The organism is Faecalibacterium sp., from assembly GCF_052358865.1.
GTDB lineage: Bacteria > Bacillota > Clostridia > Oscillospirales > Ruminococcaceae > Faecalibacterium > Faecalibacterium butyricigenerans.
Genome location: NZ_DAWCVJ010000006.1, coordinates 1 through 56,847, shown reverse-complemented (window position 1 = coordinate 56,847; position 56,847 = coordinate 1). Strand labels below are relative to the sequence as shown.

General features: G+C 61.8%; 52 protein-coding genes and 3 tRNA genes (1 of these 55 only partly in view). 23 read left to right on the top strand and 32 right to left on the bottom strand.

Annotated features, from left to right (window positions below):
• The 11 genes from ACT8X9_RS02310 to gltX form a co-directional block, all read right to left on the bottom strand.
• Positions 1–1,437, bottom strand: the 5' portion of a protein-coding gene (locus ACT8X9_RS02310) for a glycoside hydrolase family 2 protein (RefSeq protein ID WP_444267987.1). The gene continues 333 nt to the left of window position 1, outside the view; only the first 1,437 of its 1,770 coding nucleotides appear in the window; its start codon is at positions 1,435–1,437; its stop codon lies beyond the left edge, outside the window.
• 9 nt (positions 1,438–1,446) lie between these two features.
• The gene (locus ACT8X9_RS02305; protein WP_444267986.1) at positions 1,447–2,631 is read right to left on the bottom strand and encodes a pyridoxal phosphate-dependent aminotransferase; all 1,185 of its coding nucleotides are present in this window, start codon (positions 2,629–2,631) and stop codon (positions 1,447–1,449) included.
• Between the two features lie 19 nt (positions 2,632–2,650).
• On the bottom strand, positions 2,651–3,844 hold the full coding sequence (locus tag ACT8X9_RS02300) for a cation diffusion facilitator family transporter (protein WP_227620136.1): 1,194 nt from the start codon (positions 3,842–3,844) through the stop codon (positions 2,651–2,653).
• 147 nt (positions 3,845–3,991) lie between these two features.
• Complete coding sequence (gene ptsP / locus ACT8X9_RS02295) at positions 3,992–5,632, bottom strand: phosphoenolpyruvate--protein phosphotransferase (protein ID WP_227620135.1); 1,641 nt, start codon at positions 5,630–5,632, stop codon at positions 3,992–3,994.
• A gap of 90 nt (positions 5,633–5,722) precedes the next feature.
• Entirely contained in the window at positions 5,723–5,986 is a 264-nt protein-coding gene (locus tag ACT8X9_RS02290) for an HPr family phosphocarrier protein (RefSeq protein WP_227620134.1), read from the bottom strand.
• Between the two features lie 241 nt (positions 5,987–6,227).
• Entirely contained in the window at positions 6,228–6,959 is a 732-nt protein-coding gene (locus ACT8X9_RS02285; protein ID WP_444267985.1) for a DUF4830 domain-containing protein, read from the bottom strand.
• A gap of 110 nt (positions 6,960–7,069) precedes the next feature.
• On the bottom strand, positions 7,070–7,234 hold the full coding sequence (locus ACT8X9_RS02280; protein ID WP_444267984.1) for a hypothetical protein: 165 nt from the start codon (positions 7,232–7,234) through the stop codon (positions 7,070–7,072).
• A gap of 15 nt (positions 7,235–7,249) precedes the next feature.
• Positions 7,250–8,194, bottom strand: coding sequence for a pectinesterase family protein (locus tag ACT8X9_RS02275; protein ID WP_227620131.1), 945 nt, complete (start codon positions 8,192–8,194; stop codon positions 7,250–7,252).
• A gap of 66 nt (positions 8,195–8,260) precedes the next feature.
• A complete protein-coding gene (locus ACT8X9_RS02270; RefSeq protein WP_444267983.1) occupies positions 8,261–10,549 on the bottom strand; it encodes a SpoIIE family protein phosphatase in 2,289 nt (762 codons plus the stop codon).
• A gap of 233 nt (positions 10,550–10,782) precedes the next feature.
• Positions 10,783–11,055, bottom strand: a complete 273-nt coding sequence (locus ACT8X9_RS02265) for a hypothetical protein (RefSeq protein WP_227620130.1) — start codon at positions 11,053–11,055, stop codon at positions 10,783–10,785.
• A 34-nt stretch (positions 11,056–11,089) separates the two neighbouring features.
• Positions 11,090–12,559, bottom strand: coding sequence for a glutamate--tRNA ligase (gene gltX, locus ACT8X9_RS02260; protein ID WP_444267982.1), 1,470 nt, complete (start codon positions 12,557–12,559; stop codon positions 11,090–11,092).
• Positions 12,560–12,888: 329 nt separating this feature from the next.
• Here gltX and ACT8X9_RS02255 point away from each other — a divergent pair, with 329 nt between their 5' ends.
• A complete protein-coding gene (locus ACT8X9_RS02255; RefSeq protein ID WP_227620128.1) occupies positions 12,889–13,140 on the top strand; it encodes an AbrB/MazE/SpoVT family DNA-binding domain-containing protein in 252 nt (83 codons plus the stop codon).
• Positions 13,141–13,161: 21 nt separating this feature from the next.
• Positions 13,162–14,088: an alpha/beta fold hydrolase gene (locus ACT8X9_RS02250; protein WP_444267981.1), complete on the top strand. Its 927-nt coding sequence runs from the start codon at positions 13,162–13,164 to the stop codon at positions 14,086–14,088.
• Positions 14,089–14,204: 116 nt separating this feature from the next.
• On the opposite strand, the gene ACT8X9_RS02245 is transcribed toward ACT8X9_RS02250, so the two are convergent.
• The 6 genes from ACT8X9_RS02245 to ACT8X9_RS02220 form a co-directional block, all read right to left on the bottom strand.
• Positions 14,205–15,692 (bottom strand): lipopolysaccharide biosynthesis protein, encoded by a 1,488-nt coding sequence (locus ACT8X9_RS02245; RefSeq protein WP_444267980.1) that lies wholly within the window; start codon positions 15,690–15,692, stop codon positions 14,205–14,207.
• A 139-nt stretch (positions 15,693–15,831) separates the two neighbouring features.
• Positions 15,832–16,380, bottom strand: a complete 549-nt coding sequence (locus ACT8X9_RS02240; protein ID WP_249233733.1) for a M48 family metallopeptidase — start codon at positions 16,378–16,380, stop codon at positions 15,832–15,834.
• Positions 16,362–17,285 (bottom strand): DMT family transporter, encoded by a 924-nt coding sequence (locus ACT8X9_RS02235; protein ID WP_444267979.1) that lies wholly within the window; start codon positions 17,283–17,285, stop codon positions 16,362–16,364. The genes ACT8X9_RS02240 and ACT8X9_RS02235 overlap by 19 nt, the downstream gene beginning before the upstream one ends.
• The gene (locus ACT8X9_RS02230; RefSeq protein WP_444267978.1) at positions 17,282–17,815 is read right to left on the bottom strand and encodes a hypothetical protein; all 534 of its coding nucleotides are present in this window, start codon (positions 17,813–17,815) and stop codon (positions 17,282–17,284) included. Before ACT8X9_RS02230 ends, ACT8X9_RS02235 begins: the two co-directional genes overlap by 4 nt.
• A gap of 94 nt (positions 17,816–17,909) precedes the next feature.
• A complete protein-coding gene (locus ACT8X9_RS02225) occupies positions 17,910–19,178 on the bottom strand; it encodes a glycoside hydrolase family 10 protein (RefSeq protein ID WP_444267977.1) in 1,269 nt (422 codons plus the stop codon).
• Positions 19,175–19,669: a conjugal transfer protein TraD gene (locus tag ACT8X9_RS02220; RefSeq protein WP_444267976.1), complete on the bottom strand. Its 495-nt coding sequence runs from the start codon at positions 19,667–19,669 to the stop codon at positions 19,175–19,177. Before ACT8X9_RS02220 ends, ACT8X9_RS02225 begins: the two co-directional genes overlap by 4 nt.
• 134 nt (positions 19,670–19,803) lie before the next feature.
• Between ACT8X9_RS02220 and ACT8X9_RS02215 the strand changes: the two genes are divergently transcribed.
• From ACT8X9_RS02215 to ACT8X9_RS02175, 9 genes are all read left to right on the top strand, one after another.
• Entirely contained in the window at positions 19,804–20,223 is a 420-nt protein-coding gene (locus ACT8X9_RS02215; protein ID WP_444267975.1) for a hypothetical protein, read from the top strand.
• An 81-nt stretch (positions 20,224–20,304) separates the two neighbouring features.
• Positions 20,305–20,381 (top strand) — tRNA-Ile (locus ACT8X9_RS02210).
• Between the two features lie 147 nt (positions 20,382–20,528).
• Positions 20,529–20,975, top strand: a complete 447-nt coding sequence (locus ACT8X9_RS02205; RefSeq protein ID WP_444267974.1) for a DUF6978 family protein — start codon at positions 20,529–20,531, stop codon at positions 20,973–20,975.
• Positions 20,976–20,992: 17 nt separating this feature from the next.
• On the top strand, positions 20,993–21,754 hold the full coding sequence (locus ACT8X9_RS02200) for a DUF1829 domain-containing protein (protein WP_444267973.1): 762 nt from the start codon (positions 20,993–20,995) through the stop codon (positions 21,752–21,754).
• A gap of 232 nt (positions 21,755–21,986) precedes the next feature.
• Complete coding sequence (locus tag ACT8X9_RS02195; RefSeq protein ID WP_444267972.1) at positions 21,987–23,771, top strand: extracellular solute-binding protein; 1,785 nt, start codon at positions 21,987–21,989, stop codon at positions 23,769–23,771.
• A gap of 25 nt (positions 23,772–23,796) precedes the next feature.
• Positions 23,797–26,088 (top strand): hybrid sensor histidine kinase/response regulator, encoded by a 2,292-nt coding sequence (locus ACT8X9_RS02190; protein ID WP_444267971.1) that lies wholly within the window; start codon positions 23,797–23,799, stop codon positions 26,086–26,088.
• A gap of 356 nt (positions 26,089–26,444) precedes the next feature.
• The gene (locus ACT8X9_RS02185) at positions 26,445–28,148 is read left to right on the top strand and encodes a diguanylate cyclase domain-containing protein (protein ID WP_444267970.1); all 1,704 of its coding nucleotides are present in this window, start codon (positions 26,445–26,447) and stop codon (positions 28,146–28,148) included.
• Positions 28,145–28,972 (top strand): substrate-binding periplasmic protein, encoded by an 828-nt coding sequence (locus ACT8X9_RS02180; protein WP_444267969.1) that lies wholly within the window; start codon positions 28,145–28,147, stop codon positions 28,970–28,972. The genes ACT8X9_RS02185 and ACT8X9_RS02180 overlap by 4 nt, the downstream gene beginning before the upstream one ends.
• The gene (locus ACT8X9_RS02175; protein ID WP_444267968.1) at positions 28,962–31,538 is read left to right on the top strand and encodes a response regulator; all 2,577 of its coding nucleotides are present in this window, start codon (positions 28,962–28,964) and stop codon (positions 31,536–31,538) included. The genes ACT8X9_RS02180 and ACT8X9_RS02175 overlap by 11 nt, the downstream gene beginning before the upstream one ends.
• A 108-nt stretch (positions 31,539–31,646) precedes the next feature.
• Here the strand turns inward: ACT8X9_RS02175 and ACT8X9_RS02170 are convergent.
• Positions 31,647–31,740 (bottom strand) — tRNA-Ser (locus ACT8X9_RS02170).
• 32 nt (positions 31,741–31,772) lie between these two features.
• Positions 31,773–31,860, bottom strand: a tRNA-Ser gene (locus tag ACT8X9_RS02165).
• Positions 31,861–32,081: 221 nt separating this feature from the next.
• On the opposite strand from ACT8X9_RS02165, the gene ACT8X9_RS02160 reads away from it, so the two are divergent.
• From ACT8X9_RS02160 to ACT8X9_RS02140, 5 genes are all read left to right on the top strand, one after another.
• Positions 32,082–32,714 (top strand): LexA family protein, encoded by a 633-nt coding sequence (locus ACT8X9_RS02160; protein ID WP_227620115.1) that lies wholly within the window; start codon positions 32,082–32,084, stop codon positions 32,712–32,714.
• A gap of 70 nt (positions 32,715–32,784) precedes the next feature.
• Positions 32,785–34,143 carry a putative DNA modification/repair radical SAM protein gene (locus ACT8X9_RS02155; protein WP_444267967.1) on the top strand — a complete coding sequence of 453 codons (1,359 nt, stop codon included), beginning with the start codon at positions 32,785–32,787 and terminating at the stop codon, positions 34,141–34,143.
• Positions 34,122–34,910 (top strand): TIGR03915 family putative DNA repair protein, encoded by a 789-nt coding sequence (locus tag ACT8X9_RS02150; protein WP_444267966.1) that lies wholly within the window; start codon positions 34,122–34,124, stop codon positions 34,908–34,910. Before ACT8X9_RS02155 ends, ACT8X9_RS02150 begins: the two co-directional genes overlap by 22 nt.
• A 132-nt stretch (positions 34,911–35,042) precedes the next feature.
• Positions 35,043–35,519 (top strand): peptidylprolyl isomerase, encoded by a 477-nt coding sequence (locus ACT8X9_RS02145; RefSeq protein ID WP_227620112.1) that lies wholly within the window; start codon positions 35,043–35,045, stop codon positions 35,517–35,519.
• A 66-nt stretch (positions 35,520–35,585) separates the two neighbouring features.
• Complete coding sequence (locus ACT8X9_RS02140) at positions 35,586–36,794, top strand: MalY/PatB family protein (RefSeq protein ID WP_444267965.1); 1,209 nt, start codon at positions 35,586–35,588, stop codon at positions 36,792–36,794.
• A 62-nt stretch (positions 36,795–36,856) separates the two neighbouring features.
• Here ACT8X9_RS02140 and ACT8X9_RS02135 read toward each other — a convergent pair whose 3' ends face one another.
• The 12 genes from ACT8X9_RS02135 to ACT8X9_RS02080 all read right to left on the bottom strand — a co-directional run bounded on the left by ACT8X9_RS02135 (position 36,857) and on the right by ACT8X9_RS02080 (position 47,890).
• The gene (locus ACT8X9_RS02135) at positions 36,857–37,822 is read right to left on the bottom strand and encodes a helix-turn-helix transcriptional regulator (RefSeq protein ID WP_444267964.1); all 966 of its coding nucleotides are present in this window, start codon (positions 37,820–37,822) and stop codon (positions 36,857–36,859) included.
• A gap of 17 nt (positions 37,823–37,839) precedes the next feature.
• Positions 37,840–38,700, bottom strand: a complete 861-nt coding sequence (locus ACT8X9_RS02130) for a prephenate dehydrogenase (RefSeq protein ID WP_412590513.1) — start codon at positions 38,698–38,700, stop codon at positions 37,840–37,842.
• A complete protein-coding gene (gene aroA, locus ACT8X9_RS02125) occupies positions 38,690–39,967 on the bottom strand; it encodes a 3-phosphoshikimate 1-carboxyvinyltransferase (RefSeq protein ID WP_444267963.1) in 1,278 nt (425 codons plus the stop codon). The genes ACT8X9_RS02130 and aroA overlap by 11 nt, the downstream gene beginning before the upstream one ends.
• A 31-nt stretch (positions 39,968–39,998) precedes the next feature.
• Entirely contained in the window at positions 39,999–41,015 is a 1,017-nt protein-coding gene (gene aroF, locus ACT8X9_RS02120; RefSeq protein ID WP_227620107.1) for a 3-deoxy-7-phosphoheptulonate synthase, read from the bottom strand.
• A gap of 33 nt (positions 41,016–41,048) precedes the next feature.
• Entirely contained in the window at positions 41,049–41,513 is a 465-nt protein-coding gene (locus tag ACT8X9_RS02115; RefSeq protein ID WP_227620106.1) for a type II 3-dehydroquinate dehydratase, read from the bottom strand.
• Positions 41,494–42,756 (bottom strand): shikimate kinase, encoded by a 1,263-nt coding sequence (locus ACT8X9_RS02110; RefSeq protein WP_444267962.1) that lies wholly within the window; start codon positions 42,754–42,756, stop codon positions 41,494–41,496. The genes ACT8X9_RS02115 and ACT8X9_RS02110 overlap by 20 nt, the downstream gene beginning before the upstream one ends.
• Entirely contained in the window at positions 42,756–43,898 is a 1,143-nt protein-coding gene (gene aroC, locus ACT8X9_RS02105) for a chorismate synthase (RefSeq protein ID WP_444267961.1), read from the bottom strand. The genes ACT8X9_RS02110 and aroC overlap by 1 nt, the downstream gene beginning before the upstream one ends.
• Positions 43,899–43,901: 3 nt before the next feature.
• The gene (gene aroB, locus ACT8X9_RS02100) at positions 43,902–44,945 is read right to left on the bottom strand and encodes a 3-dehydroquinate synthase (protein ID WP_249233759.1); all 1,044 of its coding nucleotides are present in this window, start codon (positions 44,943–44,945) and stop codon (positions 43,902–43,904) included.
• Positions 44,942–46,012 (bottom strand): bifunctional chorismate mutase/prephenate dehydratase, encoded by a 1,071-nt coding sequence (locus tag ACT8X9_RS02095; RefSeq protein ID WP_227620190.1) that lies wholly within the window; start codon positions 46,010–46,012, stop codon positions 44,942–44,944. The genes aroB and ACT8X9_RS02095 overlap by 4 nt, the downstream gene beginning before the upstream one ends.
• Before the next feature lie 193 nt (positions 46,013–46,205).
• Positions 46,206–46,370: a hypothetical protein gene (locus ACT8X9_RS02090; RefSeq protein WP_444267960.1), complete on the bottom strand. Its 165-nt coding sequence runs from the start codon at positions 46,368–46,370 to the stop codon at positions 46,206–46,208.
• Between the two features lie 3 nt (positions 46,371–46,373).
• Positions 46,374–47,138, bottom strand: a complete 765-nt coding sequence (locus tag ACT8X9_RS02085) for a hypothetical protein (protein ID WP_444267959.1) — start codon at positions 47,136–47,138, stop codon at positions 46,374–46,376.
• 26 nt (positions 47,139–47,164) lie between these two features.
• On the bottom strand, positions 47,165–47,890 hold the full coding sequence (locus tag ACT8X9_RS02080; RefSeq protein ID WP_249233761.1) for a lysophospholipid acyltransferase family protein: 726 nt from the start codon (positions 47,888–47,890) through the stop codon (positions 47,165–47,167).
• A 227-nt stretch (positions 47,891–48,117) separates the two neighbouring features.
• Between ACT8X9_RS02080 and ACT8X9_RS02075 the strand changes: the two genes are divergently transcribed.
• The 7 genes from ACT8X9_RS02075 (at position 48,118) to ACT8X9_RS02045 (ending at position 56,067) form a co-directional block, all read left to right on the top strand.
• Positions 48,118–48,948 carry a DUF624 domain-containing protein gene (locus ACT8X9_RS02075; protein ID WP_227620099.1) on the top strand — a complete coding sequence of 277 codons (831 nt, stop codon included), beginning with the start codon at positions 48,118–48,120 and terminating at the stop codon, positions 48,946–48,948.
• A 33-nt stretch (positions 48,949–48,981) separates the two neighbouring features.
• Positions 48,982–50,340 carry a hypothetical protein gene (locus ACT8X9_RS02070; RefSeq protein ID WP_444267958.1) on the top strand — a complete coding sequence of 453 codons (1,359 nt, stop codon included), beginning with the start codon at positions 48,982–48,984 and terminating at the stop codon, positions 50,338–50,340.
• Positions 50,341–50,394: 54 nt separating this feature from the next.
• Positions 50,395–51,003 (top strand): cytidylate kinase-like family protein, encoded by a 609-nt coding sequence (locus tag ACT8X9_RS02065; RefSeq protein WP_227620097.1) that lies wholly within the window; start codon positions 50,395–50,397, stop codon positions 51,001–51,003.
• Between the two features lie 132 nt (positions 51,004–51,135).
• A complete protein-coding gene (locus ACT8X9_RS02060) occupies positions 51,136–52,539 on the top strand; it encodes an MATE family efflux transporter (RefSeq protein ID WP_444267957.1) in 1,404 nt (467 codons plus the stop codon).
• A gap of 35 nt (positions 52,540–52,574) precedes the next feature.
• Positions 52,575–53,276, top strand: coding sequence for an HdeD family acid-resistance protein (locus tag ACT8X9_RS02055; RefSeq protein ID WP_249233765.1), 702 nt, complete (start codon positions 52,575–52,577; stop codon positions 53,274–53,276).
• Between the two features lie 324 nt (positions 53,277–53,600).
• Positions 53,601–55,010: an NAD(P)/FAD-dependent oxidoreductase gene (locus tag ACT8X9_RS02050; RefSeq protein ID WP_227620094.1), complete on the top strand. Its 1,410-nt coding sequence runs from the start codon at positions 53,601–53,603 to the stop codon at positions 55,008–55,010.
• Between the two features lie 250 nt (positions 55,011–55,260).
• Entirely contained in the window at positions 55,261–56,067 is an 807-nt protein-coding gene (locus ACT8X9_RS02045; RefSeq protein WP_412590538.1) for a MurR/RpiR family transcriptional regulator, read from the top strand.
• 51 nt (positions 56,068–56,118) lie between these two features.
• On the opposite strand, the gene ACT8X9_RS02040 is transcribed toward ACT8X9_RS02045, so the two are convergent.
• The gene (locus ACT8X9_RS02040; RefSeq protein WP_444267956.1) at positions 56,119–56,757 is read right to left on the bottom strand and encodes a hypothetical protein; all 639 of its coding nucleotides are present in this window, start codon (positions 56,755–56,757) and stop codon (positions 56,119–56,121) included.
• Between the last annotated feature and the right edge of the window lie 90 nt (positions 56,758–56,847).

The window sequence follows — 56,847 nt, the reverse complement described above, 5'->3', positions numbered from 1 at the left end:
GCGGACCGGATAGAAGTAGTTGTGGATGGAGTGAACATCTCCCCCGCCCCGGTCGAACCAGCCGCTGGCCTCATCCACCAGACGGGTCGGGTCGAGGGCGCGGAGGGCCTTCGTCGCTTTCTCTGCGTCGAACTGCCCCCAGCCCTCATTGAAGGGCACCCAGCATCCGATGGAGGGGTGCTGGCCCAGCGCGGCCACCGTGTCGGCCAGCTCCCGGCTGTACTCCTCCCGGCTGTGGGCGCTGCCCCGGCCCAGCAGGCCCCAGAGCAGCTTCCCGTCCGGGGCATAGCGCAGCAGTGGCTGCAAAGCGTTCGTCAGATAGGTGACGTACCACATGGGGTAGGCCCCGCCGCCGTTCACCATATCCTGCCAGACGATGATGCCCAGTTTATCGCAGTGGTAATACCACCGCTCCGGCTCGATCTTGGCGTGCTTGCGCAGCAGATTGAAGCCCAGCTCCCGCACGGTGTGCAGCTCGTGCTCCACTGCCCCGTCGGAGGGCGGCGTATAAAGGCCCTCGGGCCAGTAGCCCTGATCCAGCAGGCCGTTGAGGAGGATGGGCTTTCCGTTCAGGAAAAAGCGCTTCACGCCCCGTCCATCCTCTCTGCACTCCCACTTGCGGAGGGCGAAGTAGCTGTGTACGGTATCGAACCCCTCCTCTTCGCCCTGCGTCGTACCAACGGTCAGGTCGTAGAGGAAGGGGCTGTCGGGACTCCACGGGAAGAAGTGCTCCTCGGAGATATTCAGGGTCACTTCGCCGTCTTGGTCGGCCTCGTCGCTGCCCCAGTCCTCGGCGATGGTCACGCCTCCGGCCCGGACAGCCGCCCAGACATTTACCGCGCCGCCGGGCTTCGTGGTATGGACTCTGACCGTCACAGTCCGGGCGTCATAGTCTGGGGTGACGGTGAGGCTTTCGATATAGTTTTCCGGCACCCGCTCGAGCCAGACGGTCTGCCAGATGCCGCTCTGGGCCGGGTAGAACATCCCGCCGGGCTTGAGGGTCTGCTTGCCTCTGGCCTGCGTGCCCGCACCGGTGGGGTCTTGGACCGCCACCCAGAGGGTATTGTGCCCCTGCGGGCGGAGCAGGTCGGTGATGTCCAGCGTGAAGGGCCAGTAGCCGCCCCGGTGTCCCCCGGCCAGACGGCCGTTGACCTCCACCGCGCAGGCATAGTCCACCGCCCCAAAATGGAGCAGGACCCGCCCTCCCTCGCCCGCCGGGGGCGTGAAGGCGCGGTGATAGTGGAGCCACTGGCCGGGCTGCAAGGTGCGGCTCACACCGGAGGCCCTTGCCTCGGGCGAATAGGGCACGAGGATGCTGCCGTCCCACCGGGCCGGAAACTCCGGGCTTCTGGTGATGGCGTAATCCCACAGGCCGTTCAGATTCAGATAGCTGTCCCGGCGCAGGCTGGGACGGGGATATTCGGGGAGCGGATGCATTTTATTTCCTCACTTATAGGCCGCAGCCAGCTTTTCCAGCGCAGGCAGGCTGCGCTCCACCTTCTCGGTGTCGATGCAGTAGGCAAAGCGGACATAGCCCTTGACGCCGAAGGTGTCGCTGGGCACCAGCAGCAGGTCGAACTCCCGGGCCTTGAGGCAAAAGGCATTGGCGTCCTCTTCCAGCGCCTTCGGAAAGATGTAGAAGGTGCCGCCGGGGCGCTCCACCTCGAAGCCCAGCTCTGTGAGCTTGTCGTAGAGCAGGTTCATGTTCGTCTCGTAGACGGAAAGGTCGCTGGTCGCGTCGAGGCACTGGGCCACGGCGCGCTGGATGATGCTGGGCGGGCAGTTGTGGCCGGTGAAGCGGGAGATCTGGGCCATCATATCCACCAGCAGCTCCTCGCCCTCACAGCCGGGCCGGACGGCCACATAGCCCAGACGCTCGCCGGGGAGGCTCAGGCTCTTGGAGAAGGAGAAGCAGGTCAGGGTGTGGGGATAGAATGCCGCCGGGTAAGGCACCTTCCTTCCGTCAAACGCGATGTCGCGGTAAGGCTCATCGCTGACGAGGAAGATCGTGTGGCCGAAGGCCCTGCTTTTCTCGGTCAGGATGTCAGCCAGCCGGGTCAGCGTCCCGGCAGAGTAGACCACGCCGGTGGGGTTGTTGGGGGTGTTGATGAGGACGCAGGCGACATTCTCGTTCAGCATCGCCTCAAAGGCGTCGAGGTTCGGCTGGAAGGCCGGGGCCTGCGGGGGCACGACCTTCAGGACCGCGCCGGTGCCCCCAACATAGGGGCCGTACTCCGGGAAATAGGGCGCGAAGGTCAGCACCTCGTCGCCGGGCTTGGTCACAGCGCGGATGGCGTGGGCGATGGCCCCCGCCGCACCCGTGGTGGGGAAAATATCCTTCTGCTCGTAGGGCAGGCCGAAGGTCCCGGCCAGATGGGCCGCCACAGCGGTGCGGAAGCCCGGGTCGCCCTGACTGGGGCAGTAGCCGTGGAGGGCCACCGGCTCCTCCTCGGCCAGCAGGGTCTGCATGGTCTTGGTGAACTTGTCCGGGCAGGGCACGCTGGGGTTGCCCAGTGAGTAGTCGAACACGTTCTCATAGCCGATCTCGGCGGCGCGCTGTTTGCCATACATGAAAGTCTCGCGGATGACGCTCTTATGGCCCAGCATGGCGCGGTAAGTCTCGTTCAGCATAATACTTCCCCTCTTTTTCTTATTGTTCCTCTTCGGGCGGGGCAGACGCATAGCTCTGCTCCACCTTTATGACACAGCAGTATTTCGGGTCCTGCTCCTTGACGAAATTGCACATCTCGGCCAGCCGGGCATCCTTATCGCCGGTGTAGCCCGCCGGGAAGACAAGGTCGAAGAGAACATTGGTGTGGCTGTCTCCCGGCACGATGCGCAGGTCATGGACGGACAGGCGCGGGTCCATCTGGCGGGCTTTCTCCATCAGACGGCTGCGCAGGACGCCCACGGCGGCGTCCGATGTCACGATGGGGTCGTAGTGGATGGTGACCTGCAGGCGGTCTTTTTCCATAAATTCCCGCTCGATGTTGTCGATGATGTCGTGGGCCTCCAAGGGGTCGGCCTCCGCCGGGAACTCGATGTGGAGCGAGGCGAACTGATGCCCCGGGCCGTAATCGTGGACCATCAGGTCGTGGACGCCCAGCACGCCGGGATAGCTCATGACGGTGCGCTCGATGTGCTCCACCAGCTCTGGCGAGGGGCTTTCGCCCAGAAGCGGGCTGAGGGTATCCATCATCAGCCCCCACCCCGACCACAGGATGAACCCGGCCACCGCCACGCCCATGAGGCCATCCAGCACATCCCAGCCCGTCAGGCGGGAGAGGACGGTGGACAGGAGGACGGCGCTGGTGGTCAGTACGTCGTTCCGGCTGTCGGCGGCGGTGGCCATCAGGGTCTCAGAGCCAATGCGCTGGCCGATGGTCTTGTTGAAACGGCTCATCCAGAGCTTGACGCCGATGGACGCCGCCAGCACCGCCACGCTGAGCCAGCTGAACACCACCGCCGTGGGGTGGAGCACCTTCAGGACCGATTCCTTCAGCAGCGAAAGCCCGATGGCGAGGATGGTGACGCAGACCACGAGGCCCGCGAGGTACTCATACCGGGCGTGGCCGTAGGGGTGCTTCTCGTCCGGGCCTTTGGCTGCCAGCCGGAAGCCCACAAGGCTCACCACGTTGGAGGAAGCGTCCGAAAGGTTGTTCAGCGCGTCGGCCATGATGGCGATGGAGCCGAAAAGGGTGCCCGCCGTCAGCTTGCCCAGACAGAGCAGAATATTGCAGGCCATACCCACAAGGCTGGCCAGATTGCCGTAGGCCGTGCGGACGGCGGCGTCCTTCGTGTCCTCCGGATGCCTGATGAACAGGCGGATAAGCAGTCGTGTCATAAATATTTCCTCTCAGCAGATGTACCAATGCTATCAGTATAGCACTGCACTTTATGGTTTTAAAGCATTTCTGCAAATTTTTCGGGTGCAGAAAGCCCCCGGCGGGGAAGTTCCCTGCCGGGGGCCGAGGGTTCAGCGTGGAATGCCTTATTTATCCGAAGGCTTGCTCAGGTCGATGCTGCGGATGATCTTGCGCACGGGCAGCACGCTCTTGGCGTTCATGGACAGCTCATCCACGCCCATCCGCAGGAAGGTCTCGGTGAGGGCGGTGTCTGCGCCCAGCTCACCGCAGATGCCCACCCAGATGCCATGGCGGTGGCCCGCGTCGATGGTCATCTTGATGGCCCGGAGGACAGCGGGGTGGTGGGGGTTGAAGAACGGCTCCAGCTTTGCGTTCTGACGGTCCAGCGCACAGGTGTACTGGGTCAGGTCGTTGGTGCCGATGGAGAAGAAGTCGCACTCCTCCGCCAGCTCGTCCGCGATGAGGACGGCGGCAGGCGTCTCGATCATGGTGCCCACTTCCATCTTCTCGTCGAACTTCTTGCCCTCTGCACGCAGCTCGGCGCGGCACTCGTCCAGCACGGCCTTGGCGTCCTGCAGCTCCCGCAGGCTGGTGATCATGGGGAACATGATGCTCATGTTGCCGTAGGCCGAAGCCCGCAGCAGCGCACGCAGCTGGGTCTTGAAGAAGTCCTTCCGGGTCAGGCAGATGCGGATGGCGCGGTAGCCCAGTGCGGGGTTGTCCTCGTGGTCCAGCTTCATGTAATCCACGGTCTTGTCCGCGCCGATGTCGCAGGTGCGGACGACCACCTTGCGGGGCGCAAGGCTCTCCAGCACCTGCTTATAGGCCTCGAACTGGTAGTCCTCCGTCGGGAAGTCCTTGCAGTTGAGGTAGACGAACTCGGTGCGGAAGAGGCCGACGCCGCCGGCGTCGTTCTGCTGCACCGCACCCACGTCGCCCATGCCGCCGATGTTGGCAAAGACGTTGATGGTCCTGCCGTCAAGGGTGGTGTTGGGCTTGCCCTTCAGCTCCTGTAAGAGGGCCTGCTTTTTCTGGTCCTCCTGCTGGCGCTTTTTCAGGCTCTTGAGCAGGTCGGGGGTGGGGTCAACGTAGACGCAGGCATTGTAGCCGTCCACGACCGCCATCTTGCCGTCCCAGTCGTCCTGAATGTCCTTGCACTGGATAAGGGCGGGGATGTTCATGCTGCGGGCGAGGATGGCGGTGTGGCTGTTGGAGCTGCCCTCCCGGGTGATGAAGCCCAGCAGCAGGCTCTTGTCCATCCGGACAGTCTCGGAGGGGGCGAGGTCCTCTGCCACGAGGATGCTCGGCTCGGTGCCCTGCAGCGTCGCGTTGTCCACCCCCTGCAGAATATCGAGGATGGCCTGCGCGATGTCGATGACATCGGCGCTGCGGGCCTGCAAATAGGGGTCGTCCATAGCCGCAAAGACGGCGGCCTGATTGTCTCCGGCGGTCTTGACGGCGTACTCGGCGCAGCGGTGCTGGCCGTTGATGATCTCTTTGATGGCGTCCACGAAGTCGTCGTCGTCCAGCATCATGGCATGGATGTTGAACACCTCGGCGATGTCCTCGCCGGCCTCAGCCAGAGCCTTCTCGTAGAGGGCGGTCTGCTGGTCGATGGCCTTGGCGCGGGCATCCTCAAAGCGCTGGAGTTCAGCGGCGGTGTCGGCCACCTCAGCGGCGGAGATAACGGTATTCTTTTTCTTATAGATCTTCAGCTTTCCGATGGCAATGCCATTCAGGATGCTTTTACCGGTGCCTACCTGCATTGCATTTTCTCCTTATTTCATCGTTTTCATCTTCGTAACAAAAAGCCCTCGCAGGCATTCCCCGCAAGGGCTTCTCATCACACTGGGCGATCAGACGTTCTCGCTCAGGAATTTCTGGATCGCTTCGGCGCAGGCGGCCTCGTCGTCGCCCTCCACTTTGATGGTCACGGTGTCGCCCTGCTTGACGCCCATGCCCATCAGGGCCATCAGCTTGCGCAGGTCGCAGGTCTTGCCTGCCTTTTCGAGGGTAGCGGTGCTTGCAAAGCCCTTGGCCACCTTGACGAGCAGGCCGGCGGGACGTGCGTGGATGCCGCAGGCATCCTTAACGGTGTACTGGAATTCCTTCATGATCATTTTCTCCTTACTTCATCCGATCCTCCCGGGCAGCTCACCCTGCCCATCGGGACACAGCACTCGAACCTTCTGGCTGCTGGATGTCTATCTCTATTATAAACCTTAGTCGTTCTTTTTTCACCCTTCCATATTGCCGATTTTTTATCAAAAATTTTAGTAACATTGAACAGAATATTTTTCCAGAAATACCACTATTGCACATCTTTTCTGCTTCACCGCACTTTTTCGTGCAAAATGACACCTATTCGACGGGGTAGCCCTCGGCGTCCAGCGGCAGGTCGGTATACTGCACGGGCTGGCTCTGTGCATTTTCCGGCTCTCCGGAGGTCTGTTGCGCCTGTTCACTGGTCAGCTCTTCGTCGTGGCGCTCGCCCCAGTCCCCGCTGAAATCCTCGCCCGAGGTCTGCCGGGCCTGTTCGTCGGTCAGCTCCTCATCGTGCCGCTCTCCCCAGTCGCCGCTGAAGTCCTCGCCGGACACCTGCTCGGCCTCCTGCAATGCCATGGCGGTCTGGGCGTCCTTCAGGCCCGTGACGACGCCGGAGGGCTTTTCCAGCAGATACGCCCCGACGGCCTTCTTCCGGTAGACCAGCAGCACGCCGTAGCTGCTCACGTCGCCCCGGCTGGCGGCGGGGATGAGCGCCGTCCACTTTTCCACCGTCTTGCCCTTGTAGCGGGTGAGGTCCATCCCGCTCTGCTGCACCACCCCATTGAAGGCCGAGAAGCTGTCGTCCCACTTCCGGGGGATCTTGACCTTGTCGGCGGTGATGGACGCCCCATCTACGTCCAGCCCGTAGCCCGTGAACCACGTCTGGATGTCCTGTGCACTTTCGATCTTATTGTTCGCCGCCGCGACGGCCACCGTGCGGGTGCTGATGTAACGCCCCAGCATGGCGCTGAACACCACCAGCGCACAGCACAGTGCCCCAACGCCCACCTTCTTGACGCTTGCCTTACTCAGTGTGACCACAAACATACCCATGCCTCCCACCCATTCAGTTTTGTCCGTACAGCATACGCAAAGCGGGGCAGGATTATGCAAAAAACGGGGCCGCTTTGCAGCAGTCCCGTTTCAAGGTTCAGGATTCAGTTTCCGGCGGCGGGCGTCGTGCGGTAGATGCCGAGGCTGTTGTCCGGCATCGGCATCTTCACCCGGGAGGCCCGGTCGTTCACGGCCACCATCAGGGCGGCCATCCCGGCCAGCACCGCAGCGATGATGAGCCATTTTACAAAGTCAGGCAGTTTTTTCATCGGTCACATTCTCCGTCATGCCGGGCGGCAGAGGGCGCGGGCGCGGGCCAGCAGCGCCGCCGCCTCCGGCCCGGAGAGGGCACGCACCCACGCCGGACGCTCTGCCGCGCCCGGGCCAGCGCTGTCGGCCTCGGCGAAGGTGGCGAGACCGGTGTCCGTGCGGTCGTTCCACGCGATGAAGCCTTCCGGGGCGATGTGGGCACCGAGGCGGCAGTCCAGCACCGCCGTCTTCCCCTCGGGACGCCACGGACGGCCCAGATAGACGCTGCCCGCCGGGCAGTCGGAGACGAAATCGCAGTTCCAGAACACGAAGCCCAGCCCGTCGGCTTTGCCCGACGGGGCGGTGACATAGCTGTGGGGGATGTGGTTATCCACGGTGCGGAGGGTGCAGTTCTCGAACAGCGCATCTCCGCCGCCGAAGATGAAATCGATGTCCCCCGCGATCTCGCATTCGGTATAGTACTGGGCCGTCGGGCGGCGGGGCGCAAGGCCCCTCGGACCGAGGAAGCCGTCCTTCTCCCGCTCCTTTTCGGGCAGCGGGGCGCAGAAGAGGGTATCCTGATTGCCCAGCAGCTTCACCCGCCGGAACACCGCCCGAGCGCTGTCCACATAGGCCGCGACGGCCTGCCCGGCCTGTGCGCCCGGCCCTGCGTCATTCTCGATGGTCATGTCCTCCACGCAGAGCGTCCCGCCGCTGAAAAAGGCGGTGTAGCTGCGGAAGGTGTGGGTAGGACGGCCGTCCTTGTGGGGCAGCTTTCCGCCGTCGCCCCACACGAGCCGTGTCCGGTCTGCGCCCGCCCCCCGCAGGGTGATGCAGCGCTTCTCGCAGATCAGCTTTTCCCGGTAAAGTCCGGGGCCGACCTGCACCAACGCTTCCTCCTCATAAGGTACGGCCAGCACCGCCTCCGCGATGGATGCGAAGTCGCCGCTGCCGTCCTGTGCAACTGTGATCGTCAGCATGATAATCTCTCCTATGGTCAGTTGGGATACTTTTCAGTATACCCCTTTGCCGCCCAAAAAGCAATCTCAACTGTTCTCGAGCCGGAGCACCGCAGCGGTGATGTCGTCGGGCCTGCCCCGCTGGACAGCACGGGCACGGGCCGCCTCCACCAGCTTTTTCGCCAGCAGGTCAGGGGCTTCGGCCTTGGCAGCGGAAAGCTCCAGTTGCTGGAGCACCCAGCCCGGGCCGTCTGCCAGCAGACCGTCCGACACCAGCACCACATAGTCCCCCGCTGTCAGATGCACCACCCGGCTCTGGCCGCTGACGCCCCCGAGGATGCCCATGGGCAGGCTGGCTTCGCCCACGGCCCGGGCCTTGCCCCCATGGACGAGGAAGCCCGGGGCCGCGCCGGCCTTGAAGAGCCGTGCCGTGCCGGTGTAGAGGTCCACGCTGACGAGGTCAAGGGTCGCGCCGCTCTCCTCGTCGCTCTTGAGGGCCAGCGCCACATTCACCAGCCTCGCCGCAAGCTCGGCGGTAAAGCCCGCTTTCAGCAGCCGGGCCGTCAGCTCTGCGGCCAGATTGCCGTCCACTGCCGCAGGGCGTCCCGTCCCCATGCCGTCGCAGAGGATCATCTGCGCGGCCGCCGCGCTGCAGAACTGCTGCACTGCGTCGCCGGATATTTCGCCCCGTGCCGCTGCGCCCGCCGTCCCGAACACGGCCCGCAGCAGCGGCTTTTCCGCAAAGAGCAGGGTGGTCATCCCCTTGCAGGAGAGCACCTGCGGCGGCTCAAGGCTGCGGCGGCAGATGCGCCCCACCTCCCCGGCCAGCGCGGCCAGCTCCTTTTCGCTGAAGCGGGTGCGGGGCAGCGTCACCGCCGCCCGGGTGCGGCCCAGATCATCCAGCGTGACGGCGCATTCCAGCGGCGGCGTGCCCAGCTGGGCAAACAGCGCCGCCACCCGGCCCGATTTATACGGCTCGGGGCTTCCGGGACGGCCCAGCTGCTCGCTGAGGACGCCCAGCGCATCGGCCACCGCGCTGTACTGCTCGGTGAGGGCCGTCCGCATGGCCTCGGAGTGGACGCGGGCCTCTCGGCGGCTGCGGTAGAGGGCAAAGGCCCTGTCTCCCGCCGCGCAGAGCGCCGCCGGGTGGATGCACCGGGCCAGCTGTCCGGGCAGAAGCATGGTCTCCAGATGGCCCCGCTCTTCCAGAATGGGGCGCAGGGCCTCCATCCCTTCCAGCGTGGCGGCGTGCTCCTGCTTCCAGCAGACCTCCCGCCGCCCGCAGTTGGCGCAGAGGCTGTCGTGGATGTTGTCGATGACCCAGCGGAAATCCTCGCACCGGCGCGGAAAAGCGTCGTATACCTCGTTCACCGTCTCCGCCAGCGAGGAGAGGCTTTCGGCCACCGCTTCCAGCCGGGTCGCAGCGGCGGAGAGGCGGGGCCGCTCGTCCCCGGGCGGGTCATCGTCCTTGGCGGCAGGGGCAAGCCAGCCCGCAGGCAGCAGGGCGCAAAGCCCCGCGCCTGCCCCGGCGCTGAGCAGGAAGCCGAATGCCCCGGCCAGCGGCTGGACGCAGAGCACCCCCGCCACACAGCCGCCTCCGTAGGCCGCAAGCCCCTCGATGCGCCTTGCCGGGGCAAGCACCGCCGCAGCGGCACACCCGCAGGCCAGCCCGGCGGCGGCAGGGGCAAGAGAAGGGTCGGCGGAAGCCAGCGCCGCCCCCGTCACCCCGCTGAGGGCCAGTGCCGCCAGCGGCAGACCCTTGCAGCAGAGGGCCAGCTCTGCCGCCGCACAGACCAGCACCCCGGGCAGGAGAAGCCCGAATCTCACCCCTCCCCATGCGGCTGCCACGGCGGCCGCCAGCAGCAGGCTGCCCATCCCCGGCTTTTCGGGCGGGAAGCGGCGGAGGCCCAGCCCCAGCGCCGCCGCCAGCAGGGCGTCCCCGCCGCAGAGCAGCAGGAGCTGAACGCCGTTCTCCTCCCCCGCCGCGAAGCAGACGGCGCTCCCCGCCAGCGTGCCGCAGCCTGCCAGCACCGCCGGGCCGAACCGGCCCGGCCAGAGCCACCGCGCAGCCACTGCCGCGCCCAGCCCGCAGAGCAGGCAGATGCTCTCCACCGTCAGCGCACCGAAGCTCCGCGCCAGCAGCCCCAGCGCTGCCCCGGCAGCCCCCACGGCAAAGCAGTCCTCCCCAAAGCCCAGCGTCAGCCCCAGCCCGAAGGGCATCAGCGCCCCGTACAGCACAGCCCAGCCTCCGGCCAGCCCCAGCAGAAATGCACACCCCTGCCGCAGGGCGGGCCGCACCGCCGCCCGCGCCCGGAGCGCGCCGCCCACCGGCTTTCTGCCCGTAGAGGTCTGGATGGTCCGAAAAGACACCTGCATAGAAAAATCCCCGCTTTCCGGCGGGGATCTTCTGCAATATCACGTTGTACTGTTCTGTTTCCCGCGCCTGTTGCATATACTCTAGCCCAGACGCGGCGCGGTTTTTGGCGGGGTGATGGGATGGGATAAAATCTCAGCAGAAATAGTGTGCTTCGCCAAAAAAGCTCGTCCATTTTGCGACGACCTCGGCGCTTCGTGCTTCGATAATGGCCATGATGTTGCGCAGGACACTCTTAAAAACCTGCGGCATTTTCGACGCCTCCCTCTTTGGAGAACTGCAAGATCAGATGCGCTGTGGACTCCACAAGCTCCTGATACCGGGCGATCTCCGCCGGGGTAAAGCCGTTGATGTCCTCCCACTTATAATCGGGGAGATAACACACCGCAGAATGGAAGCAATCCTTCGCATCCGGCTTCTCGAAATAAACCTTGACGCGATGGTCCGGGAGCATTTCTGAATGGACGACCTCAGTGTTATCGTCCAGCGTCATGAACGGATACATCATACAGACTGCCTCCTTACGTTTTTATAAGGTCTTTTTACCCATTCAGCTTCCCGATGGCGGCCTTCACCCGCTCGAGGGTCTTTTCGCGGCCCATCATGCAGGCGAGGTCGGTGCCGCCGCCGGGGGTGCGCTGCTTGCCCGAGAGGGCGATGCCCAGCGGGTAGAGCAGCCAGCCGTTCTTCTTGCCCAGCTCTTCGGCCTTGGCCTTGCAGGCATCAAAGACGGTGTCACGGTCGCCAAAGTCCAGCGCCTCGTCGCTCAGGACGGGCAGCAGGGCCTCCAGCGCCTCCTTGGCGGACTCGGGGGTGGTCTTCTGCTTCTTGTTGGTGTAGAGGCTCACGTCATACTCGGGCATGACGTCGAAGAAGTCCAGCTGCTCGGGGATCTCGCCCAGCACCTCGCAGCGGGGCTGAAGGTTTGCGCAGAGCAGTTTCTTGTCGATGGGGGTGTGGACGGCGCTGTCGATCCACGGCTCGGCCTTGGCAAGGAACTCCTCGGGAGACAGGCGGCGGATATACTCTGCATTGATGGCCCGCAGCTTGAGAGGGTCGAAGATGGCAGGCGACTTGGAGATACCGTCCGGCGTCCAGATCTTGACCAGATCTGCCAGCGAGAAGATCTCCTGCTCGGCATACTCCCCCTTGGGGCTCCAGCCCAGCAGGCAGATGTAATTCAGGATGGCCTCGGTCAGGTAGCCCTTGGCCACGAGGTCCTGATAGCTGGCATCGCCGTTGCGCTTGGAGAGCTTGTTCTGGGCGTCCTTCATGACCGGCGGGCAGTGGATGTAGTTCGGGATGTTCCAGCCGAACGCCTGATACAGCAGGTTGTACTTCGGGGTGGAGGACAGGTATTCGCTGCCGCGGATGACGTGGGTGATGCCCATGAGGTGGTCGTCCACCACATTGGCAAAGTTGTAGGTGGGCATCCCGTCGGTCTTGATGAGGATCTGGTCGTCCATCTCGCTGTTGTTGACCTCGATGTGGCCGTAGACCATATCGTCGAAGCCGGTCACGCCCTCACGGGGGATCTTCTGGCGGATGACGTACGGCTCACCGGCGGCGAGGCGCTTTTCCACCTCTTCCTTCGGCAGGTCGCGGCAGCAGCCGTCGTAGTGGGTCATCTCGCCGTGGGCGCGCTGCTCGGCGTGGAGGGCCTCCAGACGCTCCTCGGTGCAGAAGCAGTAGTAGGCCTTGCCCTCTGCCACCAGCTGTTCGGCGTACTGCTTGAACATCCCCATCCGCTCGCTCTGGACGTAGGGGCCGACGGGGCCGCCCACATCGGGGCCTTCGTCCCACAGCAGGCCGGTCTCCCGCAGGGTGTTGTAGATGACGTCCACAGCGCCCTCGACGTAGCGGCCCTGATCGGTGTCCTCGATGCGGAGGATGAAGGTGCCGCCGTCGTGCTTGGCCATCAGGTAGGTGTACAGCGCGGTGCGCAGGTTGCCAACATGCATATAACCCGTGGGCGAGGGGGCAAATCGGGTGCGGATCTTCGGATTTGGCATAATGATTTCTCCTTTTTATCTATCATAGGCAAATGAATTGCAATTATCTCTGCCTAAGTTTACCCTCTCCGGCCCTGTTTGTCAACGGAGACAGCAAAGAGGGGCGTCCCCGGAAGCGCCTGACCCTGATTTTGCGGTTTCTTTGAGAAGTTTTTGTCGAAACTCCACGTTTCGATTGACGAACGGCTCAACTTTTTGTATACTGAGTAGGAAAGAAGTTGACAGTTTTTTCCTGTTTTTCCTGCGCAGGAACATTTTTTGCGTCGCATCGTCGCAATCAGTGCCATATCTGCCATTCTTCCGGACACACTACCAAAGGAGAAATGAATATGAAAACAACTGGCATCGTTCGTGGCATCGACTCTCTGGGGCGCATCGTCCTTCCCAAGGAACTGCGCACCAATATGCACATCGACAAGGACTCGAAACTCGAGATCTTCGTGGAGGGCGATCAGATCATCCTCAAAAAGCACCGTCCCGCCGGCAGCTGCGACTTCTGCGGCGAGCTGGTGGCCGGCATGGCCCAGTATGAGGGCTACTGCATCTGCCCCGCCTGCCGGGCCAAGATCGCCGCGCTGTAAGCGGAAACGGAGAATCCTCACATGAGTCAGATGACCGACTTCACCCTCCCCTCCTGCGTGCCGGGCCGGACGCTCCACGCATTCCGCTGTGTGCCGGAGGGCAGGGTGCGGGCCGTCCTGCAGCTATCCCACGGCATGGTGGAGTTCATCGACCGGTACAAGCCGCTGGCCGAGCATCTGGCCGGGCAGGGCATCCTCGTCACCGGCCACGACCATCTGGGCCACGGCGGTTCCATCCGCACGAAGGACGACTACGGCTTCTTCGCCCAGCCGGACGGCAACCGTGCCGTCCTCAACGACCTCCACGCCCTGACCGTCCTGACCAAGCAGCTCTACCCCGGCGTCCCCTATTTTCTTCTGGGGCACAGCATGGGGTCGTTCTACGCCCGCCAGTACCTCTGCGAGTGGGGCGGCGAGCTGGACGGAGCCATCCTCATGGGCACCGGCTTCCAGCCCAAAGCTCTGGTCGCCGCAGCGAAAGCCCTCTGCCGGGTGCTGGCCGTCTTTTTCGGCTGGGAACACCGCAGCCGGCTCGTGGCCAGCCTTTCCTTCCTCGGCTACAACAAGGGCCTTGAGGGGCGCACGCCCCACGACTGGCTCAACCGCGACGCAGCCGAGGTGGACAAGTACCGTGCCGACGAGCGCTGTATGTTCACCTTCACCCTGAACGCCTACTACAGTATGTTCACCGGCATCCTGCGGCTGTACGACCCCGCCGTTCTGGCCGGAATGCCCAAGGAGCTGCCCCTGCTCTTCCTCGCCGGTGACGCCGACCCTGTAGGCGAGCGCACCGCCGGAGTCCGGCGGGCCATCCAGAGCCTCCGGGACATCGGCGTCCGGAACATCGAGGCGAAGTTCTATCCCGGTGCCCGCCACGAGCTGCTGATGGAGACGAACAAAGCCGAGGTCTTTGCGGACATCGCCGGCTGGCTCGAAAAACAACTGTGACCCGGCAGCGGCTCTAGCTTTTATCACATTTTTTCGATTTTTTGACTTGAGACAAACCAAACGCCCCCTCATCGCGGTATCGATGAGAGGGCGTTTTTTTCCTGTCCGGGAAGCGTTTATTTCTTCGTCATCCAGCCGTCCACGACAGCCACAAGGGCCTTGCCCCGGCGGCCCAGAAGCTTCGGCAGCAGGATGCGGGCCATGCCCCAGACGCCGGAGAAGTTGTACAGGATGATGAGGGCCGTGATGATGCCCGTCCAGAGGCCGTACAGGGGCGTCTCTGCCAGCAGCACGAAAGCCTCGAACACCAGCGCGGCGGCGTTGACGAGGACACGGCCCGGATGGACGCGCATCCCGATCATGCCGTGGGCGTCGATGGCGCGGAGGGTGAACACCAGACCGAGGCCGAGGAAGGACGCATAGGTCGCGCCCACAGGGCCCCACCACTTGATGAAGAAGTAGTTCATGATGCAGTTGCTCACGGCACCCGCCATCATCGTGACCATGCTCCGCTGGGACTTCTTATTCACGACGTAGACGCTGTTCATGAACTGGTTGAAGCAGCTGCAGGTGGAGGCCATCACGAGGAAGGGCACGAAGTGCCACGCATAGTAATAGTTGGCCTTCATGATGTGCATGACCGGGCGGCAGAGCCAGATGATGCCCGCCGCGCAGCAGAACAGCACGCTGGAATAGGTGCGGAAGATCTGGGTGAAGAACTTGGCTCTTCCCTCCTCCTCCGTCACCGCCGACAGCTGCCATGCATCGTAGAAGATGAGGCCCAGCGTGGTGAGGATGGTGGGCAGAAAGTAGCCGGTGGAGAGCAGGCCGCTCCATGCATCGCCGCTGTGGCCGTCGAGGCCGTCGCACATCTCGCGCACGAAGAACAGGTCTGAGGCGTTGATGATCCAGAAGCTGATCTGGGCCGGGATCATGGGCAGCGAGAAGCGGAGCATCTGCTTCCAGAGGGTCTTGTTGAGGCCCTTCAGCTCGATAAAGTTCCAGAGCTTTCCGGTCAGCATCAGGAAGAGCACGCTGACGAAGTCGCCGCTGATGATGGCCAGCAGGTAGCCGTTCGCGCCCCAGCGGAAGCCCACCAGATAGAGCACATAGAAGGCCATGGTCGCCACCGTGCAGAGCACGCCGTCCACAGCCACCAGCTTGTTCCACTGGCGGCTGCGCACGAACTGGGTGCAGAGGGTACGCAGACAGCTCATGAGGACGTAGATATAGATGAGCAGGCCGTACTGGGCCATGTCGGGCAGGAACTGCGCCACTGGCCAGCAGAGCACGAGGATGCCGAAGCCCCCGAGGATGGTGAGCAGGCCGTTGGTGAACACCTGCTTTTCACTGTTGCCCTTGTCGAGGCCGAAGCGGATGATGGCGTTGGACATTCCCATCGACACGAAGGGGATGAGCAGGTTGGCATACTGGCTCAGGATCTTGGACAGGCCGAGGTCAGAGATCTCGGCCATCGCATAGGTCAGAAACGGCTGGACGATGAGCGTCAGCAGCTTGGACGAAAAGCTGCTGATGGCAAAGATGATGGTGTTTCCGGCGAGCTTCGAATATTTATCGCCGCCGGCCTTTTTTTCGTTTTCCAATGACGTATTCCTCTTATTTTCCAGTGGCTTGCCCTCTCAGTCAGACCCTTCCGGGTCTGCCAGCTCCCCCAGAGGGGGAGCCTTTCTGCCTCTCCCCTTGGGAGAGATGTCCCCGAAGGTAACAGAGCGGGCTAGGCCGTTATCTTTTCAACAAATCTCGCCGGGCCTTCCAGTCCGGCATCAGCTTGGCCACCTCGGCCCAGAACGCCGGGCTGTGGTTCGGCTGCAAAAAGTGGCAGTACTCATGTACTACCACATAGATCTGCGCCGCCTCGGGCATATTGTAAAGCTGGAGCGCAAAGGTGATCTGGCGCTTGGCCATATGGCAGACGCCCCAGCAGCTGGTCATGCTGCGCACCTTGATGGCGGGCTTCTGCCCGTTCAGGACCCCGGCAAAGGCCGGGTAGACCTTATCGCTCATGGCCGTGAAGTGGGCCAGCGCGACATCCCTGTCGGGCAGCGACGCCTGCCGCTTCTCGCGGGCGGCCTGCCGGGCCTGTGCCGCCCGTATCCAGTCCATCTGGCCGATGATATAGTGATCCGCCGCCTCCGGCGATATGCGCAGAGGGGAGCTGAGGGCCACAGAACCGTCCCGCCGGACATGAAGGTTGAAGTATTTGACCTTCTTCCGCGTCAGCTCGTAGGGGATGCCCCCGGCCACCCGCAGCGTCACGCGCCCTTTTTGCATCCGCGCAGCTCCTCAAGCGGCAGCTGGGACAGCACGACGGCGGCAAAGATGAGGGCGCAGCCCGCACTCTCCCGCAGCGAAAGGCTCTGGTTCAGCAGCAGCCAGCCGCCCAAAGCGCTGAACACGCTTTCCAGACACATGATAAGGCTGGCGATGGCGGGGTTCAGGTTTTTCTGTCCCAAGATCTGGAGCGTATAGCCCGCACCGCTGGACAGCACGCCGCAATAGGCGATGGGCAGGAGATTGGCACCAAATTCCGCCAGCGTCGGCGTCTCAAAGAGAAGCGCCGCCGCCGTGCTCTCCACTGCGACTACGATAAACTGCAAGAGGCTCAGCCTCACGCCGTCCACCAGCGGCGAAAAGTGGTCGATGGACATGATCTGGAAGCTGAACAGCACCGCGCAGGAGAACAGGATCCAGTCGCTGGTCTCGACGCCGCCGAAGCCGTTCTTCATGCAGAGCAGGTAAAGGCCCACCACGGCGATGACCATGCTGGCCCAGAGCTGGGCGCTGCCCTTCCGGCCCAGAAACAGGCCGAACACCGGCACCAGCACGACGTACATGGCCGTCAGGAAGCCCGCCTTGGCCGTGGAGGGGTTGATGGTGATGCCGATCTGCTGGGCCGCAGAGGCTGCGAACAGAAGGGTGCCGCAGACGAGGCCCGCCGTCAGCAGAGTCATCCGCTCCGCTCTTTCCTTGGGCCAGCCGTAGGCCGCGCCCTGCTTTTTGCGCAGGGCATCAAAGGTGGCCATGGTCGGGAGCAGCACGAGGACAGCCAGCCAGCTCCGCCCCGCGAGGAAGGAATAGGCCCCCATGCCGGAGCCTGCGCTCTGGGCCACGAACGCCGTGCCCCAGATGAAGGCGCAGAGCATCAGCATGAGCGAATTTTTCGTCTGTGTCTTCATGCCGCGATGCCCTCCACCTTGAGTCCGCCGTAGAGGTAGTAGCGGCTGGAATCGTAGGAGATAGTCAGCCGGTAGCTGGCCGCCGGGTCCAGCCCGGAGATGACGCAGCGGTAGTTCTGGCCGTCGGTCTTGAAGTAATAGGTGCTGTCGTTGACGTACTGTGCGCCGCCGGCCACCTTCTGCCAGACGGATATTTTATACCGCCGGGTGCCCTCGGCGGTGCCATAGCCGGTGATGGTCAGGCTGCCGCCCGGGACGGTGAAATAGTCGGTCTGGCGGCTCCAGATGCCGTTGAACACAAGATTCAGGCTGCCGTTCACCGCCGCCGAGGCGTATTTGGCCGAGCCGTCGGCGATGCCCTCGAGGGTGAGCGGGTCGCTGGTCAGCTCGGCCCAGCGGGTGCTGTCCTCCTCCTGCACCTCCGTGGCGGCGCTGTTCTTCAGGTCCAGCACGGTCTTTCCCGCATACGCCGCCAGCAGCAATACCACCACCGCCAGAACGAGCAGTACGATTCGCTTTGTCTTTTTCATGACTTTTTATCCTCAAAACATTGTTTTTGCACGATTGCTCACGATTGCTCACGATTGCTATAGTATACCGCATTTTTATTTTCCATACAAGGCCTTAGCCCACAGTCAGCGCGGCCAGCGCCGCCCGTTCGGCGGCGGCAGGCTCCGGCTGGGCAGGCCGGAAGAGCGAATCGTACCGGTAGAGCGCCCATCCCCCCGCACCGAGACGGCGCAGGTCATCCACCTGCCGGGCAAGGGCGCTTCCGGTGCACCACTGGCTCAGGCTGTCCTCGTTGGCCCCGCCGTCGCCGCTGCCCACACGGTAGGCCCCCAGCCCGAAATAGAGGGCCGTGGACGCCGCCCGGGGCATGGCCAGCCACTCGGGCACGATGTTCTCGAAGGCGAAGCGGGTGCTGCCGGACCGGAGGGTGTAACCATAGCCCCAATAGACCTGCGGGCAGAGGTAGTCCACCACGGCATCCTCCCCCTCTGCCGTCAGCCATGCCCGGACGTCGCTGTATTGCTCCGAGAGATCGTTGTCCGGGTTGCCCTGCGGGCTGACCCCGAAGCGGAGGGTGGCATCGGCGGCTTTCACGGCGTCGTGGGCCGCCTTGACCAGCGCCGTGACATTCTGCCGCCGCCATTCGTCCAGCTTTCCCGCGCCGCTGGAGGCGAACTGGGCCGCGTCCAGCGCCGGGTCGGTGGTGGGATAGAAATAGTCGTCGAAGTGGATGCCGTCCACGGCATAGTTCTGCACCAGCTCGGCCACGCCCTGCACCACATAGTCCGCCGCCTCGGGGAGGGCCGGGTTCAGGTACAGCCCCTCGCCCACAGCGCAGACCCACTCGGGGTGGGTGTTGGCGAGGTTGCTTTCGGCCAGCACGGCGGGCATCTTCGCCGAGGAGCGGAGACGGTAGGGGTTGACCCACGCTTCCAGCGAAAGCCCCCGGCTGTGGGCCTCGGTGATGAGGACGTCCAGCGGGTCGAAGCCGGGGTCTTTCCCCTGCTCCCCGGTGCAGACATGGCTCCACGGGAAGAGTCTGCTGCGGTAGAGGGCATCCCCGAAGGGCCGCACCTGCACGATGACGGTGTTCAGCCCGATGGACAGGCAGTTGTCCATCAGGGCCGCTGCCCCGGCCCGGAAGGCTTCTTCCGAGGAGAAGTCCATCCCGGCCCATTCCAGATAGCTCACCCAGACAGCCCGCCACTCCCCGGCGGGCAGAGCGGCGTTCGGCTCTGCCTCCGGGGCAGGCACCGACAGGGCCGAAACAGTCTGCCCCCGGCGCAGCATCAGCCCCGCACCGGCCAGCGCGGCGCAGCCTGCCCCCGCCAGAAAGGCCCGCCGCCCGAAGCGGCTGCGGCGCTTTCTCCGCCGCTGCGTCATGCGTCCTCCTGCATCTTGTAGAGGCTCAGTGCTGCCCAGCCCCGGGCGCAGGCCAGCAGCACCCAAAGCAGATTCGTCCAGAAGCCCAGCGCGGCCATGCCGCCGTACTTCGCCATCAGCAGGAAGAGCAGGTGGAGGGCCTCCGCCGCACCCACCAGCTGGAGCTGACGCTGGACGGCCATCCCCCGCTTGTACTCGGTGCTCAGCAGCAGCGGCCACGCCAGCGCCGAGCAGAGGTAGCCTGCCCAGCCGTTGACCATGTAGCTGACCATCAGCAGAACGAACACGCCCGTGAAGTTCCGCTTCTCCCAGCCCGCCGAGCCTTTCTCGGCGGCGAGGAAGAGGGCCGAGATGCCCGCCATTGCAAATGCGACCTGCTCGATGAGTCCGAAGCTGTTCCCGCTCAGGACGGCAAAGCCGTTGAGCATGGAGGCTGCGGCCGAGGCCAGCAGCAGGAAATACCATGTCTTGCGCGTGAATCTGAGTTTCATATCGTCCCTCCCGCCCGCAGAAAGGGCGCAGGCTCCCCATCAGTTTTTGGAATTTTTCAAATATTATAACACAATTTGGGGCGGGTTGTGTTACAATAAGGAAAACATGATTCAAATTCCATCGGAGGACATCCATGAACGCTGTTTTTTCCATCCTGCTTCTGGCCGCCATCCTCGGCTTCATCGTATTCCTGCTGGCGAAGCAGGACAAAGGCCGCCGCAGCCAGTACGGCCCCAGCGGCCTTTCCGAGTTCCGCACCGACCTGCCGCTGGACGACTGCTTCGACCGGCTCGACCAGCACAGCCCCGATGACCTTTTCGCCTACGAGTGCCGCCGGGAGAACGACGGCGGCTTCGCCCTTCACCTGACCCTCCACCAGCCCACCCAGCAGCCGCTGGACACCCTCTACACCCTCCGGCTGGACCCGGGCCGTCAGACCGTCGTGACCCTCATCTTCATCCGGGAGGCCTTCGGCTACAAGGAACCGCTGTTCCAGCCCGAGATGCTCGATGAGTTCATGCTGGGCAAGCTCGACGCCCGCCGCACGAAATAAATTCGCCCGGAGGGCTTTGCATTTCCGGATTTTTTTGGTATACTTATAGTCAGTCCACACGCGGCAGCGCGCCGCGTTCGCGGGCCAGTAGCTCAGCTGGTCAGAGCTGGCGGCTCATAACCGCTTGGTCGCGGGTTCAAGTCCTGCCTGGCCCACCAAAACAAGAAAAGTCCGAACCTGCTTCTGATTGAAGATGGGTTTGGACTTTTTGTTTTCTTTGGATGAAAGCAGAACGAACGCTGAGTCGCTTATTGAAAATCGTGTTAAAGAATGGTACAATCCGTTATAGAGAGGAGGCAAGTTCAATGGGACAAGGAACTATAACAGATGCCGAAGCCAGAAGGATGCTTGAGATGCTCAAAAGTCTTTTTGAAGACGAATTGAACTTTCCTTCACCCGGAAAGAAGTTAGAATTTGAAGCTGTCGGCGAAAACAAGCGGGATATGTTTGTTATATCCATCTTCCGTGGAAAGATTCAATCGGCAAAAGTTAATATAGGAGCCAGAGTAAAGGTCAATGGTGTGATGCTTTTGGAGCTTCACATGAATCCTACAAACGTACATCAAAATCCCGATGGCCGGAAAATTATAGGAAGCCACTGGCATATATATACGGAAGAGTATGGCCGTTCCATGGCCTATGAGGCCGAAGATATAAAGTCAGATAATTTTGTTGAGAGCACCTTGGCATTTTTGAAACGTTTTAACGTTGTCAAAATGCCAACAATAAGTTATCAGCTGGAGTTGTGTTAAAGAAAGGAGGAATAATCTTGGATATTCAAAAATTGATCAACGATTATACGCAATGGTTAAAAAGTGAAATTACATTTTCAAAGATTGGCGAGTATTACGAGATTACTACTCCGTATTTAGATAATGCAAATGATTATTTGCAAATTTACGTTCGTCAAGATGGAAATGACATTCTCTTTTCGGACGATTCGGCAACGATCAGTAATTTGAAAGCTACGGGTTTTCAATTTACACCCAATCGAAAAAAACATCTTCAGCGCATTTTAGCACAATTCGGCGTTAATTGCGAAGGAGATGAGTTGACCGCAAAAGCTCCTATTCAGGAATTTGCAAAGAAAAAGCACCTGTTTATTCAGGCAATTTTGAGAGTAGATGACATGTTTGCGCTCTCAAAATCGAAAACAGCGTCATTGTTTACCGATGATATTCAGCAGTTCTTTGATTCGAGAGATATATTTTATTCGGACAATGTTCAATTTACTGGAACATCAGGTTTTACTCATAGCTATGATTTTCTGTTCCAAAGAACTAAGACACAGCCCGAGCGTCTCTGTCAGGCAGTGAATAACCCAAGTAAATCCAGCGTCGGCAATATTTTATTTGCATGGAACGACACAAAGCTTGTCCGAAAAAACAACAGTCAACTAATTGTGATTCTGAATGATCAAAATAATATCTCCCGTGGAATTGAGGACGCCTTCACAAACTATGATGTGAAGGTCGTTCCTTGGAGCCAGCGCAATGCCTCTGAAAATCTTGCATTGTTCGCTGCCGGCTAAACTATTATATGGCAGGAAGTTTCTGGCAATGGAAGCATCCTGCCTGGCCCACCACAAAGCACGAAGGTTTCGGCCTTCGTGCTTTTCTTTTTGCCCCTCCGGGCTGCTGACGCAAAAGGAGGGCGGAGAGGGCCAAAAGAGGCCGCGCGCGCGTCTTTTTTGGGCAAAAACGCTTGAAACACCTCTATTATAATGATAAACTTAAAAATATTGGAAATGTGAGGAGCATCCTATGATGAACAAAATCTCTCGCCGCTCTTTTTTGCAGGCCGCCGGCGTCGTGGCTGCTGCGGCAGCGCTGACCGCCTGCGGCGGCGGCAAGGCTGAAAGTCAGACAGAGGATGTGCGCGAAGCCGTCACCTTTATGGCACCTTATCTGGAGGTAGAAGCCTTTATTGAGCAGGTGCACAGCGTTTATCCGGAGGTGAACATCGAGGTCGTGCCGTACAGCGGCGATAACACCACCACCTGTTTGCAGAATATGTTTGCGGCGGGCGACCTGCCGGATATTTGCACTCTTTCGGTCTATAATCCCATGACCGACCTTGTGTCCAACAAGCTGCTGGACCTTTCCGGCTATGATTTTACCGACAACTATGTGGAGTCCCGCTTGCAGGATGTATTCGACGGCGGTGCCATCTATCTGCTGCCCTCGGCTTACAACTGCTATGGCATCACCTATAATAAGACCCTGCTGCGGGAACACGGCTGGGAACTGCCCAATTCTTTCGCTGATCTGGAAGAACTGGCTGCAAAGGCAAAGGAAGCCGGGGTCGATCTCTGTCTGCCGCAGATCCAGTACCCGGGCTACGGTTTCCAGTATCTGTGCAACATTGCAGATGCCGATTTCCTTGGCACACTGGACGGCAGACTGTGGCAGAAGGATTATCTGTCCGGCGCAGCAAACGTCAGCAGCACCCCCGGCATGATGCAGGCGATGGCCTATGTCCAGAAGTGGAAGGACATCGGGATGCTGAACGACTCCGGCGATGCCCTTGACGACAATGTGACCCGGCAGAGGATGACCGAGGGCAACACCCTGTTTTTGTTGGGCGGCACCAATGGCATCGTGGAGGCAGACGGCAACGCCGATAAATTCGGGTTGATGCCCTATCTCTCGGAGGACGGCACCCAGAATGTTTTTGTTCTGAAGGTGAACCGTTTCTACGGCCTGAGCAAAAAGCTGGAGCAGAGCCCTCAGAAGCTGGAGGATGCGCTCAAGGTGATGCGCGTGCTTTCCACCGTTGCGGGCACCAGCGCCCTGCTTGCCGCAAGCACACTGAAAAGCAGCCTGCTGCCCTTCAAGGATGCAAAGGCAGACGACACCTACTACGCCGATGTTGCCGAAGCCATGAATGCAGGCAACACTGCGCCCTTTATCTACTCCGGCTGGGAAAACACCATCGTGACCACCGGCCTTAAAATGCTGGACTTCATCAAGGGCAATGCTACCATGGAGGATGTGATCCGTCAGCTGGACGAGGATCAGGACAGTGTGGTGAACAACACCCCGGATGTCATCACTACCGTTACGGAGGAACTTTCGCAGGAGGACTGCGCCATGCTGGTGGGGCGCTGCTTTGCACAGGCCACCGGCAGCGACCTTGCGCTGGTCTCGCTGAGCACATGGATCCCCGGCAACCCCACCGATCAGAACCACCACGGCGTCGCTGCCAAGCTGTACGCCAAGGGCATTACGGATTACGACCTTTCGGTCATCCTGCCCACCGGCTGGAACCGCACCATCCAGACCGTCACCCTGACCGGCCAGCAGATCAACGACCTGCTGGCGGAGGGCTATGATGCCTACGGCAACGGCAAGGGCTACCCCTATGTGCTGGTAAGCCCGGTGCAGCCGGATGCGGGCAAGACTTATCAGGTGGCTATCTGCGGTGTGAGCGACCGGCTGGCGGCAGAAGCCGAGGTCGTGGACAGCGGCGTGGTGGGCATGGATGCCGCCAAGGCTTTCTTTGGCGGATACACCTCCATCAGCCGGGCAGATACCGCATGGAGCTGAACAGAACGGACAGGAGATACTGGATGTGAACAAGAAGAACTATCGGCAGCTGCTCTGGGGCATCGGCGTTATCATCCTTGCGGTCATTCTGACCCTTTTTATCGTGAGCCAGACCTACATCCAGAACCTTGTCTACCATGAGCGGCTGAGCCAGATGGAGGAAGTCACCCACCAGATGTTCCGCAGTCTGGAGGATGTGATCGACACCCACTGGAGCGATGTGGATGTACAGTGCAATTATCTGGCCTATATGCCCATGGAGACGACCGATGATCTGTTTTCTTATCTGGAAAAGCTGTCTGAACTTTCCAATTACAAGGAAAAGCAGATCGAGCTTATTGCCGTGGACTCTGCCGGACATTATTATACCGAGCATGGCCGCATGGGGCTGCTGCGGGGAATGACCTATCTGGAAAGCGCGCCGCAGCGGGTCAGCTACGTTTCCAACTCGCTGACCGTGGACGACTCCCGGATGGTGTTCCTGAAACAGCTCCCCACCCCCATCACACTGCAAAGCGGAGAGAAAGAGATCACCCTGCGCTACTTTGGCATCTCCCAGTGCATGACCCAGCTGAACGATTATTTCCGCTGCGACGCCTACGAAAATAACAACAGCGTCTATGTGCTGGACAACAACGGCTTCAAGCTGTTCAACGCCAATGACACCGAACTGCTGAAGGGGCACAACGTATACACCGTGCTTTCCCAGATGGCCTATCTGCACGGTTCTTCCTTTGCGGAGGCAAAGGAGCGGCTTGCCCGCACCGGCTCCTGCTATTCCAACGCCGTGCTGGACGGAACCGAGTATTTCTACGCCCTGAAGCAGATGGAAAACGCCCAGTGGACGCTGGCGTTCCTTGTTCCGGCAGAATATGTGGCCGTGAATACGCAGAAGCTGGTCAACATCGTCATGGTCATCATCATCGTCATTGCGCTGGCGTTCTCGGTCGTAACAGTTTTCGTTGGCTGGTTCATCCTGCGGGAAAAGCAGCGGCAGGAGCTGCAGGCGGAAAAAGAAGCGAACCTCCGTCTGGAACAATACAACATCCAGCTGACGCAGGCAAACGACGAGATGCAGCGGGCACAGGCCATCGCCGCCGAGGCACTGCAGTCCGCAGAGCGTGCCAGCAAGGCCAAGACCGACTTCCTCTCCAATATGTCCCACGACATCCGCACCCCCATGAACGCCATCGTCGGTCTGACCGCTCTGATGGAGAACGAGCTGGACGAGCCAGAAAAGCTGGCAGATCACCTCGGCAAGCTGAAAAGCTCCGGGCAGCTGCTGCTGGGCATCATCAACAATATTCTGGACATGAGCCGCATCGAGAGCGGCAAGACCACCCTGACCATCGAGCCGATGGACCTTTCCCATCAGCTCGACCAGCTCAACACGATGATTTTCTCACAGGCGAACGTGAAGAAGCAGACCTTCACCGTCTCCACCCACATCCAGCACAAAAACCTGCTGGCAGACCCCACCCGGCTGAATCAGGTGCTGATGAACATCCTCTCCAACGCGGTCAAGTATACGCCCCAAGGCGGACACATCCGGTTCGAGGCCGAGGAGCTGCCCCGGAACGACCACTACGCCAAATACCGGTTCATCGTGCAGGATGACGGCATCGGCATGAGCGCAGCCTACCAGAAGACCCTCTTCGACCCCTTTACCCGGGAGGAGAAATCCGGCACCAACAAGGTGCAGGGCACGGGCCTCGGCATGGCCATCACCAAGAGCATCGTAGACCTGATGGGCGGCACCATCCGGGTGGAGAGCGCCACCGGCAAGGGCACCCGCTTTGAGGTCGTGCTGGAATTTCCCATCGACGCCGAGGCGGACAAGGTGCAGACGGCGCCGGCCCTCCCGGAGGAGGCCGAGGCCGTCTCGCCCCTGTCCGGGATGAACTTCCTCTGCGCCGAGGACAACGCCATCAACGCCGAAATTCTGGAGCTGCTGCTGGAGACCAAGGGTGCGCGCTGCACCATCTGCTCCAACGGTCAGGAGATCGTGGACGCTTTCGCCAGTGTCAAGCCCGGCGAGTACGACATGATCCTGATGGACGTGCAGATGCCCGTCATGGATGGCCTCGAAGCCACCCGGCGCATCCGCAGCGGCGAAAATCCGCTGGGACGCACCATCCCCATCCTCGCCATGACCGCCAACGCATTCCTTGAGGATATGCAGAAGAGCCGGGACGCCGGGATGGACGAGCATCTCTCAAAGCCCGTAGACATCAACGCACTGGAGCAGACGGTAAAGCGCTTCCGCGTTACCCCCCCCCCGAAAATAAATAGTGGAATCGCACGGTTTCGCAGATGACCGACACTCACGACCTAGCAGGGCCGCCCATTTGCGGCCCAGCTCTTTTTTTGTGAGAGAGCAATCATGATGAATCAAAGTATTGGATGGTATTGCGTATGGAACAACAGCCAAATAAAATCAAGCCTATGCTGCTATCGGCACTTGCCCAATTGAGCACCTGCCTGATCGTCTGGAATTTTCATATTCCAAATCCAAATATCCTGCTTTTTGTTGTTCTTTCTGCTGTGCTCGTGAAATACGGCTATGCAGCAGGAATCGTAAGCGGCCTCATTGCATTCCTATACTCCGCGTTTTTCTTTTCTACCGACCACAGCTTTTTTCTTTACACCTCTTTGAACCTTCAAAAGCTCATCGTGATCGGCCTTGGTATCGCTGCGAACATTCTGCTGATCGGTCGCCTGCAATGGCAGTTCGAGCGCTCCAGCATGGAAAAGATGCAGGCCGAAGCCGAGGAAATGCTTCAAGAAACAACAGAGAGCTACCGTGCAAAACTTTACTACGATGTCTTGACTGGCGCATACAACCGCCGCTACTATGAGGATATCGCATCCCGTATCGTCGGCCCCGCAGGCATCGCGCTGATGGATGTGGACGATTTCAAAATCTGCAACGATACCTATGGGCATTACGCCGGTGATATGGCGCTGAAAGCGGCAGCCGCCGCCATCCGCTCCTGCATCCGGGATTCCGACCTGCTCATCCGCTACGGCGGGGACGAGTTCCTGCTGGTGCTGCCCGGCATTCCGAGCGACATCCTGCAAGCCAAGCTGGAGCAGATCAGAGCCGCCGTGCAGCAGGCTACTGTACCCGGTTATTCGCATTTTCGTCTCTCACTGAGCATCGGCGGAACGATGCAGGCCATCACCGACCCGATGGAGAATGCGGTTCGCCGGGCAGACCGGCTGATGTATCAGGCAAAGTGCCGCAAGAATGCCGTCACGGTGGAACTCCCCGAAAACGCGCTGACCGCGCAGGAAGAACTGGTGGAGGAGAAGCCGCAGATTCTTCTTGTGGATGACTCTGAAATGAACCGCCTCATCCTAGCCGAAATCCTGCAAGGCGACTATCGTATTCTGGAAGCAAAAGATGGCCGGGAATGTATGGATGCCTTGCAGGCCGAAGCCGGGAATCTTGCGCTGGTGCTGCTGGACATCAACATGCCGGTCATGGATGGCTTCGAGGTGCTCAAGGCCATGAACGCCAACCACACCATCGAGGACATCCCGGTCATCATGATCTCCAGTGATGACTCTAACGCTGTAATTCGGAAGTCCTATGAACTAGGCGCGAGTGATTATGTCAATCGACCTTTCGATGCACGCATCGTGTACCGCCGCGCGACCAACACCATCAAGCTGTATGCCAAGCAGCGGCGGCTGGTGAAGATGGTGTCCGACCAGATCCGCGCCCGCGAAAATAATACGGATACGCTGGTGGGTGTGCTGAGCCATATCGTAGAGTTCCGCAACGGCGAAAGCGGTGCTCATGTGCGGCATATCCGTATCATCACAGAAATGCTGCTCCACCGTCTATTGGAGATCAGCAGCAACTACTCGATTTCTGCAGAACAGCAGGATCTGATTCCGCTGGCCTCTACCCTGCACGACATCGGCAAGATCGGCATCGACGAAAAGATCCTCAACAAGCCCGGCAGGCTGACCCCGGAGGAATTTGAGGTCATCAAGACCCACAGTATGCTGGGCGCGGAGATACTGCAAAAGCTGGAAAATTTCGGCGAGGAGCCGCTGCTGCAGACCGCCTACGAGATCGCCCGCTGGCACCACGAGCGCTGGGATGGCCGGGGCTATCCGGATGGGCTGAAGGGCGACGACATCCCCATCAGCGCACAGCTGGTCGCGCTGGCCGACGTGTACGACGCCCTGACCAGCGAGCGCTGCTATAAAAAGGCTTTCTCCCACGAGAAAGCGGTGCAGATGATCCAGAACGGCGAATGCGGCGCGTTCAACCCGCTGCTGCTGCAATGCCTGACGGACACACAGGACGAACTGAACGAAAAACTGCATCCGCAGATGCAGGAAAAACAGGAGAAGGAATGAAACACAGAATCTCACGCCGTGCCTTTCTGCGCGGGTGCGGGCTGCTGGCGGCCTCTGCGGCCGCCGGGGGCCTGACCTCCTGCGGAGAGACGAAAGCGAAGGACGGCGGCCTCCCCCAGATCGTTGTGGGAAGCGACACCTATCCTCCCTATATTTATCTGAACAACGACGGCGTTCCCGCCGGGATCGATGTAGAGATCGCCACCGAAGCGTTCCGCCGCATGGGGTATTCCACCCGGTTCGAGCCGATCGACTGGGAGCAGAAGACCACCCTCGTGGAGAGCGGTGCCATCGACTGCATCTGGGGCTGCTTTTCCATGGAGGGGCGCGAAGCGCTCTACCACTGGGCCGGGCCTTACATGGTGAGCCGTCAGGTGGTCGCCGTGAATGACGACAGCGGCATCCAGTCCCTCAGCGACCTTGCCGGAAAGAGCATCGCCGTCCAGAGCACCGGCAAGCCGGAGGAGCTTTTTCTCAGCGGCTCCGACCCCCGCCTCCCGCAGGGGGTCGATGTGTTCAGCATCGAAGACCGCAGCATCCAGTATGCGCTGCTGGGCTGCGGCTACGTGGACGCCATCGCCTCCCATGAGACGACCATCCTGCAATATATGAAGGACAACTCCGTGGCGTTCCGCATCCTGTCCGAGCCGCTGCTCGTCACCGGGCTGGGCGTGGCCTTTGCAGCGAACGACAGCCGGGGGCTGGACAGCCAGCTGAACGATACCTTTGCGCAGCTGCGCGAAGACGGCACGCTGGAGCAGATCGTCGGCAAATATCTCGAAAACCCTTCGCAGTATCTGGAGGTGGACACCATTGGAACATAAAAATAAGCCCGCTCCGGCTGCGCGGATCTGGGCGCTCTATCTGATCGTCGGCGTGCTCTTCATGGCAGGCGTCGTCTTTTTCTCGAACTGGAAAGCGCTGTGCACAACGGAAGAGCGCTTTTGCCAGATCCTCAATTTTGTCAAATCGCAGTCCACCCGCTACGAAAAATACAACGATACCGTTGCCGCGAAGACCCTTCGCCGCACGGCGGTCTCGGTGCAGGAGCTGGCCGATGACCCCGCGCTGGACTTCTCCGACCCGCAGTGCCTGAAAAAGGAAGCCGAACGGCTCTGGCTCACCGGCATCTCCGTCCTTGACCCGGAGGGCACGCTCCTCTGCGAGTATACCGCGAACGGGGTCGGCTATGCCCGGTTTGGCGACCAGCTCAGGACCGATGCCGCTCTGGACGTCTTCCGCTACCCGCAGAAGACCTATATGAAGCGCGTCCTGCTGGAAGACGGGTCTGTCGTAGATGTGACGGCACACCGGGCAGGCAGCGGCGCGGCCATCCTGCTCACCTATCGGTACACCCCGGCGGCGCTTGTCGAAGGGACGGCGCTGTCGGTCCAGAGCATTCTGGATGGCTACCCGGAAGAGACCAGCGGCACCCTGTTCATCGTGCAGAACAATCAGGTCATCGCCTCCAACCGCCCGGAGCTGATCGGGCAGGACACCACGGACAGCCCGACGGTACAGGAGATCCGCAAAGTCGGGGTCGCGGAGATGCTGACCCACACCCGCGGCTGGGACGGCTCCGGCTCCTATTTCGGGATGTACAGCCACGGGCGTACCTTTGACCTCTATGCGTATACAGATGGCAGAACGATCTTCCGTGCGTCCGTCTCCACCATCCTGATGGCACTGGCCGGTTATATCCTGCTCGTGGTCGTCCTTCAAACGCTGCGCAGGCGCTCGGCACAGGAGATGGAGCAGCAGAAAAAGGAACAGGAGAAGAAGTATCAGACCCAGCTGGAGGAGCAGAACCGCAAGCTGGAGATCGCGCTCCAGCACGAGGGGGCGGCAAACCGCGCCAAGCGGGAGTTCCTGTTCAACATGAGCCACGACATCCGCACCCCGATGAACGCCATCATCGGCTTCACCTCTCTGGCTGCGACCCACATCGACAACCGGGAGCAGGTGTTGGACTACCTGAAAAAGATCTCCACTTCCAGCCAGCACCTCCTCTCCCTCATCAACGATGTGCTGGATATGAGCCGCATCGAGAGCGGAAAAGTAAAGCTCGAGGAGCGCGCGGTGCATCTGCCGGATCTCGTCCACGATGTGCGCTCCATCATCCAGCCCAATGTCTCGGCCAAGCGGCTGTCGCTCTTCATCGACACCATGGATGTGGAGAACGAGGACATCATCACCGACCCGCTGCGGCTGAATCAGGTGTTGCTGAACATTCTGTCCAACGCCATCAAGTTCACCCCCACCGGCGGCATGATCAGCCTCCGCATCGCCCAGAAGAACGATGCGCCCACCGGGCGTGCCCGCTATGAGTTCCGCATCAAGGACAATGGCATCGGCATGAGCGCGGAGTTCCAGAAACACATCTTTGAGGAGTTCAGCCGGGAGGAAAGCTCCACCGTCAGCGGCATTCAGGGCACCGGCCTCGGAATGTCCATCACCAAGAACATCGTGGACCTGATGGGCGGCACCATCGCCATCGAGAGCGAGCCGGGCAAGGGCAGCGAGTTCATCGTGGACCTCTGCTTTGCACGCTGTGAGCAGAAGGTGGAGCAGCGGCAGCTCCCGCAGCTGGAAGGGCTGCGCGCACTGGTGGCGGACGACGACACCGACACCTGCCTGAGCGTCAGCACCATGCTGTCCAAGATCGGGATGCGGCCGGAGTGGACGATCTCCGGCAAGGAGGCGGTGATCCGCACCAAGTACGCGGTGGAGCGGGGCGATGAATTTAGCGTCTACATCATCGACTGGCTCATCCCCGATATGAACGGCATCGAGATCGTGCGTCAGATCCGCAAGATCATCGGGCACAACTGCCCCATCATCATCCTGACCGCCTACGATTGGGCCGACATCGAGGAAGAAGCCCGCGCTGCTGGAGTGACTGCCTTCTGCGAGAAGCCGCTGTTCCTTTCCGAGCTGCGCAAGATCCTGTCTGAGCCGTTCTCTGCCGAGGTGTCTCCCCGCCTGCCGGAACCGAAGGCTTCCGCCTTTCAGGGGAAAAAGCTCCTGCTGGTGGAGGACAACGAGCTGAACCGCGAGATCGCAATGGAGTTTCTGACGGAAGCGGGCTTTGTGGTGGATTCTGCCGAGGACGGCGCGATCGCCGTCCAGAAGATGGAGCAGGCTGCGCCCGGCCAGTATGACCTGATCCTGATGGACATCCAGATGCCCAACATGGACGGCTACGAGGCGACGCGGCGGATCCGCGCCCTTCCGGACGCGAAAAAGGCCGGCATCCCCATCTTTGCCATGACGGCGAACGCCTTTGAGGAAGACCGCCAGAACGCGCTGAAGGCCGGCATGAACGGCCACATCGCAAAGCCGCTGGACGTCCCCCGCCTGCTGAGCATCCTTGCCGATGCACTGAAATGACCCTGCGCTCCGGGGCGCAAAAGCAGCCCTCCGCGCTCCGAAGCGCTGCTAAAACCGCATAAAAATGGAAAAAGCCCGATGGTTTCAATGAACCATCGAGCTTTTTCTTGGCGGAGTAGGAGGGATTTGAACCCTCGCGCCGTTGTTTAGACGACCTACGCCCTTAGCAGGGGCGCCTCTTCGGCCTCTTGAGTACTACTCCAGAGCAAAGTGTGTTACACTTATTCAAAAAAATGGCGGAGAGAGTGGGATTCGAACCCACGGTACGTTGCCGTACGGCAGTTTTCAAGACTGCTTCCTTAAACCACTCGGACATCTCTCCTCGTGGGCACTCGCACACGCCGTACCGAATGCCTATTTAATTTACCAGATTTTCGCCGTTCTGTCAAGCCTTAATTTCAACTTTTTCAGACATTCCCGCAGACCCCCGCCCATCGACAACCTTTTTTTGGCGAAGCCCTCATTTTTCTCTTTACAAAAACATCTTTTCGTTGTACAATAGAGATGCAAGATTTTAACCTCGGAGTAAAGGAGTGTACGACCATGTCGTTTTCAGAGCTTTTGAAGCAGTGCCGCAAGCAGAAGGGGATCAGTCAGGCGGAGCTGGCATCCAAACTGGGAGTGACCCAGCAGGCCGTCGGCAAGTGGGAAAGCGGCAAATCCTCCCCCGACCCCGCCACGGTGGCCCGCATCGCCGAGATCCTGAGCACCACGGCAGACTTCCTGCTGGGGCTTTACCGCCCGGTGTCCAACGCAGCCACCCCCGAGGAGCGCTTTTTCGGCAACTACGCCGAGAGCCTCATCCCGGTCATCGGCACCGTGAAGGCCGGATACGGCGCGCTGGCCTTTGAGGAGGATTACGGGCAGGAGTATGCCCGCGTCAAGGACCCCTCCAACTATTTCTACCTCGTCGTCCGGGGCGACAGCATGGAGCCGCGCATTCAGGACGGCGACCTCGCCCTCGTCCACAAGCAGGACACGCTGGAAAACGGCGATCTGGGCGTGCTGGTCTACGGCGACGAGGGCGAAGGCACCCTCAAGCGGTATATCCAGCGGGGCAACTGCGTCGTGCTGCAGCCCTTCAACCCCGCCTACAACGAGCTGGTCATCAAGGGCGATGACCTGAACCGCCTGCACATCGCAGGCCGTGTGGTCGAGACGAAGGCCAAGTGGTGAGCCTCGCCCCTCTCCCCGGGCATTTCCGTGGGGGCAAGGGGGTCGTATCCCCTTCGGGAGGTGGAGTTTTATGGAACAGTCGCTGATGGACAAGCTCACCATTCTGGCCGACAGTGCAAAATACGACGTCGCCTGCACATCCAGCGGCGCGTCCCGTGCGGCGAGGGCCGGTACTCTCGGCAGCTGCTACGCGCCGGGCTGCTGCCACGCATTCACCGCAGACGGCCGCTGCGTCAGCCTGCTGAAGGTCCTGATGAGCAACTGCTGTGCTTTTGATTGCAGCTACTGCGTCAACCGGAAGTCCAACGACGTGCCCCGGGCCACCTTTTCGCCCCGGGAGCTGGCCGAGCTGACCATCGAGTTCTACCGCCGCAACTACATCGAGGGGCTTTTCCTGTCCAGCGCCGTGCTGGGCACCCCCGACTACACCACCGAGCGGATGCTCTCCGTCCTGCGGCTGCTGCGGAACGAATACCATTTCGGCGGCTATATCCATGCCAAGACCATCCCCGGCACAAGCCCGGAGCTGATCCGGCAGATGGGCTTCCTCGCCGACCGCCTCAGCGTCAACGTCGAGCTGCCCAGCGAGCAGAGCCTCCATCTCCTCGCCCCCGACAAGGGCCGCCACTCCATCTTCCGGCCCATGAAGCAGATCTCGGTGGCGGGCGAGGAGAGCAAAAAGGAGCTGACCCTCTACCGCCATGCTCCCAAGTTCGCCCCTGCCGGCCAGAGCACCCAGATGATCGTCGGCGCATCGCCCGAGACAGACTACCACATTTTACAGCTCTCCGAGGGGATGTACCAGAAATACGGCCTCAAGCGGGTGTTCTACTCGGCCTACATCCCGGTGTCGGACGACACCCGCCTGCCCGCACTGGACACAAAGCCGCCCCTGCTGCGGGAGCACCGGCTCTATCAGGCCGACTGGCTGCTCCGCTTCTACCAGTTCAGGGCCGACGAGATCCTAGACAAAGACAACCAGAGCTTCAACCCCTACCTCGACCCCAAGTGCAACTGGGCCGTCCAGCACTACGGGCTGTTCCCGGTGGACATCAACCGTGCCCCCTTCGAGATGCTGCTGCGGGTGCCGGGCATCGGCCCCAAGAGCGCCCGCCGCATCCGGGAGGCGCGGCGGCTGTCCGACCTCGGCCTCGACGAGCTGAAGCGGATGGGCGTCGTACTCAAGCGGGCGCAGTATTTCATCACCTGCCGGGGCTTTTCGGGGGCGCACCCGGGCCGGGGCAGCGCCGGACGGGAGCGCATCACCCGGGCACTCATCGACCCCAACGTCTTCAGTGCCGGGGCCGAGCAGCTGAGCCTCTTCGCCCCGCCGGCGGTGGACCGGCTCGTTGCGCAGGGCGTGCCGCCCCGGGCGGCCCAGCGGATGGTGCGGGAGGAGGCAGTGCAATGTCTGGCGAGAGCGTTGTGACCCCGCCGAAGGCCCGGAAGCTCCACGACGCCGATGTGGTCTACCTCTACGACGGCAGTTTCGAGGGCTTTCTGTGCTGCGTGTTCGAGAGCTTCGCCCAGCATGAGATCCCCTTTGCGGTCTGGACGCCCCAGCGGGAGACGGCCACTCTCTACCCTGTCCGGGACATCGAGACGGACTCCGCCAAGGCCCAGCGGGTCTTTTCCAGCCTTGGGAAAAAGCTGGGCCGGGAGACAGAGTACCTCGTCAGCCGGGATTTTCTCTCCGGACAGGAGGAGAAAGAGCTGCTGCTCATCCGCTTTCTGCATCTGGCCTTCGCCCTCGGCCCCGGCACGGTCAAGCGGATGGGCCACCCGGACGTAGCACCCCTTTACGAGATGAAAAAGAGCCTCGACTGGGAGGTGGACAAGTTTCAGGGCTTCGTCCGCTTCGAAGAGCACGACGGGATGCTGGGTGCGGTCATCCACCCCAAAAACTACATCCTCCCCCTGCTGCGGGGGCATTTCTGCGCCCGCTTCCCGGAGGAGGACTTCATGATATACGACGCCGTCCATCAGGCGGTCTTACTCTATCAGAGCCACGAGGCCAAGCTCCTCGAGCTGGCCGCACCGCTCACCCTTCCCCCGCCCAGCGCTCGGGAGCAGGAGCTGCAGGCGCTCTGGAAGCAGTTCTACGACACACTGGAGATCAAGGCCCGCCACAGCGAAAAGGGCCGGATGAGCCACTGTCCCAAGCGTTTTTGGCAGGATATGGTGGAAATGCGGTGATTCTTTACAAAAAGGTTGCATCTGCGCCGTTGCGCTCTGCAAAAGGTATGGTATACTAAAGGGGAGCTTCGGCAGAGCATCTGCCGCACCCACCCCGAAACGGGCTATGATAAAAGGAGCATTGTGAAAACTATGGTTCGCATTACTATGGAAGACGGCGGCGTCATCGACATCGAGCTGAACGAGGAAGCTGCCCCCATCACCTGTGAGAATTTCAAGAAGCTGGTCGGTCAGGGCTTCTACAACGGTCTGACCTTCCACCGCGTCATCCCCGGCTTTATGATCCAGGGCGGCTGCCCGCTGGGCAACGGCACCGGCGGCCCCGGCTGGAACATCAAGGGCGAGTTTGCTGCCAACGGCGTCAACAACCCCATCAAGCACACCCGCGGCGTCATCAGCATGGCCCGCAGCATGAACCCCAACAGCGCCGGCAGCCAGTTCTTCATCATGCATGAGGACGCACCCCACCTCGACGGCCAGTATGCCGCCTTTGGCAAGGTCGTCTCCGGCATGGATGTCGTGGACAGGATCGCATCCGTCCCCACCGACTGGAACGATAAACCCAAGACCGCTGTCAAGATGAAGACCGTCGAGCTGCTCGAGGGCTAATCTTCTGCACCTATGGCTTTCTCTTCGGAGGAAGCCTTTTTTTGCATCCACAGGAGGAAGTGCCGCATGAAATACGATTTCACCACCCTGCCCGACCGTCATGGCCGGGATGCCATCGCCGTAGACGGACTGGGCAAGGGCTTTGCGCCCGATGCGCCCCGGCCCGGGTTCGACGCCATCCCCATGTGGGTGGCGGACATGAACTTCGTCTGTCTGCCCACCATCCAGCAGGCCGTCATCGAGCGGGTGCAGCACCCGGCCTTCGGCTACTTCGACCCGACGCCCGAATATTATGACTCCATCATCCGCTGGCAGTCTGTGCGCAACGGCGTCACCGGCCTGACCGCCGAGGCCATCGGCTACGAGAACGGCGTTCTGGGCGGCGTCATCAGCGCGCTGAACTGCGTCTGCTCCCGGGGCGATAAGGTGCTGGTGCACAGCCCCACCTACATCGGCTTCACCCACTGCCTGACCGACAACGGTTATGACATCGTCCACTCCCCGCTGGTGCAGGACGAAGCCGACGTCTGGCGGATGGACTACGCCGACATGGAGAAGCATCTGGCCGAAGAGCACATCCATGCCGCCATCCTGTGCAGCCCCCACAACCCCTGCGGCCGCGTCTGGGAGCGGTGGGAGCTGGAAAAGGCGATGGAATTGTACAAAAAGTATAACGTCTACGTCGTCTCGGACGAGATCTGGTCGGACATCATCCTCTCCGGCCACAGGCACATCCCCACCCAGTCCATCAGTGAGGACGCCCGGATGCGGACTGCCGCCCTCTACGCCCCCTCCAAGACCTTCAACCTCGCCGGTCTCATCGGCAGCTACCACATCGTCTACGACCCGTGGTGGCGCGACCGCATCGCAAAAGAATCCTCCCTCTGCCACTACAACTCCATGAACGTCCTCTCGATGCACGCTCTCATCGGCGCCTACCGCCCCGAGGGCTATGTCTGGGCCGACGAGCTGTGCGAGACCCTGACCGGCAACGTGGACTTCGCCTGCGATTATATCGCCCGGCACTTCAGAGGCGTCCGTGTCGCAAAGCCCGAGGGCACCTATATGCTCTTTGTGGACTGCACCGATTGGTGCGCCGCCCACGGCAAAAGCATTCAGGACGTGGAGAAAGCCTGCTGGGCCGTCGGCGCAGCAGTGCAGGACGGTGTGATGTTCCACGGCCCCTGCCATCTGCGCATCAATCTGGCCTCGCCCCGCGCCCGCATCGAGGAAGCTTTCCGCCGGATGGACCAGTATGTGTTCAACGCGGAGTAAATCAATATAAATTTTATACAGCAAAAGGCCCTGAATCCACGGATTCAGGGCCTTTTGCTGTATTACTCATGTATTTTTGCCAGCCGCTCATTCAGCTCCCGCAGACCGTCCCGCACCTCGGCGGGCGAGACCACTTCGACCTTTCCGCCGAAGCCACAGACCCAGCCATAGAACTGGTCGCTGACGCAGACGGGCACGTCAAAGTGGAAGCTTCCCTTCCCTTCCGGCACAAAGATGGGCGAGGCGCCGAAGCGCTCCCGCATAGCCGATTCGAGGTCAGAAGTACACCGCAGGGTGACGCGGTGCTCCGGCCCGCCGAACATCTGGAAGTGCTTTTTCAGGTAAGAGGGCAGGTCGAAATCGGCAAACTGCTCCCTGCCCCGGCGCGGCTCGTCCAGCACTGTCACTCCGGCCATCTTATCCACCCGGTAATGGCGGATGCCCACCGGCTCCTTCTCGTCCTGATAGGCGATGAGATAGTAGCAGCCGTTCTCCCACGCCATCTGCCACGGACTGATGGTGTAGGGGGCGGGACGTCCCGCCTTTTTGTAGCGGAATCGCACCATTTTTCCGGTGTTGATGGCCGCGAAGAGGGCATCCACGCTGTAGGGCAGGTCCTTGTTGTCGCTTTTGGGGCGGCCATCGACGTAGACCTGACGCTGGAGCTGGGTGCCCTGATACCGGGAGGCCAGCCCTTCCAGCTTATGGATGAGCTTGTCGCTGGAGGTCTTGGAGATGACCCGGCTGGACTGGACGGCGTCCACCAGAAGCTTCAGTTCGGCCAGTTCGAAGGGCCTCGTCGCCATCCAGTAGCCGCCGCTGCGGCCCCGGCGCAGCCGGATGTCGTAGCCCAGCGCATTCAGCGCATCGATGTCGCTGTAGACGCTCTTGCGCTCACAGAGGATGCCCTGCCGGGCCAGCAGCTCCACCAGCTGGGGCACATTGAGCAGATGTTCCTCATCGGTCTGCTGCTCAAAGATACGCAGCAGCGCCAGGAGTTTGGATTTTTGTCCTTCCTGCTTGGGCATGGGCGGCCTCCTTTCGGTCACGAGTCCTTCTTGTCGAATGCGGCGCGGCGCTGGGTGGACAGGCGGAACATCTCTTCCAGTTTGTCCCGGTCGTCGGCCACGAGGGCGTCCCGCAGCTGGGCGAGGGCCGCGTCGAACTGGTCGATCTCGGAGATGAGGTTCTCCTTGTTCCAGAGGAACAACTCAGCCCACATCTTTTCGTTGATGCGGGCGATGCGGGTCAGGTCCCGGAAGGAATCGCCTGTGTACTCGCAGAGCGAGGAGTTGTCGTTGGCGCACATGAGGCTGACGGCGATGGCATGGCAGAGCTGGCTGACGTAGCCGATCATCTTATCGTGCTCCTGCACGGTCAGGGTGCAGATGTGGCGGAAGCCCAGCACCTCAGCCAGCTCCTTCGCCCACTGGACCGCCTCGGGGGTGTTCTTCTCGGTGGGGGTGATGATGAAGTTGGCAGGGGCAAAGTTGACCTCCGCCGCGTGCTCGACGCTGGAGGTCTCACGGCCCGCCATCGGATGGCTGGCGATGAACTCCACCCCTGCCGGGCACATCGCCTGCACCGGCTCCACAAGGCCGGTCTTGACGCCGGAGACATCGGTAAAGATGCAGCCGGGCTTGAGAAGAGAGCCGTACGTCCTGAACCAGTCGATGAGGGCCGTGGGGTACAGACCGAAGATGATGTGGTCGGCCTGCGCGACGAGATCCTCGAAATCGTGGGTCTTGCCGCTGGCGATATAGCCGTGGTCGAGGGCGTATTGTAAATGCCCCTCGCTGCGGTTGATGCCGTCCACATGGAACCCGGCCTTGGAAAGCTCGAGGGCGTATTTGCCGCCCAGCAGGCCGAGGCCCACCACGAGATAACGCTTCGATTTATCCAGCATATTCTACCTCCGCGCCTAACGGCTTGATGGCTTCAAAGAAATGGGGCCAGCTCTTCTGCACGGCCTCCGCGTCGTCGATGGAGAGGGGCAGCCCGGCGGCCAGCGCCAGCACCGTGAGGCTCATGACCACCCGGTGGTCGTTGTGGCCATGGAGGGGTGCGGCGGGGGTGTGGAGCTTCCCTGCGCAGCCATGGATGGTGATGGTACCGCCCTCGCTTTCCAGCACGCCGCCGCAGGCCCGCAGCTCGGCTTCCATGGCCGCGATGCGGTCGCTCTCCTTGATGCGGAGGCGCTCGGCGTTGCGGATGATGGTGGTCCCCTCGCAGAACAGGCCCAGCACCATCAGCACGGGGCCGAGGTCGGGGCAGTCGGCAAGGTCGATGTCGGTGCCGTGCAGGGGAGCTTTCCTGAGCCGGATGCCCTCATCGGTGGCGGACAGCTCTGCCCCGCAGCGGCGCAGGATGCCGAGGATGGCCGCATCACCCTGTAAGGTGTCGGCGGACAGGCCCTTGAGGGTCACGCCGCCCTGCACCGCCCCCAGCACCGCCGGGAACGCCGCCTGACTGTAATCTCCCTCCACCGTGTAGTCGCAGGGGGCATACTGCTGCCCGCCCGGGAGGAAGAGAGTGTTCTCGTCCTGCCAGCGGCTCTCGACGCCAAAACGGCGCTGTGCCGCCCGGGTCATCTCGATGTAGCTGCGACTCTCCACCGGCGGGATGAGATGGAGGGTGCTGTCCCCTGCCAGCAGGGGCAGGGCGAACAGCAGCCCGCTGATGAACTGGCTCGACACATTGCCCGCCAGCTCGTACTCGCCGCTTTTCAGAGCGCCCTCGACGGTCAGGCCCGCCGGGGATGGCTCAAAGCGGAGAGACTGCTCATGATATAATGCCTCGTACACCGACTGGGGCCGTTCCATCAGCCGACCCCGGCCCACGAAGGTCACGCTCTGCCCGGTGAGGCTGGCGATGGGGATGAGAAAGCGGAGGGTGCTGCCGCTCTCGCAGCAGTCCACCGGGGCTTCGACGGGGAGAAACTGTCCCAGACCCTCTACCACGGCGCTGTCCGGGTCGGTGCGCACCTTGGCGCAGAGCTGTCCGGCGGCGGAGAGGGTGGCCGAGATGTCCTTGCTGAACTCGAGGTTCCCGATGTGAGAAGTGCCCTTCGCCAGCGCAGCGCAGAGCACCGCCCGGTGGGCCATGCTCTTGCTGGGCGGCGCAGTGATGGCCCCGCCGATGCCGCCGGGGGCTTGCTTTATCGTTACCAACATAATAATCCTTCCGGCGGCTTGCCCGCTTCCCTTACATATCCCTTCCGATGGCCCATGCGACCTGACGGCACTTTGCCATAGCCTGCGCAAAGGCCTCCGGAGTCAGGCACTGTGCGCCGTCGCTCCATGCGTGGCGGGGGTCATAATGCACCTCCACCTCGAGGCCGTCGGCACCGGCGGCCACGGCGGCGATCATCATCGGCTCCACAAGGTTCGCCTTGCCGGTGGCGTGGCTGGGGTCCACGATGACGGGCAGGTGGGTCTTTTCGTGGATGATGGGCACAGCGGAGAGGTCGAGGGTGTTGCGGGTGTACTTCTCAAAGGTGCGGATGCCCCGCTCGCAGAGGATGACCTGCTCGTTGCCTCCGGCCATGATGTACTCGGCGCTCATAATCCACTCCTCGATGGTGTTGCAGAGGCCGCGCTTGAGCAGGACGGGCTTATGCATCTTGCCCACGGCCTTGAGCAGCTGGAAGTTCTGCATATTGCGGGCACCGATCTGCACCACGTCCACATACTCCTCGAACTCGGGGATGCGGTCCTCGCTCATCAGCTCGGAGACGATGGGCATACCGGTGGCCTCCCGGGCCTTCACCATGTCAAGGATGCCCTCGGTCTCGAGGCCCTGAAAGGAGTAGGGCGAGGTGCGGGGCTTGTATGCGCCGCCCCGGAAGAGGGTCGCGCCGCCCGCCTTGACGCCCTGCGCGATGCGGAGGGCCTGCTCCGCGCTCTCGATGCTGCACGGGCCTGCCATGACCGCGATCTTCTCCTTGCTGCCGATCTTGACGCCGCCGCAGTCGATGACGGAGTCTGCCGGGTGGAAGAGGCGGTTGGCCCGCTTATAGGGGGCAGAGACGCGGGTGACGTTGTCGATCCAGGGGTTGGCGAGGACGTCCCGCTCGTCGATCTTCGTCGTGTCGCCCACGAGGCCGAAGACATTGTAGTCCTTGCCGGTGATGAGGGTGACGTCGAGGCCCTGCTTTTCAAAGCGGTCCACGATCTTTTCCAGTTCTTCCTTGGGGGTGCCCTTTTTGGTGGAGATGATCATAGAATTTCGTTCCTTTCACTCTTTCTTTTCCGCTCACATGACCAGATGGGTGTGTGCGCTGCCGTCCAGACGAAGCAGCTGGGTCAGATAGGCCGCAGCGTGCAGATAGCCGCTGATGCCCTCACCGATGAAGTGTCCCTGACAGCCGAAGGAGACGATGTCCGTCTTGCGGAACGGCTCATGCTCGTCCGGCTCGCTCAGCAGCACCTCCACGGCAGGCACGCCGCAGAGCCGCAGCGCGTCGAGGATGGCGACGCTGTAGTGGGCGTATCCGCCGGGATTCAGGATGATGCCGTCTGCCCGGCCTGCGGCAGACTGGATCTCATCGATGAGGTCGCCCTCGTGGTTGGACTGGAAAAACTCCACCTCGAGGCCCATCTGGGTGCAGCACAGCTCGAGATAATCCAGCAGGCCGTTGTAGTCCAGCTGGCCGGCCACGCCCGGCTCGGTGAAGTGCATCATATTGAGGTTGGGGCCGTTAATGACTAAAAATTTCATCCAGAGCCTCCATTGCGGCGGCCACGGCGTCCTCCACCGTGCCGCTGTTGGGGATGACGGCATCTGCCGCCGCGAGATACAGGGGGCGGCGCTCCGCCTCCATCTGCCTGAGTGCCTCGGGGCTGGACGAGAGAGGCCGTCCGCCGCCCACCGTCAGCGCATCCAGAGGCCGGTCGATAAAAAGCACGACGCCGTTCTGGTGCAGGGCGCGCAGATTTTCGCCCCGCTTGATGATGCCGCCGCCGCAGGAGAGCAGCTGACGGCCCTCTTTTGCAAAGCGGGCGGTCTGGGCCGACTCCCGCGCCCGGAAGCCGTCCTCGCCCTCGGCGGCGAAGATGTCCGGGATACTGCGGCCGTCGGCCTTCACGATCTCCTCGTCGAGGTCGATGAACCGCTTGCCCAGCTTGTCTGCCAGCAGACGGCCCACCGTGGACTTGCCGCTGGAGGGCATCCCGATGAGGGCCACATTCAGCATATCGCGGCGGAGCGCGGCGGTGATGCGGCGGATCTCCCCCGCCGCGTCGTCGAACTTCCGGCTGAGGAAGTATTCGGCGGCGTACACCGCCTGCGCCACCAGCATCTCGAGGCCTCCCACGGCCACCGGGACGCCGGCCTCCTCAGCCCGCAGGATGAGTTCGGTCTTATCCGGGTTATACACCACGTCCAGCACCGCTTCCAGCCCGGGCATTCGGGCAACATCCAGACTGCACACCCCTACGTTGGGGTACATCCCGGCGGGGGTGGTGTTGATGACGATCTGTGCGCCGCTGGACACAGCTTCCTCATAGGAGAGCTGGCCCTTGGCGGCGTCGGGCGTCCGGCTGACGGTCAGCACCTTCGCCGCGCCCTTGTCCCGGGCGACGGCACTGGTGGTGTTGTGGGTGCCGCCGGTGCCGAGGATGAGGACGGTCCTGCCCGCGAAATCGACGCCGTGGGCGTCACACAGATGGGCAAAACCGAGATAGTCGGTGTTGTAGCCGTAGAGCAGGCCGTTCTTGTTGACGACAGTGTTCACCGCGCCGATGGCCTTGGCCCGGGGGTCGATGTAGGTGCAGTACTCCATCACCAGCCGCTTATAGGGGATGGTGACATTGATGGCCTTGAACTGCCGCTTGGTGAGGAAGGCCCGGGCCTCCTCCTCGGTGGGCAGGGGGCAGAGGTCGTAGCGGTAGCCGCAGAGCATCTCGTGGATGAGCTTCGAGTAGGAGTGGCCCAGCTTCGAGCCGATGAGTCCGTATTCCATCACAGTCCCTCCCTGCGGTAGCTGGTGGGCCGCTCCATCCATGCCGTGCCGTAGCGGGCCGTCAGCAGGTCGCCCACAGCCAGCGCGGCGGCGCAGGTCTGAACGATGGCGGCACGGGGCACGATGCAGGGGTCATGGCGGCCCTGAATGGAGAGGGGTGCATCCTGCTTTGCAAGATAGTCCACCGTCTCCTGTTCCTTGTAGATGCTGGGCGTCGGCTTGACGGCGGTGCGGAAGACCACGGGCATCCCATTGGAGATGCCGCCGTTGACCCCGGCGTTGTGGTTGGTGGCGGTGACGATGGCGTTTCCCTTCATGCGGAAGGCGTCGTTGGCCTCCGAGCCTTTCAGGTCGGCGAAGCCGAAGCCGGTGCCGAACTCGATGCCCTTGATGGCAGGCACGGAGAAGGCCATGTGGGAGAGCAGGCTCTCCACGCTGTCAAAGTACGGCTCGCCCACACCGGCGGGCAGGCCGAGGATGGCTGTCTCAAGGATGCCTCCCACGCTGTCGCCCTCCGCCCCGGCGGCGCGGATGGCCGCCTTCATCGGCTCTTCGACGGAGGCATCCAGCAGCGCGAAGCCCTCGCCTTTATTTTCCAGCACGCTGACCTGCGCGGCCAGCGCAGCGGCATCGTCCAGTGCAAAGGGGGTGTCGGAGAGGCCGGCGCAGCGGGCGATGTGGGTGGTGATGTCGATGCCGGCGCGGCCCAGCGCCCCCAGCACGATGGCCCCGCCCGCCACCAGCGCGGCGGTGATCCGGCCCGAGAAGTGCCCGCCGCCCCGGGCATCCTGAAAGCCGTGGTATTTGGCATAGGCGGTGTAGTCCGCATGGCCGGGGCGGAGCAGGTCGGCGGTCTTGGCGTAGTCGCCGCTGCGGGTGTTCTGGTTTTCGATCATGAGGGCGATGGCTGTGCCGGTGGTGTGGCCGTTCACGACGCCGGAGAGCAGCTGGACCCGGTCGGCCTCCACCCGGGGGGTGGAGAGGCCGTCGCCCCGGGCGCGGCGCCTGTCCATGCAGGCGGCGATGAACTCCTCATCCACCGGCACCCCTGCGGCCATGCCGTCCAGCACGCCGCCGATGGCCCGGCCATGGCTCTCGCCGAAGATGGTCAGCGCCAATGCGCTGCCAAAGGTGTTTTTCATGGCTCAGTCCTCCATGCCCAGCAGGGTGCGCAGGCCCTCCACCGGGATGGTCTCGGCACGCCAGCAGCCCAGACCCGGCACCTTGATGACAGTGATCTGTCCGCCCTGCGCCTTCTTGTCGTGGAGCATCTCGGCGTAGACTTTATCCTTATTGTAGGCGGTGCGCAGGGGCAGGCCCAGACGGCGGTAGACCGCCCGGACGCGCTTCTGCAATGCCTTGGATTCGATCATGGGCAGCATCCCCAGCGCCACGCATTCGCCGTGGTAGAGGCCCACGGTGCGGCGTCCCTTGACGCCCTTGACGGCCTCGATGCCGTGGCCGATGGTGTGGCCGAAGTTGAGGGCCTTGCGCATCCCGCGCTCGGTCTCATCCTGCTCCACGATGCTCTTCTTGAAGCGGAGGCTGCGATAGATGATCTCCCCGATCTGCTCGTCGATGTCGCCCTTTTCAAAGATAGCGAACAGCTCCGGGTCGGCCAGAAGGCTCGCCTTCACCGACTCGGCCAGACCGTTGATGTACTGGCGGCGGGGCAGGGTGGCGAGGGTGCTGGGATCCACGATGACCAGCTTGGGCTGCCAGAAGGAGCCGACGATGTTTTTCGTCTCGCCCAGATCCACCGCCGTCTTGCCGCCGATGGAGGAGTCGATCATGGAGAGAGTGGTGGTGGGGCAGTTGATGAAGTCGATGCCCCGCATATAGATGGAGGCGGCAAAGCCCGCCAGATCGCCCACGACGCCGCCGCCCACGGCGATGACGAGGTCGCCGCGGCCCATATTGAACTCCAGCATCTGGCGCAGGACACTTTCCAGAATCTTCATGCTCTTGCTGGCCTCACCCTGCGGCACGGTGATGATCTTTGCGTCGCGGCACTGGTCGGCCACCCGCTGGGCGTACTCTGCCGGGACGCCTGCGTCCGTCACCACCGCCACACGGCGGTCGAGGCGGGCGAACTGGTACAGGTTCTCCAGTGCGCCGTTTTTCAGGATGATGTCATAGCTGCGCTCACCCAGATTCATGGTGAGCTTTGTGCCGATAAATCCACTCATTTCGTATACACTCCTAACAGCCGCACGGTGCGGCAGGTATGATCCAGCTCGCGCAGCAGCGCGGCGGTCTCGTCGTCGGCGGGGTCTCCCACCAGCTCGACGTAAAAATAGTAATCGAAGGGAACATGGGGCAGCGGACGGCTCTTGATGGATTCCATGTCGTAGCCGAACCGGCCGATGACCTGAATGACCTCAGCCAGCTTGCCGGGCTTGTTGTCCAGCGTGAAGAGCAGCGAGAAGCGGTTGCCCCCGGTGGGCTTTTCGCGGCTGAGGACGATGAAGCGTGTGGTGTTGTCGCCGTCGGTGTTGATGCTGGGCACAAGGACCTCCAGCCCGTAGAGGGCAGCGGTCTCCGCGCTGGCGATGGCGGCTTGGGACGGGTCGCCGGACTCTGCCACGAACTTTGCCGCCATGGCCGTATTCGGCATGGCTGTGGCGGGCAGATGGAACTGCTTTAAGAACGTCTCGCTCTGGGCGATGGCCTGCTGGTGGCTGTAGACGTGCCGGAGCTGGGCCAGCTGGGTGCCGGGCAGGACCAGCAGGTTCTGGGAGATGGGCAGGTCGTAGACGTCCACCACCCACAGCTCCGGGTAGTTATAGCACAGGTCCAGCACGGCGGAGACATCGCCCGCGTGGCTGTTCTCGAAGGGCACGACGCCGTGGGCGGCGTCCCCCCGCCGGACGGCCTCGAAGACCTCGTCCCACGTCGGGTAGCTCACTGCCTCCGCGTGGGGGAAGAGCGCCCGCAGCGCGATGTGGGCAAAAGCGCCCTCCACGCCCTGATAGGCGGCGCGGTTCTCGCCCAGCACCTCCGCCTCGTACTGCTTGGCGACGTCCATCATGTTCTGGACATGATCTCTGTAGTAGGGCCGGAGGGCGGGGTCCTGAATGCGGGCCGCAGCCTTTTCCAGCACCACCGCCTCCCGTGCGGCGTCATAGACCGGCAGGCCGTGGGCCTGCTTGTATTGGGCGACGCTGAGCACGGCGGCCATCCGCCGCTCAAACAGGGCGGCCAGCTGCGCATCCACCGCGTCGATCTCAGCGCGGGCCTGTTCCAGTGTGTCCATCTGTTCCACATCCTTCGGGTAAAATTTCAGCTCCTATTGGGACGATACCTAGTAAGTATACCATAACCCGGACGAGGAAACAACAAGCGCCTCTCCCTTTGAGGGTGGAGAATATTTCAAATCCGGGGCCGCCAACGCGAAGAGATTGCAACAAAAAAGCCCTCTCCGAGGCGGTCGGAGAGGGTCATTTTGCTTATCTGTCCTGTTTGCGCAGGTCTTCCCTGCTGCGGGGGGTGCCGAACACCCGGCCATAGGGGTTGTCGAGGTCGGCGGCTTTTAGCGGCGCTGCCTTTTTCTCGGGCTTTTCGGGGACGCTGATGTGCCCCGCCCTGCCCTTGCGCCGAACGCGGAACCGCATGGCTCAGCCCTCCGGCACAACGGTGGAGACAGCCCCCGCCGTCAGCTTCTGCCACAGCTCCTCGCCGCCGGCGAGGTTGTCGGCGGTGCCGCTGTTCCATGCGCCCCTCATCCCGACGTAGAACTGGGACATATACTCCTGACTGGACCCACTGCGGCTCTGGGTGGTGTCGGGGCCGTAGCTGCCGAGGTCGAGGCCCGCCAGCACGGGGCAGTCGCTCCACTTATAGACCATGTTCCACCAGTCCTCGTCGCTGTCGGCGGCGGGCAGGCTGCCGTCCAGATACCGCAGCGAGCCGGTGTTCTCCTCAAACCCTGCCGGGTCCCAGAGCAGAAAGACGGAGCTCAGGCCGCCCTGCACATCGGCGGCAAGCTTGGTGGTGCCCGCCATGGTCAGGTAGGCGTCGCTCTCGGTCTGGGTCTCGCCCTCGGCGTAATCGAGGGTGTAGACGTTCAGGGTCACGACCACCTTGCCGTCGCCGTTGCGGTCCTCGCCGTAGTCCGCCAGAGCTTCCTGCAAAGCGTTCACGGTGTCCTCGGGCAGGTAGTAAGGGGCCACCACGGCCACGTTGTAGTCGGGCTTGGTGACGAAGAAGTACTGCCCGATAAAGTTGTAGGCCACAAAGACCACGGCGATGCCGATAAGGATGACCCACTTGAGGTTATAGTCCCACCAGTTGGCCCAGCGCTCCCTGCGGGTGTACTGTTTTTCCCTGCGGGGGGCGATGTCCTTCGGGTCGATGTCGCGCTCGTAACGGTAGCTTGCCATGCGGCAGTGTCCTCCCAGTTTTTGTGTTACAGCTGTGCCAGAATGGTCTGGCGGACGGCGGCGGGCAGTTCCTTCTGCTCAGCGCGGCTCATGCCCGCCGTCTGGATGGGCGGCAGCACCCGGATGCGCACCGTGCCGGGCGTCGTCCGGTTGCCGTGGGCCTCGAACAGCCCCCGTGCGCCGGAGATCGCCACCGGCACCACCGGGGTTTCAGTCTTCACAGCGATGCGGAAAGCACCGGCTTTGAACTCACCGGCGCCGCCCTCCTCGCCCTTGTAGCGGGTGCCCTCGGGGAAGATGATGAAGCTCCTGCCGCTCTCTACGATGGCGGTGGCGTCGTTGAGGGCGCGCACCGAGGCGCGGACGTCATCGCGCTGGACGAAGACACAGCCCAGCAGCTTCATCCAGCGGCTGAGCAGGGGGATCTTTTCCAGCTCCTCCTTGGCGAGGATGCCGTAGGGCTTGTCGAGGCTGGCCAGCAGCAGGGGGATGTCATAATAGCTGCGATGGTTCGCCACAAAAACGCAGGGTCCCTCTTTCGGGATGTTGTCCAGCCCCTCGACGCTGAGCCGGACGCCGGTGACGTTCAGGATGCCCCGGCTCCAGTGGGGGATATGCTGCTCCACCAGACGGCGCACCGTCTCGGTGTCGCCGGCGGCCTGTGCGCGCTCAGCTTTGCGCAGCACGCCATAGTGGACGATCATGTAGCCAAACAGATAGGTGAACATCGCAATGGTGCGGAAAATGCTCACAGAGAGATTCCTCCTTTCGGCTGAAAAGCCGTCTCTATTGTAACACACTCCGCCCCAAAAAGGGAGAGGAAACACTTTTTTTACATTTCGGGGGCTTTGCGGCTTGCAAAATCCACAAAATCCGGGTATATTTATAATCAGAAAGCCAGCACAATGGTGTTTTATGCCAGACCGTGCTGTGCAATGTGAGCTGTCCCAGAGACAGCGAGAGAGGATATTCACATACCATGAGTCTGTTCCCTTCTGCAAACGATTTCAAGTCCGGCCCGGGCGTGGAAAAGGACGCCCCCCGCAAGACCGGCGTCGGCCGCTTCTTCGAGCTGGTGGGCCGGGATATGAGCGGGATGTTCCTTGCCAACCTGCTCACCTGTCTGGGCTTTCTGCCGGTCATCTGTCTGGTGTACATCGGCTTCCTGATGAACAGCCTGCCGGTCATGGTCCTCAGCGCCGCCGTGGGCGGCATTCTGGCCGGACCGGTGCTGGCGGGGATGTACGACACCGTCCTGCGCGCCCTGCGCGACGAGGCCGGCTACTGGTGGACCACCTACCGCAAGGCCTTCCGGCAGAACTTCAAGGCCAGCATCCTGCCGGGGATGCTCTACTGCGTCGTGGTCACGGTGCAGGTCTTTCTCGTCTACTTCTGCTTCAATATGCTCTACCACGGCACCAATGTCGGCGTGGGGATGTGGGTGGCCACGGTGCTCAACCTCATCCTCTTCCATATGCTCTTCTCCTATCTGTGGCCCCAGATCGTCCTGCTGGACCAGCCCCTCGGCCAGACCCTCAAAAACAGCGTCAACTGCATGATCGCCTTCCTGCCCCACGCGCTGGCGGCGTCCCTCGTGACGGTGCTGTTCTGGGGCCTCGTCATCCTCTGTATGCCGCTGGGCCTTCTGCTCATGCTGGTGTTCGGCTTCTGGTTTCAGGTGGAGATCACCAGCCAGATCGTCTACGGCGACCTCGACCGGGTGTTCCACATCGAGGAGAACATCCGCAAGCTCCACGACGCCGAATACGAGGCCGAGATGGCCTCGGAGCGCAGCGACGGCGAAGAATAAACAGCGCAATGACGCGGAAAGGGGATGCGTGCAATGGAACAGCGGAACAATCTGGTGCTGCAGGGCACGGAGACGTTTTCCCGCGGGCAGCTCGATAATGTGGCGCTGGACAACGGCAGCGTCGTGCTGGACAGCGTGGCCGGGCGGTATCTGCAATACGGCAGCTATACCACGCCTGAGTTCGCCATGCCGGCCTTCTGTAATCTGAACGTCAGCTGGAACGCCCACGCGCCCCAGAACACCATGGTGGAGGTGCGCTGCCGGGTCTACGCAGGCGGCAACTGGACGGGCTGGATGAGCTTCGGCAAGTGGGCGCCCGATTACCCCCGGAGCAGCATCAACGCCCACAGCGACGACGGCCTCATCTTCCTGATGGGCGACACCGTGACCGTGGCCCTGCCCGGCGGCGGCACCGGCGTCCAGCTTCAGGTGAATCTCTCCACCAACGACGACAAAGTCACCCCGGCGCTCCGGCTGTTGTCGGCGGCGGTCCGCCCTCTCGCGTGGGAAAAGCAGGACGGCCACCCCATCAACCGCCGCCTCTACTTACCGGAATACTGCCTCTCCGCCCACGACCCCAGTTTCGGGCGGGAGATGGACCTGCCGCTGGTGATGGCAGCGCTGATGAACCGCTGGGGCGAGGACATCCTGCCCGAGGAGGTGGCCCACATCATGGCCGACAAGGCCACCGGCAGCACCGGCAACGCCGCCTTTGCGGCGGCCGCAGCGGGCTGCTGCGGCTACCCCTGCTGGCAGGCGTGGATGGACCTGAAAGACCTGCGGGAACAGATCCACGACGGCTGCTCGGTGGCTGTCCGCATCGAGCGCCGCATCCGGGGCCAGCGCGACCCGGTGGGCGTCTGGATGGGCCTGCGGGGCTTCGGCCATGACGACGCCGTCCTCGCCGACTTCGTCCTCCTCAACGACCCCACCGCCGACAGCGACGGGGCGGTGAACTGCACGATGGCGGTGACAGACTTTGCCCGCTACTTCACCGGGCGGGCCATCGCTCTCCGCCCCAAGCCCCGGGACATCGAGGCCGACCGGCCCCGGCGCGTCCCCTGCAGCTTCGAGTACAGCACCGAGGACGACTGCTGGTATCTGTCCCTCCGGGGCCAGCGCCAGCTCCTCCCGGCCGAGTTCTCCGGCTGGGCGGCCTGCAGCCCCCACGACGGCGTGGCCCATGCCACCACCGCCCACCGCACCTTCCGGCGGATGGAGCGGACGCGGACGGGGGGCTTCCGCTTCCCGCCCGAGCAGACGGCCAGCGGCGGACGCTGCAGCATCTACATCATCGACCAGACCGGCACCATGCAGTTTGCCGAAGTGCGGCTGCCCACCACGCCGCCGGCCCCCGAAGCCAACCAAAGCACTCTGCCCCCTGCCCCCTGAGGGGCACGCCAGACGCTTTCAATGGATAAATCATCAATATGGGAGGAATACATTATGGCAAAGACGATCATCACTTTGGGCCGTGAGTACTGCACCGGCGGACGCTACATCGCAAAGGATGTGGCGCGCGCACTGGGCATCAAGCTCTACGACAAGGAGCTGATCACCATGGCAGCCAAAAATTCCGGACTGTCCGAGGAGGCCGTGGCCGCCAGCGAGAAGCGGCACACCCACAGCCTGCTCTACAGCCTGTATACGATGGGCAACGACCTTCCTCTGGGCGATCAGGTCTTCATCCTGCAGAGCCGCATCATCAAGCAGCTGGCCGACGAAGGCCCCTGCGTCATCGTGGGCCGTTGCGGCGACTATGTCCTGCGCGACCGCAAGGATGTGCTGCGCGTCTTTGTCTACGCCCCCAAGGAGTGGCGTCTGGCCTACGGCAAGGAGAACAATATGCTGCAGGCCAAGGACGAAAAGGGCATCAAGGATGAGGTCGAGAAGACCGACCGCAACCGCGCAGCCTACTACAATTACTACACCCAGAACCGCTGGGGCGATGCCCACAACTACGATCTGGCCATCAACGCCGCACTGGGCCACGACGCCTGCGTGCAGATGATCCTTGCCGCCGCAGAGGCCAAGGAAAAGTCGATGGAGGGCTAAAGGCCCTGTCTCCCCGGAGAGGCAGAACAAAACAACGATGCTGCGTGGGTAGGGCGCTTTTGCGCTCTGCCCACGTTTGCGGCATAGAAAAAGCACACAAACCCCAAGTTATCAACAGCAAAAGGAGAAACCGTGGAAAACAAGCAGCCCCAGACCGCTCCCGCAGATGTGCGGGAAAACATTATGGGCACGATGGACATCAATCCTCTGCTCATCAAGCTCAGCGTACCGATGATGATATCCATGCTGGTGCAGGCCCTCTACAACGTGGTGGACTCCATCTTCGTGTCCCACGTCAGCGAGAACGCCCTGACCGCCGTTTCGCTGGCGTTCTCATTGCAGAACGTCATGATCGCCGTAGGCGTCGGCACCGGCGTCGGCGTCAACGCCCTGCTCTCCAAGAGCCTCGGCGAAAAGGATCAGGAGCGGGCCAACAAGACCGCCGAAAACGGCATTTTTCTGTCCCTGTGCAGCTACGCCGTCTTCCTCCTCATCGGCCTCACCTGCATGAAGCCCTACTTCTACGCCCAGACCTCGGACATGGACATCGCCCGGCAGGGCATCCTGTATCTGAGCATCTGCTGCGTCCTCAGCCTCGGCCTCTTCACCCAGACCATGGGCGAAAAGCTGCTGGCCGCCACCGGCCGCACCCACCTCAGCATGATCAGCCAGCTGGTGGGCGCTGTGGTGAACATCGTGCTGGACCCCATCTTCATCTTCGGCTACTGCGGCGAGGCCCTGTCCGGCACCACCGGCGCTGCTGTGGCCACCGTCATCGGCCAGTTCTGCGGCGCGGGCATGACGCTGTACTTCAACCTCAACAAAAACCCCGACATCCAGATCAGCTTCCGGGGCTTCCGCCCCAGCGCCAAGGCCATCGGCCGCATCTACACCGTCGGTCTGCCCAGCATCGCCATGCAGTGCGTGGGCAGCGTCATGACCTTCTTCATGAATCAGATCCTGATGGCCTTCTCGGCCACGGCGGTGGCGGTCTTCGGCGTCTATTTCAAGCTGCAGAGCTTCGTCTTCATGCCCATCTTCGGCATGAACAACGGCATGGTGCCCATCATCAGCTACAACTACGGCGCACGCAGGCCGGAGCGGGTCAAAAAGACCATCCGCCTCGCAGTCCTCTACGCCGAGTGCATCATGCTGGTGGGCTTCTGCATCTTCCAGTTCCTGCCGGATAAGCTGCTGAGCCTCTTTGCCGCCAGCGACGCCATGCTGGCCATCGGCATCCCGGCTCTGCGCATCATCTGCCCCCACTTCCTGCTGGCGGGCGCGGGCATCGTGCTCAGCTCGGTGTTTCAGGCACTGGGCAACGGCGTGTTCAGCCTCACCGTCTCCATCTGCCGCCAGCTGGTGGTGCTCATCCCCGCCGCATGGCTGCTGAGCCGCACCGGCGAGGTGAATATGGTCTGGTGGTCCTTCATCATCGCCGAAGTGGTCAGCCTGACCCTGAGCCTCATCTTCATGGCCCGCATCAACCGCACCGTCATCGTCCCGCTCTATGAGGAGCAGGACGCGGCTGTATAAAAACTCCCCTCGTGGACGAAAGGAACGTGAACTCTATGGCAAAAAAGCTGAAGTGGAACCTCATCCTCATGAGCCTGCTCTATCTGGCACTGGGCATCTTTTTGCTGATGGTGCCCGGCACGGCCCTCAACGTGGTCTGCTACGCACTGGGCGGCGTGGTACTGGCCTGCGCAGCCGTGCAGCTGGTGCGCTATTTTGTCGTAGAGCGCGGCGTGTTCCAGAGCCAGCTCACCCTCATCTCGGGCCTCGTCTGTCTGGCGCTGGGCGCGTTCCTCATCATCCGCAGCGACATCGTCGTCCGGGTGCTGCCCATCGTGTTCGGCCTGTTCATCATCTTCGACAGCCTTGGCCGCGTCCAGAACGCCCTTGAGCTGCGCCGGTGTGCGTATTCGAGCTGGAAGGTCTTCCTGCTGCTGGCGGTGCTCAGCGTCATTCTGGGCATCGTGATGGTGGTAGACCCCTTCGGCACGATGGAGACGCTGGTCATGGCCATCGGCCTCATCCTCATCCTCGAAGCCGCCCTCAACCTGCTGAGTGCGCTGTACACCATGCTGGCCGTCCGGCGCTTCATGAAGCTGCACCCCGAGACCCAGTCGATGCTGGAGGCCGTCACCGGCAAGGACCTGAACGGCGACGGCGTCATCGCCCCGGACATCGCCCACGCCGACGCGGAGGCGACCGCCGTGGAGCTGGACCATGTGGACGAGAGCGCCGAGGTGGAGCAGGAAGAGGAATAACTTCAGGCGGCTTGCCCTCTCCGTCTGCTCCCGCTGGTCGCATCCACTGCCCGGGTTGCGGCACCCAGCATCCACAGCGCTTCGCGTGCGTCTTGCTGGCCGCGGCCCCAACAATGATTTCCTGCTTCCGCCACTGGCGGCGGTCATCATTGTTGCTCCCAAAGGGAGAGGCAGAAAGCCTCCCGGCAGGCCAACGGCTCTCCCTTTGGGAGAGCTGGCATTGCGAAGCAATGACTGAGAGGGCAAGCCCGCTGCCCGCAGACCAAACCGTTACCGAACTATAAGCCCCAAACATCATCAACACAAAAGGATAAAAAGAGAGCTATGGAAAAGTACGATCTCATCATCGTTGGTGCCGGCCCGGCCGGTATCTTCACCGCCGTGGAGCTGCTGCGCCGCGGCAGCAAGAAGCACATCCTGCTGGTGGAAAAAGGCAAGCCGGTGGAAAAGCGCCACTGCCCCAAGGCAGAGCTTGGCCACTGCGTCAACTGCCGCCCCACCTGCGCCATCACCACCGGCTTCTCCGGCGCAGGCGCATTCTCCGACGGCAAGCTGAGCCTCTCCTATGAGGTCGGCGGCGACCTGCCCAGCCTCATCGGCGAGGAGTTTGCGCAGGAGCTGATCGACTACACCGACAAGATCTACCTCGAGTTCGGCGCAGACCCCCACGTCGAGGGCATCTACACCGGCGAGGACATCAAGGAGATCCGCAAGAACGCCATCCACGCCGGTCTGAAGCTGGTGGACTGCCCCATCCGCCACCTCGGCACCGAGAAGGCACAGGAGCTTTACCTCGCCATCCAGAACTATCTGGCCGACAACGGCGTGGAGATGCTCTTCTCCACCGAGTGCGAGAACATCATCCTCGAGAACGAGGAGTGCAAGGGCGTGCTGCTGCGTCAGGGCAGCGGCGAACCCCGGGCCGTCTACGGCGACACCGTGGTCATCGGCACCGGCCGCCGCGGCGCCGACTGGCTCGAAAAGATCTGCGCCGAGCACCACATCGCCCACAAGCCCGGCACCGTGGACATCGGCGTCCGCGTCGAGTGCCGCAACGAGGTCATGGAAAAGGTGAACAAGGTACTCTATGAGTCCAAGCTCATCGGCTACCCGAAGCCCTGGAAAAACAAAGTGCGCACCTTCTGCCAGAACCCCGGCGGCTTCGTGGCGCAGGAGAACTACGACAACGACCTCGCCGTCGTCAACGGCCACAGCTTCAAGGAGAAAAAGAGCGAGAACACCAACCTCGCCATCCTCGTCTCCCACAACTTCACCGAACCGTTCAACCAGCCCATCGCCTACGCCCAGAAGGTGGGCGAGCTGACCAATATGCTGGGCGCAGGCCACATCATGGTCCAGCGCTACGGCGACATCCTCGACGGCAAGCGGACATGGCAGAAGGAGCTGGCTCAGTCCAACGTCAAGCCCACCCTGAAGGACGCCGTGGCCGGCGACATCACCGCCGCCATGCCCTACCGCGCCATGACCAACATCATCGAGTTCATCAAGATGCTGGACATGGTCGTGCCCGGCTTTGCCGCCAACGAGACCCTGCTGTACAGCCCCGAGCTGAAGTTCTACTCCAACAAGGTCAAGATGGACGCAAACCTCGACACCAACATCAAGGGCCTGCACTGCCTCGGCGACTCCTCCGGCTGGACCCGCGGCCTGATGATGGCCTCCGTCATGGGCGTGCTGATGGGCCGCAAGCTGGCCGAGAAGGAAGGCTGCTGAGCTGCCATTCTGCACTAAGCTGCGCTGAATATTTGTTTCCCGACGCCCCTCCGCCCCCTGCGGAGGGGCGTTTTTGCGTCAGTTTTCAACAAAACCGTATGGAATGCAAAAGCGGTCATAAAAAGTCCATCTCCGCCATATGAAAATTTTATTGGAAATTGAATTGATTTTCTTGGTCAAAACTGCTACAATCTTAGAAAGAAGTCTAGGCGGAATTGTATCTTGCGCATAATGCAAGGAGGGATCACTTATGTGCGAAGCCCCCGGAAGCGTAGTAACTCTGCTCTGTTCCGGCATCCAGCTTTACAGCGCCGAGCGGCGTATTGCGGACTGCATTCTTGCAGATGTAAAGCGGGCGTCCATGTGTACGTCGGCCGAGCTGGCCCGTCTGAGCAGTTCGTCCGAGGCCACCATCACCCGGCTGTGCCACAAGCTGGGCTTCGAGAACTACCGCAAATTCCAGCTGGCGCTGGCGCGGGATGCCATGGAGCAGCAGGAGACCGCCCGGCGCACCCGGGAGGAAGGGCAGGACGAGCTGCGTCAGGCCCTGCTGGACATTCAGGCCAACCGGGAAGAGGAGCTGCGGGCCACCATTCAGGCCATCGACACCCGGCAGCTGCGGCGGGTGCTCTCGCTGCTGCGCAGCTGCGAGGTCATCGAGGTGGTGTCCGAGGGCAGAAGCCTTCCGGTGGCGCTGGATGCATCCATCCGGTTCGGTCATCTGGGCAAGCGGTGCGTCGCCAGCGCCCTCCACGAAAAGACGCTGGCTTTTGCGCAGACGCTGACCCCGAAAGACCTCCTCATGGCGTTCTCCACCTCCGGGCGGGATGCCGGGCTGGAAGAGGTGATCTCTGCCGCCAAGATGAGGGGTGCGCCGGTGCTGCTCATCACCTGCGACAGCCACAGCCCGCTGGCCCATCTGTCCGACTATGTGATGACCGCCTCCAACCGCGAACAGCGGCTCATCGAGGGCAGCCACGCAGCGTCCCTCCTCTCGCCGAACATCCTCGTGGAGGTGCTCTATTATCTGCTCCGGATGGAGAAAGCGCGAACGTAAAAAGGCAGAGCCTCGGGCCGATGGCCCGAGGCTCTGCTGTTGTTTTGGGGTTTATTCTGTGGTCGCGTTAGAAGAGGGGTCGCCAGAGGCGTTATCGTCACCCTTATTCGGATAATGAGCGGCAACTCTGCTGGGAATCCGGAGCATCGACACCATGCACTCTTTGCCGCCGATGACACCCTCAATGACGCATACACCGGCATCGCTCGGCCATCTTTCCGGAGCCTGTTCCCAAATATAGCTGTGAATCTCGCACTGATCGCTCGATAATACCGCTGCAATCAAAGCCGTTTTGCCCTGATTGAAAAGGTCAGTCCGATACGTCTCATTCACAGATGCACAGCTGACACAGTAGAAATAGCCTTCCTTCAGCGTGACGCTACTCATCCACCCTTTCCGAGTATTTTCGTCCGCATCCTCGATAATAGCCGAGAATGCCTCTCGAAGCGCCATGCCGTTATATGCGCTCTTGCCAATCTGAGAGTTCACATAAGCCAGTACAGCCTGTGCTGCCGACTCCATGGACTGTTCCTCTTCTGCTTGGTAGCCATTCGCCTTGTAGTAGTCAATGATATAATCCGTGACGTTATCCTTCGTCAGCGGCCCTGCACTACCGGAACAGGCCGCCAGGACGGACAGTGCCAGCACACCGGTCAGCAGAACAGCGACTAATTTTTTTGCCATCTTCATTGCAGCTCCTCCATGATTCCGGGTCGCCCCGTTGGTCCATTTTTGTCGGCCTGGGGGGGGGGGGGGGGGGAGGGGGGGGGGGGGTCGCGG

Excerpts from the sequence above, each read along its gene's own strand:
- ACT8X9_RS02195 (WP_444267972.1), top strand. The coding sequence starts at position 21,987 with ATGATGAACAAAATCTCTCGCCGCTCTTTTTTGCAGGCCGCCGGCGTC.
- aroA (WP_444267963.1), bottom strand. The coding sequence starts at position 39,967 with ATGTTGGTAACGATAAAGCAAGCCCCCGGCGGCATCGGCGGGGCCATC.
- ACT8X9_RS02220 (WP_444267976.1), bottom strand. The coding sequence starts at position 19,669 with ATGAAACTCAGATTCACGCGCAAGACATGGTATTTCCTGCTGCTGGCC.
- ACT8X9_RS02055 (WP_249233765.1), top strand. The coding sequence starts at position 52,575 with ATGGCAAAAAAGCTGAAGTGGAACCTCATCCTCATGAGCCTGCTCTAT.
- ACT8X9_RS02205 (WP_444267974.1), top strand. The coding sequence starts at position 20,529 with ATGGGACAAGGAACTATAACAGATGCCGAAGCCAGAAGGATGCTTGAG.
- ACT8X9_RS02075 (WP_227620099.1), top strand. The coding sequence starts at position 48,118 with ATGAGTCTGTTCCCTTCTGCAAACGATTTCAAGTCCGGCCCGGGCGTG.
- ACT8X9_RS02160 (WP_227620115.1), top strand. The coding sequence starts at position 32,082 with ATGTCGTTTTCAGAGCTTTTGAAGCAGTGCCGCAAGCAGAAGGGGATC.
- ACT8X9_RS02095 (WP_227620190.1), bottom strand. The coding sequence starts at position 46,012 with ATGGACACACTGGAACAGGCCCGCGCTGAGATCGACGCGGTGGATGCG.
- aroB (WP_249233759.1), bottom strand. The coding sequence starts at position 44,945 with ATGAGTGGATTTATCGGCACAAAGCTCACCATGAATCTGGGTGAGCGC.
- ACT8X9_RS02050 (WP_227620094.1), top strand. The coding sequence starts at position 53,601 with ATGGAAAAGTACGATCTCATCATCGTTGGTGCCGGCCCGGCCGGTATC.
- ACT8X9_RS02040 (WP_444267956.1), bottom strand. The coding sequence starts at position 56,757 with ATGAAGATGGCAAAAAAATTAGTCGCTGTTCTGCTGACCGGTGTGCTG.
- ACT8X9_RS02070 (WP_444267958.1), top strand. The coding sequence starts at position 48,982 with ATGGAACAGCGGAACAATCTGGTGCTGCAGGGCACGGAGACGTTTTCC.
- ACT8X9_RS02290 (WP_227620134.1), bottom strand. The coding sequence starts at position 5,986 with ATGATCATGAAGGAATTCCAGTACACCGTTAAGGATGCCTGCGGCATC.
- ACT8X9_RS02255 (WP_227620128.1), top strand. The coding sequence starts at position 12,889 with ATGAAAACAACTGGCATCGTTCGTGGCATCGACTCTCTGGGGCGCATC.
- ACT8X9_RS02285 (WP_444267985.1), bottom strand. The coding sequence starts at position 6,959 with ATGTTTGTGGTCACACTGAGTAAGGCAAGCGTCAAGAAGGTGGGCGTT.
- ACT8X9_RS02305 (WP_444267986.1), bottom strand. The coding sequence starts at position 2,631 with ATGCTGAACGAGACTTACCGCGCCATGCTGGGCCATAAGAGCGTCATC.
- ACT8X9_RS02300 (WP_227620136.1), bottom strand. The coding sequence starts at position 3,844 with ATGACACGACTGCTTATCCGCCTGTTCATCAGGCATCCGGAGGACACG.
- ACT8X9_RS02275 (WP_227620131.1), bottom strand. The coding sequence starts at position 8,194 with ATGCTGACGATCACAGTTGCACAGGACGGCAGCGGCGACTTCGCATCC.
- aroC (WP_444267961.1), bottom strand. The coding sequence starts at position 43,898 with ATGAAAAACACCTTTGGCAGCGCATTGGCGCTGACCATCTTCGGCGAG.
- ACT8X9_RS02150 (WP_444267966.1), top strand. The coding sequence starts at position 34,122 with ATGTCTGGCGAGAGCGTTGTGACCCCGCCGAAGGCCCGGAAGCTCCAC.
- gltX (WP_444267982.1), bottom strand. The coding sequence starts at position 12,559 with ATGCCAAATCCGAAGATCCGCACCCGATTTGCCCCCTCGCCCACGGGT.
- ACT8X9_RS02115 (WP_227620106.1), bottom strand. The coding sequence starts at position 41,513 with ATGAAATTTTTAGTCATTAACGGCCCCAACCTCAATATGATGCACTTC.
- ACT8X9_RS02110 (WP_444267962.1), bottom strand. The coding sequence starts at position 42,756 with ATGGAATACGGACTCATCGGCTCGAAGCTGGGCCACTCCTACTCGAAG.
- ACT8X9_RS02090 (WP_444267960.1), bottom strand. The coding sequence starts at position 46,370 with ATGCGGTTCCGCGTTCGGCGCAAGGGCAGGGCGGGGCACATCAGCGTC.
- ACT8X9_RS02235 (WP_444267979.1), bottom strand. The coding sequence starts at position 17,285 with ATGAAGACACAGACGAAAAATTCGCTCATGCTGATGCTCTGCGCCTTC.
- ACT8X9_RS02230 (WP_444267978.1), bottom strand. The coding sequence starts at position 17,815 with ATGAAAAAGACAAAGCGAATCGTACTGCTCGTTCTGGCGGTGGTGGTA.
- ACT8X9_RS02140 (WP_444267965.1), top strand. The coding sequence starts at position 35,586 with ATGAAATACGATTTCACCACCCTGCCCGACCGTCATGGCCGGGATGCC.
- ptsP (WP_227620135.1), bottom strand. The coding sequence starts at position 5,632 with ATGCAGGTAGGCACCGGTAAAAGCATCCTGAATGGCATTGCCATCGGA.
- ACT8X9_RS02085 (WP_444267959.1), bottom strand. The coding sequence starts at position 47,138 with ATGGCAAGCTACCGTTACGAGCGCGACATCGACCCGAAGGACATCGCC.
- ACT8X9_RS02155 (WP_444267967.1), top strand. The coding sequence starts at position 32,785 with ATGGAACAGTCGCTGATGGACAAGCTCACCATTCTGGCCGACAGTGCA.
- ACT8X9_RS02135 (WP_444267964.1), bottom strand. The coding sequence starts at position 37,822 with ATGCCCAAGCAGGAAGGACAAAAATCCAAACTCCTGGCGCTGCTGCGT.
- ACT8X9_RS02145 (WP_227620112.1), top strand. The coding sequence starts at position 35,043 with ATGGTTCGCATTACTATGGAAGACGGCGGCGTCATCGACATCGAGCTG.
- ACT8X9_RS02225 (WP_444267977.1), bottom strand. The coding sequence starts at position 19,178 with ATGACGCAGCGGCGGAGAAAGCGCCGCAGCCGCTTCGGGCGGCGGGCC.
- ACT8X9_RS02240 (WP_249233733.1), bottom strand. The coding sequence starts at position 16,380 with ATGCAAAAAGGGCGCGTGACGCTGCGGGTGGCCGGGGGCATCCCCTAC.
- ACT8X9_RS02045 (WP_412590538.1), top strand. The coding sequence starts at position 55,261 with ATGTGCGAAGCCCCCGGAAGCGTAGTAACTCTGCTCTGTTCCGGCATC.
- ACT8X9_RS02180 (WP_444267969.1), top strand. The coding sequence starts at position 28,145 with ATGAAACACAGAATCTCACGCCGTGCCTTTCTGCGCGGGTGCGGGCTG.
- aroF (WP_227620107.1), bottom strand. The coding sequence starts at position 41,015 with ATGATCATCTCCACCAAAAAGGGCACCCCCAAGGAAGAACTGGAAAAG.
- ACT8X9_RS02250 (WP_444267981.1), top strand. The coding sequence starts at position 13,162 with ATGAGTCAGATGACCGACTTCACCCTCCCCTCCTGCGTGCCGGGCCGG.
- ACT8X9_RS02270 (WP_444267983.1), bottom strand. The coding sequence starts at position 10,549 with ATGCAGGTGTCTTTTCGGACCATCCAGACCTCTACGGGCAGAAAGCCG.
- ACT8X9_RS02280 (WP_444267984.1), bottom strand. The coding sequence starts at position 7,234 with ATGAAAAAACTGCCTGACTTTGTAAAATGGCTCATCATCGCTGCGGTG.
- ACT8X9_RS02215 (WP_444267975.1), top strand. The coding sequence starts at position 19,804 with ATGAACGCTGTTTTTTCCATCCTGCTTCTGGCCGCCATCCTCGGCTTC.
- ACT8X9_RS02265 (WP_227620130.1), bottom strand. The coding sequence starts at position 11,055 with ATGATGTATCCGTTCATGACGCTGGACGATAACACTGAGGTCGTCCAT.
- ACT8X9_RS02065 (WP_227620097.1), top strand. The coding sequence starts at position 50,395 with ATGGCAAAGACGATCATCACTTTGGGCCGTGAGTACTGCACCGGCGGA.
- ACT8X9_RS02130 (WP_412590513.1), bottom strand. The coding sequence starts at position 38,700 with ATGCTGGATAAATCGAAGCGTTATCTCGTGGTGGGCCTCGGCCTGCTG.